The following is a 55,963-nucleotide window of genomic DNA, read 5'->3' as shown; positions in this document are numbered from 1 at the left end:
TTCCGCAGTTCGCGTTGCCGTCGCAGCGGGCGCTGCTGATCGCCGTGGTGTACAGCGCGCTGTTCGCGCTCAATGCCTTCGGCGTGAAGCTGGGCGCGCGCATGATCGTGGTGCTGGCGGCGCTGAAGCTGACGCCGTTGTTCCTGCTCGCCTCGCTGGGACTGTTCTTCATCGACTGGCAGCAGGTCAGCTTCGACTGGGCCGCGGTGCCGTCGTGGTCGGCGCTGGGTTCGTCGCTGGTGCTGGTGGTGTTCGCCTACGCCGGCATGGAAACCGCGCTGGTGCCATCAGGTGAGGTGCGCGACCCGGCCAGGCACGTGCCGCGCGCGACGATGAGCGCGATCGTCATCGTGGTCCTGCTCTACATCGGCATCCAGGCCGTGTGCCAGGGCATGCTCGGCGCGGACCTGCCGGCCAGCTCGGCGCCGATCGCCGACGCCGCCCACGCACTGTGGACGCCGGGCCGCATGTTGCTGCTCGTCACCGCCTGCGTGTCGATGCTCGGGTTCCTGATGGGCAATCTGTTTTCGTCGTCGCGGTTGCTGTTCGCGCTGGGCCGCGATGGCTTCCTGCCGCGCGCGTTCGGCCTGGTCGATGCACGCCATCGCGTGCCGATGCTGGGGCTGTTCGCCCATGCCGGTGTCGCCATCGTGCTCGCCGTTGCCGGCAGCTTCGAGACATTGGCGCTGATCTCCGGCGGCGCGATCTGCCTGGTGTTCGCCGCGGTGGCGTTGGCGGCCTGGCGCGCGCAGCGGATCAACCTGCGCGGCCTGGGCGAGCCGCTGGTGCTGCCCGGTGGCCCGCTGGTGCCGGGGCTGGCGATGATCACGATGGCCGCGATCCTGGCCACGCTCAGCGAGAACGAATGGCTCGCCATCGCGCTGTCGTTGACCGCGCTGGTGGTGGTCTACGCGGTGCTCGCGGCGATGCGCGGGCGCGGTGCGCGCAAGTCGGTGATCTGAGGCGCTCTCAGCCGCGGTGCTCCAGCGCCAGGTACTCGGCCGACTGCATCTCGATCAGCCGTGAGGCGGTGCGTTCGAATGCGTGGGCGAGCTTGTTGCCGGCGTAAAGCGCGGTCGGCACCACCGCCGCGGTGCAGACCAGGTTGACGTGGCGGTCGTAGAGCTCGTCGATCAGATGGACGAAGCGTCGCGCCGGGTCGTCGTTGCTGCCATCGAACACCGGAATGGAACCGACCAGTACCGTGTGGCACTCGGTGGCGATCTCGATGTAGTCGCTGGCCGCGCGCGGGCCTTCGCACAGCGCGGCGAAATCGAACCAGGCGTGGCCTTCGGCCAGCGCGCGCACGGGGATCTCGCGGCCGTCGATGACCAGCGGTCCGGCCTCGCACGGGCAGGTGGCGGTGAGCTCGTGCCAGCGCTCGCCCAGCCAGGTGTCCGAAGCCGCGTCGAGCGGCGCGCGGTACACCGGTGAGCGGGTCAGTGCGCGCAGGCGGTAGTCGTGTGCGCTGTCGAGGTGCAGCACGCGGCAATGGCGCTCCAGCTGCGCGATCGCCGGCACGAAGCTGGCGCGCTGCAGCCCGTCCTTGTAGAGGTTGCGCGGCTCGGTGTTGGACGTGGTGACCAGCGCGACGCCCTCGGCGAACAGGCGCTCGAGCAGGCGGCCGAGCAGCATCGCGTCGCCGATGTCGTTGACGAAGAACTCGTCGAGCACCAGCACGCGCAGCTCCTGCCCCCACTGGCGCGCGATCGCCGACAGCGGATCGCTTTCGCCGGCATGCATGCGCAGCTGTGCATGGACTTCGCGCATGAAGCGATGGAAGTGCGTACGGCGCTTGCCGATCGCATCGCCGCCACCGTCCTGCGCCGGCAGCGAGTCGTAGAACATGTCGATCAGGAACGTCTTGCCGCGCCCCACGCCGCCCCACAGGTACAGGCCTTTCGGCGTCTCCGGCTTGCGCCCGAGCAGGCCGTCGAGCAGTCCGCGCCTGCGCGGCGCCAGCAACGCGGCATGGACGCGGTCGAGTTCGCGCAATGCGCCGTGCTGCGCAGGATCGTCGTTCCAGTCGCCGCGGGCGACTCCGGCGGCGTACAGCGCGGACGGCGTCGCCGCAGCGGCCAAGACCTCGGTGCTCATGCGTCCTGCGGTGCCTGTTCCGGTGGCAGGTAGGGCTTCACGCCGTGCTTGATCACGCCGCGCAGGTCGATCAGGCGACGATGGAAGAAGTGGCTGGTGTCGGGCATCTTCACCAGCTCCGGCGGCTGCCGCAGCTGCTTGAGGCTGTCGATCCAGGCGTAGACCGCCTGCGGGTCGACGATCTCGTCTTGCTCGCCCTGGATCACCAGCCACGGGCACTCCGGCGGCACCAGCGTGCTGAAGTCCCAGCTGCGGCCGGCGGCCGGCGGTGCAATCGAGATCAGCATGCCGGGCTGCAGTTCCGCCGCGCACTTGAGGGTGACGTAGGAACCGAAGCTGAAACCGGCCAGCCACAGCTGCGCGTCCGGGCGCTGCTCGCGCACCCACGCGGCGACCGCGCGCAGGTCATCGGCTTCGCCATTGCCGTGGTCGAAGCTGCCGGTCGATGCGCCAACGCCCCGGAAATTGAAGCGCACCGTCGCCACGCCCGACTCGCGCAGCGCGCGCGCCGTCATCGTGACGACCTTGTTGTGCATGGTGCCGCCATCGGTCGGCAGCGGGTGGCAGACGATGGCGACGGCCGATCGCGCAGGCGCTTCGGCCGCTTCGACGGTGGCTTCGAGCACGCCGAATGGACCGTCCAGCAGCAGCGTCGTGGCGGCGGCGGTGGGGAACGCAGGACTGTTCATGCCGCAATGATACGGGGCGGCGGGTTCAGTCTCCGTAATCCGCCCCGTCGTGCGGCATCTATCGGCCGCGCAGGTCGAAGCCGAGCAGCAGCGGGTCGTGGTCGGAGCTGCGCCACGGCCCGGCGCCACCGGCCCGGTAGCCGGCGCTTTCGGGTTCGTCGGCATTGCTGTGCCATTCGGCCGCGCCGCGCAGGCGCTTCGCCAGGGCCGGGCTGAGCAGGGCGTGGTCGAGCCGGCCCAGTTCGCCGTCGTAGACGTAGCTGTAGGGCGAGGCGACGCCGGCAACGGCGAATGCGTCGCGCCAGCCGGCGTCTTCCAGCACGCGCAGCGGTGCTTCGCGGGCATAGGCATTGAAGTCGCCGACCAGCAGCGTGCGCGCGCCGCCGTGGCCGGTCGGATCGCGCTTGAGCCAATCGTCGAGCAGGCGCGCCGATTCGCTGCGCGTCGCGTTCCAGCACGCGGCGCCGTCGCCCTGGTCGCGGTCGCCGGCTTCGGCGCCGCTGCAGCCCTTGGACTTGAAATGGTTGGCGACGACGACGAACGCTGCGCCGTCGATGCGGCCGCTCCTGATCGGCACGAATGCCTGCGCCAGCGGCACGCGGCTGTGCGGCCCGAACGGGCCGGCCTGCAGCGTCGCCGGCTTGCCCTGCGGACGGACGCGGTCGTTGCGGTAGATCAGCCCGACGCGGATTGCGTTGTCGCCCGGACCCTGCCCGGCATCGATGTAGCGCCAGTTCGCGCTGCCCGCATGGCCGTCGGCATCGAGCGCGTCGACCAGCGTGGCGATGCTGGAATCGCGGCCGTAGCCGTCGTTCTCCAGTTCCATCAGCGCGACGATGTCGGCATCCAGGCCATTGATCGTGGCGACGTGCTTGGTCAGCTGCTCGGCCAGCTCGGCCGCGGTACGCGCGCCGCGCGGCGTCGGAAAACCGCCGCCCTTGCCATCACCGTTGAACAGGTTTTCCAGGTTCAGTGCTGCCACGCGCAGGTTGCCGGGCACCTGCGGCGGTTGCGGGCGCGCGGTCGCCTGCAGCGTGGGGATGGAGGTCAGTTGCAGCTGGTAGCCCGCGCCTGCCTGGTCGAGCACGCCGGTGACGCCGTCGAGGCGGCTGCCGCTGCGCGCCTGTGCCAGTCCGGCGGGCCATGCCACGGTGTCGCCGTTCGCTTCGAGCCAGAGCAGGCGTCGCGCATTGTCGGCACTGACGGCACGCGCAGCATCGCTGCCGGGTTCGGCACGTTCGCCGGGCTGCCAGAGGCGCTCACCGACGCTGGCCAGGACACGGCCGCGCTTGGCCAGCTCGCCACTGTCGGCCAGCAGCACCGGAAGCTCGAAACGCAGCGCCATGCCTTCCAGGCGCTCCCAGTCCGGTGCGGCCACGCTGATCGCAACCGGCACGAGCGTGCCTCGGCCGAGGCGCTGCACCACCGGCTGCTCGAGCGCGGTGCGGGTGGCGCGGCCGCTGGCCTGCTCGGCGACCACGCCGCGAACGCGCACCCGGTCACCGGGTTCGAACGCTGCGCTCGCGTCGGCGACGAAGATCGCGTCCGAGCTGGCGCCGTCGCCATCGCCGCCATCCTGCAGGTACCAGCCACGCTTGCCGTCGCGCGCGCTGATCACGCCTTCGACGGTGACCGTCTGGCCGAGCAACGGGCTTTGCGCACCGGTTCCTTGGACGCGGCCGATGGCGAGGGCGTCGCCGGTTCCAGTCGCGCTCCCCGACAGGGTGCTGCAGCCGGCCAGCAGGCACGGGGCCAGCAGCAGGGCGAGGGCGGCGGTCGGGCGGGGTCGGGTCATGGCGCGTCGGGCTGGGGGTGGTCGCGCATTATCACGAGCCCGGGCGACAACGGCTTGTCGCTGCCCGCCGACGGGGGCCAGAAACGACAACGCCGCCCGGAGGCGGCGTCGTGGCAAGCAGGCCGGGTCGGCTTACTTCAGGTTGCCCAGCATCCAGTCGACCGTGGCGATGACCTGCTCGTCGGTCAGGGCCGGGTTGCCGCCCTTGGCCGGCATCACGCCGGCAGTGCCGGTGAAGCCTTCGATGGCGTGCTTGTGCAGGGTGTCCTTGCCCTTGGGCAGGCGCTCGGCCCAGTGGGCCTTGTCCAGCGTGGGCGCGCCGCCGGCGCCGGAGGTGTGGCAGCCGGTGCACAGGTTGTTGAAGATCACCGAGCCGTCGGTGGTGCCGCCGTAGGCGACCTGCGAGGCGGCCTTGGCAGCGGCGGCGGCCGAAGCAGCGGCCTGGGCCGCGGCACCGGTGGTGCCGGCGTAGACCGCGCCGACCGGCGCGATGCGCTCGGCGGTGCGCTTGGCCACGTCGGGGTTGATCTCCGGCGGCAGCTGGTCGTGCACATAGCTGGCAGCGACCATCAGGCCCACGGTGACCAGCATCAGAAAGCCGATCACCATCGAGAATTTCTTAAGGAACTCAAGGTCGTAATTGCGCACAAACCCACCTATGGCACGCACCCTGCGCGGGCACGCGTAGCTTCGACGAATTGCGCCAGTATAAAGCCCGCCACCGTGCTCCATGCCATAGCCGGCCTGGAACACGGAGATGGCGCGCCCGGAGGGATTCGAACCCCCGACCAATGGCTTCGGAAGCCACTACTCTATCCGGCTGAGCTACGGGCGCCTGGCTAAGATCCTGCGCGAATGGCCTGACCGGATGAATCCGATCACGGTCGCTCCGCGCGGGGCTGGCATTCTAGCTGCAAATGCCCGGTCACGGGCTGTCGCCGCCGGCCTGGAGCCGCATTTCGCGCGATCCGGGCGAGAACCGGACGCGTTTCAACGAACAACCCGACCTCGCATCGGTCAAAATCTGTCGCTGGACTATGAGTTACGAACGCTTCGAAACCCCCGCCGTCGCCCCGTGGAAGGCGCGCCTGTCGCTGTACTGGCAGCTGGTCCGCGGCGACCGCCCGATCGGCTGGCTGCTGCTGCTGTGGCCGACCTGGTGGGGCCTGTGGCTGGCCGCCGGGGGCATGCCGCCGCTGTGGACGCTGTTCGTGTTCAGCGCCGGCGTCTGGCTGACCCGCTCGGCCGGCTGCGTGATCAACGACTACGCCGACCGCTGGCTGGACCCGCACGTCGAGCGCACCAAGGAACGCCCGCTGGCGACCGGCGCCGTGCGCGGCCGCGAGGCGCTGGCGCTGTTCGCTGTGCTGATGCTGGCGGCTTTCGCCCTGGTGCTCACGCTCAACCGGCTGACCGTCTGGATGAGCTTCGTCGGCGTCCTGCTCGCCGCCAGCTACCCCTACCTCAAGCGTTACACCTACCTGCCGCAGGTCTACCTCGGCCTGGCCTTCGGCTGGGGCATCCCGATGGCCTTCGCCGCCGTGCGCGGCGAAGTGCCGGCGCTGGCGTGGCTGCTGTACGCGGCCAACATCGTCTGGGCGACCGCCTACGACACCTGGTACGCCATGGTCGACCGCGACGACGACATCCGCATGGGCAGCAAGTCGACGGCGATCCTGTTCGGCGACATGGACCTGGTCGCGCAGGGCGTGCTTTACGCGCTGTTCTTCGTCGCGCTGGTGATGGTGGGCCAGCGCGCCGGCATGGGTTCGTACTATTGGGCCGGCGTGGCGGTGGCCGCGGCGCTGGTCGTGTACCAGTTCGTCATTGCCCGCACGCGCGACCGCAAGGCGTGCTTCCGCGCCTTCCTGCACAACCATTGGGTCGGGCTGGCGGTGTTCGCCGGGATCGCCGTGGATTTCGCCCTGCGCTAGAACGCCTTGGCCAGCTTGCGCAGGCGGAAGCCGGCGATGATCTGCAGCACGCCGTAGACCAGCGCGACCACCCCTATCCACAGCGCCACGGTCACAAGCCCCGCGGCCGGGTGGACGAAGAACATCACCCCCAGCGCGATCGCCAGCACACCGCTGAGCGCGATCAGCCATTCGCCCTCGATCTCCTTGCGCACGCGGATCGCCAGGACGATGCGCCAGATGCCGGCGATCACCAGCCAGACCGCCAGCAGCAACAGCAACACGCCGGCCACCGCGAGCGGATGCATCACCGCCATCAGGCCGAACGCGATCGACGCGATCGCGTACACCGCCAGCCAAGCCTTGGACACGGTGACGTCCTTGCGGAACAGCGCGACCAGGCTGATCACGCCTTCGGCCAGGGCCATCACGCCGAACGCCCAGGCGATCGCGATCGCCGTGCTGCCGGGCCAGGCGAACGCGCTGATGCCGAACAGCACCGCGATCACGCCGTACACCACCAGCACCCACCAGCTGCGTCCCAGGCTTGCCAACAGTCCCGTGCTGCTCATCGCCGATCTCCGAGTGCGTCGTGTGGCCGGCAGGGTGACCGCAGGCCGGTCTGGGGCGCGTGAAGCCCAAATGCACGTTCGTGACTGGCGCGGCGGCAGGGGTTTGCGGTGCAATCGCGCTGCAATCGCGCTTCAATCAAACAACCCATCAGTGCCGGAGCCTGCCCATGCGTCGCCTGTGCCTGTCGTTGTTCCTGATCAGTGCCGCTGCAGCCAGCCATGCGCAGCAGGCGCCCAGCCGCGAGCATTTCGCCCCGTCGGGTTGGGAGGATTCGTACCACGGCCTCCACTACAGCCCGGTCGTGCGCATTGGCGACCGCGTGATCATTTCCGGCATTCCCGCGTCGGTGGGCAATACCGACGAGGAGAAGATCCGCTGGGCGTTCCAGCAGATGCAGGCGCACCTGGCGACGGTCGGCGCGACCATGGCCGACGTGGTCGAACTGCAGAGCTTCCACGTCGCCCGCGACCACGACGAATTCCGCCGCGTCGTCGAGCCGGTGCTGAAGGTGCACCGCGAATTCTTCAAGGACCACTACCCGGCGTGGACGGCGGTCGGCACCACCGCGTTGTTCTCCAAGGACGCGCCGATGGAGATCCGCGCCGAAGCCGTCATCGGCTCCGGCGCCCGCGCCAAGGCCAACATCCCCGAACCAAAGAAGACCGAGTGACCGCGTAGCCCGGAGTAGCCCGGGTAAGCGAAGCGCACCCGGGGTGGTCACACCCGGGGTCCCGGGTGCGCTTCGCTTACCCGGGCTACTTACTGGCGGCGCAGCAGGCGCCAGCCGAGCACCAGCTGGAACACGCCATACAGCAGCGCACCGATCGCCACCCACAGCGCGATCGTGGCCAAACCGATGTCGGGCTTGGCCAGGAACAGCACGCCCAGGGCAATCGCAAGCACGCCGCTCAGCGCAAGCAGCCACTCTCCGCTCACCAGCTTGCGCACCAGCGACGCGAACACCAGCCGCGCGATACCGGCCACGATCAGCCACAACGCCAGCAGCCACAGCATCGCTTCGGCCAGCCACAGCGGTTGATACAGCGCCAGCAGGCCCAGTCCAATCGAGGCCACCGCGTACGCGATGAGCAGCCAGTTCGGCAGTGCGATGTCCTTGCGGAACACGCTGAGCAGGCTGACCGCGCCGTCGATCAGGGCGAGCAGGCCGAAGGCCATCACCATCACCTGCACCGTGCGCTGCGGCCAGCACAGCATCGCCACGCCGAACGCCAGCGCGATGACGCCGTACAGCACGAACACCCAGCCGCTGCGCGCCACGGAATCTTCCGTCATCCTGCCCATCGCCCGCTCCTGTCCGTGAGAGTCGCAGCAGGGATACGGCGCGCGCGCGGTCAGGTCAAGTCAGTCTGTTTCTCAGCCGCCGCGGCGTGGGCCAGCCCGGTCACCACCCCCAGCGACGCATCGCCGCCGACGATCTCCGCTCCCGGGAAGACCTCCCGCACCGCCAGCGGCACGTACGGCGATCGCGACATGCCACCGGTGAGGTAGACGACGTCCGGTTGGTACGGAAGCTCCGCCCGGGCGCGGCGCATCAGCTCGCCCAGGTGGCGCAGGAACGGGCTGGCTGCATCGCGCAGGCGTTCCTTGTCGAGGTGCACCTGCAGCCCGTTCTCGATGTAGTCGAGCTCGAACGCGACCCGCTCTTCGTCGCTCAGGCGGATCTTGGCCTGCTCGACGCTGCGGTTGAGGCGCACGGTGTGGCCGGGGTGCTTGAGTTGCTCCAGACGCTCGCCGTACGGCGCCTGCACGTGCTTGAACGACGCATGCTGGAACTTGTTCTGCCGCTCCAGGTCGTGGACGGTCGACGCCTCGTAGTAGCGATGCACCGCCGTCGGCGTCACGCCCTTGCCGAACAGCGCCATGACGCCGCGCATGCTCAGCTCGATGTCGACGTCGGTGCCGCCGACCGGGTCGCCCCACGAGCCGTCGATGACCGGCGCGGCGGCCGATCCGCCGACGTGGGCCAGGGCGATGTCGGTCGTGCCGCCGCCGATGTCGAGGATGAGCGTGCGCCGCGGCGTGGCCACGGCACGGTGATACCCGTAGGCCGCCGCGGCCGGTTCCTCGAGGAACTCGACGGCATCGAACCCCGCGGCGTAGGCGGCATCGGTGAGGATTTCCAGCGCCTGCACGCCGCCGGCTTCCTTCATGCTGCTGCGGAAGCGCACCGGCCGTCCCATCACGGCCGCGCGCACGTCGGTGCCCAGCTGCGCCGATGCCGTGGTGCGGATGTGGCGCAGCAGCTGCGTGGCGATACGCAACAGCGCCTCGCGCGCATTGCCTTCGAGCTTGTAGCCCAGCATCGACTTGGGCGAGACGACGAGGTGGCCGGTGCCGCTGGCCATGTACGCCTTGACGGCTTCGTCGCCGTAAAGCGCGTTCTCGACGTCGGCGCCAGCGTCCATCGCCTTGCGGATCTCGTTGGCCGCCCATTGCCGGCGCACGGCCACGACCGCGGCGCGGTGCATCTCGTGGTCCGATTGCTTGCGCGCCGTCGGCACCAGCGCCAGCGCCTCGTCGCGAAGGTGCGCCGGCCGCCGCATGGCTTCCTCGCGCAGGCGTTGCACGCGCGCCTGTTCCTGGCTCTGGTCGCGCTTGGCGCCGGCGACGAGTGCGCGCACCTGTTCGTCCAGTTCCGGCGTCAGTTCGAACTGCGAGACGTCGGGCATGCGCAGCGGGAAGAACACCGTCGTGCGGAACTGCCGGTCGTCGCCGAAGCGGATCAGCTGCAATTTGCCGTCGACCACCGCGCCTGCGGCCGAATAACTGGTCCCGAAATCGATTCCGATACGCATGAGACTGCCGGTGCTCGTGTACTGCCGTTGGTGACCCGCCAGTTTGACGTGTACGCGCCGCGCTGACGAACCCTGGCAGTCAGACCACCCGCGCACACACCCACACATCGACGCGCGCCACGCCCGCGCGCCGCAGGGCCAGGGCCGCGGCGCGCGCCGTGGCGCCGGTGGTCATGACGTCGTCGATCACCGCGACGTGCGCCGGCAGCGCGGCACCGGCACGACACGCAAAGGCATCGCGCACGTTGCGGCGGCGAGCATCGACATCCAGCGTCGACTGCGCCGCGGTGGCGCGTCGGCGGTGCAGCAGGTCGTCGCGCAGCGGCAGCTGCAGCGTGTTCGCCAGCGGCCGTGCCAGTTCCAGCGCCTGGTCGTAGCCGCGGCGTCGCAGGCGCGAGCGGTGCAGCGGCAGGGGAACCAGCGCCTGCGGGCGGTCGGCGTCGGCCAGCTCGCGTGCCATCAGGGTCGCCAGCAGACGCGCGCTGGCCAGGTCGCCGTGGAATTTAACGCGGGGCAGCAGGCGGTCGATGGGGGCGGCGTAGATGAAGACCGCCCGCGTCGACGCCTGCGGCGGTGGTTGCCGCAGGCAGGCGCCACAAGTCGTCGCGGTCCGTTCCAGCGGCAAGGCGCAATGCCGGCAGCCTCGGCGGTTGTAGGGCAGGGCGGCCAGGCACGGGCGGCACAGGTCCAGACCATCGGCGCCGGGATCGCCGCAAACCAGGCAGTGCGGGGGCCACAGCGCCGCGCCGAGACGCCGCAGCCAGGCCCGCGGGAGGCCGCCAACCGGGGCTGTCAACTGGATTACCCCCTGTTTGGTTGACAGTGCCGGTCGCCCTTTCCAGACTGCCGGCCCTGTCCCGCTGCAACCGTCGGAAAAGCCACATGTCAGCTGTCAGCGCTGCCCCTTCTTCTTCGCTTACCCCTGCTTCCGACCTCAGCGCGCTGCGCCACGACTGGTCGCGCGCCGAGGTCCGTGCCCTGTTCGACCTGCCGTTCCCGGAGCTGCTGCACCGCGCCGGCCAGGTCCACCGCGAGACCTTCGACCCGGCCGAGATCCAGGTCAGCACGCTGCTGTCGATCAAGACCGGCGGCTGCCCGGAGGACTGCGGCTACTGCCCGCAGGCCGCCCGCTACCACACCGGCGTCGAAGCGACGAAGCTGATGAGCACCGAGGCGGTGATCGAGAAGGCCCGCCAGGCCAAGGCCGCTGGCGCCAGCCGCTTCTGCATGGGCGCGGCGTGGCGCTCGCCGAAGGACCGCGACATCCCGAAGGTGGCCGCGATGATCTCGGAAGTGAAGGCCATGGGCCTGGAGACCTGCGCCACCCTGGGCATGCTCTCGGGCACCCAGGCGCAGGCGCTGCGCGAGGCCGGGCTGGACTACTACAACCACAACCTCGACACCGCGCCGGAGTTCTACAACCAGATCATCCACACCCGCGAGATGCAGGACCGCCTCGACACCCTGTCCCACGTCCGCGACGTCGGCATGAAGACCTGCTGCGGCGGCATCGTCGGCATGGGCGAGTCGCGCGAGCAGCGCGCCGGCCTGCTGCAGACCCTGGCCAACCTGCCGGCGCACCCGGACTCGGTGCCGATCAACCGCCTGGTCCAGGTCGAGGGCACCCCGCTGGCCGGCGCCGAGCAGCTGGACCCGTTCGAATTCGTCCGCACCGTGGCCGTGGCCCGGATCCTGATGCCGCGCTCGATGGTGCGCCTGTCGGCCGGCCGCGAGGCCATGAACGACGAATTGCAGGCCCTTTGCTTCCTCGCAGGGGCAAATTCCATCTTCTACGGCGAGAAATTGCTGACGACCGGTAATCCCGACACGGAGCGGGATATGGCATTGTTTGCCCGACTGGGCCTGCGACCGATGCAGGTCACTCAACAGGGGACCACCGTGCACGCCGATATCGTCGAAACCGTCGACGCCGACCCGTCGTCGGTGTCTTTGCGTCCAACCAGCCCACCCTGCGCGGCCTGACCATGGCCCGGGCGACGTGGCGTGAGCGAATCGAAGCGGCGCGCGAGCAGCGCGTTGCCACCGCGCGCGTCCGCGTGCGCCGCACGGTGACCCAGCGCGACGGCGCGCGCTGCGTCGTCGATGGCCGGTCCCTGCTGAATTTCTGCGGCAACGACTACCTTGGCCTGTCGCAGCACTTCGCCGTGGTCGGCGCGCTGCAGGACGCGGCCTCGCGCGAGGGCGCCGGCGGCGTCGCCTCGCACCTGGTCTGCGGCCACCACGCCATCCACGACGCGCTCGAGCGCGAACTGGCCGACTGGCTCGGCGCGCCGCGCGCGCTGCTGTTCGGTAGCGGCTACCTCGCCAACCTCGCCGTGATCCAGGCCCTGCTCGGCGACGAGGACGTCTGCGTCCAGGACCGCCTCAACCACGCCAGCCTGATCGACGCCGCGCGCCTGTCCGGCTGCCGCCTGCGCCGCTATCCGCACGGCGACGCCGAGGGCGCCATCCGCCAGTTGCGCGGGATGCCCGAAGGCTTGGCGATGATCGCCACCGACGGCGTCTTCAGCATGGACGGCGACGTCGCCCCGCTGCGCGAGCTGGCCCTGGTCGCGCGCGTGCAGAAGGCCCTGCTCTATGTCGACGACGCCCATGGCGTCGGCGTGGTCGGTCCCGACGGACGCGGCACGGTGTCCGCGGCCAAGCTCGGCATCGCCGACGTGCCGCTGCAGCTGGCCACGCTCGGCAAGGCGCTGGGTGGCTACGGCGCGGCCGTGGTCGGTGATGCCGACCTCATCGGCCACCTCGCCGAGACCGCGCGCAGCTACATCTACACCACCGCCTTGCCGCCGGCCCAGGCCGCGGCGACGCTGGCGGCGGTCAAGCTGGCGCGCAGCGAACACTGGCGCCGCAACAAGCTCGAAGAACTCACCGGCCGCTTCCGCGAGCGCGCCAACCGCCTGGGCCTGGACCTGCTCGACTCGCAGACGCCGATCCAGCCGGTGCTGTGCGGCGAGGACGACCGCGCGCTGGCGATGGCGCAGTCGCTGGAACAGGCCGGTTACTGGGTCGCGGCGATCCGCCCGCCGACCGTGCCCGAAGGCCGCGCGCGCCTGCGCGTGACGCTGTCGGCCCTGCACGGCGCCGGCGACGTCGACGGCCTGGTCGATGCGATTGCCAAAGCCCGGGACCGCCTCAACCTCGGCATGACCGGACTTCCCGAGCGCAATCTCGCTCTGGTGCGTTGAGGTGCCTGAGCGCGACCTCGCGCGCCTGCTCGCCACGTTGCAGGTGACCGCCCGCGAAGGCGAATTCGTCTTCGTCAGCCGGCCCGACGCCGATCCGGGCCTGGCCGCGCTGGCCGAAGCCAGCGTCCGCGAAGAGGAAGGCGTCACCTACGTGCTGCCGCGGGCCAAGGCCGATGCGCTGCGGCTTTCCTACGATTTCCGCGCGGCCTGGCTCAGCCTGGGCGTGCATTCGGGGCTCGACGCAGTCGGGCTGACCGCCGCGGTGGCCACCGCGCTGGCGCAGCAAGGCATCCCCTGCAATGTCCTGGCCGGCTTCCACCACGACCACCTGCTGGTCGCGGCGGAACGGCGCGAGGACGCGCTCGCGGTGCTTTCGGCACTTTCGGTGCAGGCACCGGGCCACTGAACCCGGATAATCGGCCATCCCCCACGCCGCAAGGCACCCGGTTCCAAGGCAACAACATGTACATCGAGACGCGCGGGCATGGTCCCGCGCTGGCAATGATCCACGGCTGGGCCATGCACGGCGGCCTGTTCGCGCCGCTGGCCGAGCGCCTGGCGCAGCGCTACACGCTGCACCTGGTCGACCTGCCCGGCCACGGCCATTCGCGCGACGACGCCACCCCGCTGCAACCGCAGGCGCTTTCCGCCGAACTGGTCGCGCGCGTGCCCGACGCGGTCTGGCTGGGCTGGTCGCTGGGCGGGCAGTTCGCGCTGCGCGCCGCGCTGGATTTTCCGCAGCACGTTCGCGGCCTGGTCATGATCGCGTCGTCGCCGCGCTTCGTTGCCGGCGACGGCTGGCCGCATGGCGTCACGCCGCAGCTGTTCCGCGATTTCGGCGACGCGCTCAGCCGCGACTTCCGCGGCACGCTCGAGGGTTTCCTGGCACTGGAGGCGCTGGGTTCGGCGCACGCGCAGGAGGAACTGCGCAGCCTCAAGGTGCAGGCGTTCGAACGCGGCGAACCGGCCGAGCGCGCGCTGCAGGAAGGTTTGTTGCTGCTCGACGGACTCGACCTGCGCGCCGAACTCGCGAACCTGCAGGTGCCGAGCCTGTGGATCTCCGGCCGTCGCGACCGGCTGGTTCCGGCCGGCGCGATGCCGGCGGCGGCCGCGCTGGCGCCGGATGCGCGCAGCGTGGTCATCGCCAATGCCGGGCACGCGCCGTTCCTGGGGGCGACGGACCAGGTGGCTGCGGAGATCGATGCGTTCATGGCCGAAGTGGATCGTCATTCCCGCGCAGGCGGGAATCCAAAGACGTCCACGCCGTTACCGCCGGAAGCCACGTCCATGGATTCCCGCCTGCGCGGGAATGACGGGGCGCAGGCATGACCGAGCTGTTCGACCACCGCCAGGTCCGCCGCGCCTTCTCGCGCGCCGCCCACGGCTACGACAATGCCGCCGCACTGCAACGCGAGGTTGCTTCGCGGCTGATGGAACAACTGGATTACCTCGACGACCCCGCCCTCGGCCGTGACCCGCCGCAGGTGGTGCTCGATGTCGGCTGCGGCCCCGGCCATGCCGCCATCGCAATGCAGAAGCGCTGGCCGAAGGCGCAGGTGGTCGCGCTCGACCTCGCCCTGCCGATGCTGCGCGAGACGCGCCACAACGCCGGTGGCTGGCGCCCGCGCTTCCTCGGTGGCGCGCGTCCCGAGGCCGTCTGCGCCGATGCGCGCGCGCTGCCGTTGCGCGACGGCAGCGTCGACGTGCTGTTCTCGAACCTGTGCCTGCAGTGGGTCGAGGACCTGCCGGCGGTGTTCGCCGGTTTCCGCCGCGTGCTCAAGCCCGATGGCCTGATGCTGGTCTCGACTTTCGGCCCCGAAACGCTGCACGAACTGCGCGGCGCCTTCGCCGAAGCCGACAACGTGCCGCATGTCAGCGCGTTCGCCTCGATCGCGCAGTTCGGCGATTCGCTGATCGCCGCCGGCTTCAAGAATCCCGTGCTCGACCGCGACGAGTTCGTCCTGAGCCATGCCGACCTGGGCGAGCTGATGCGCGAGCTGCGCACGCTCGGCGCGACCAATGCCAACGTCGATCGCCGCCGCAGCCTGACCGGCCGCGCCCGCTTCGCCCGCGCCGCGCAGGCGTACGAGGAATGGCGTCGCGACGGCCGTCTTCCGGCAACGTGGGAGGTGATCTACGCCCACGCCTGGGGCCCGCAACCGGGCACGCCGATCCGCGTCGGCGGCGTCGACGAAGTGCAGGTGCCCGTGAGCCGGATACCGATCCGGAAGCGCACGTGACCACGCGCCGCCTGGCGCTGGGCGCGGTTGCCATCGCCTTGGCATCGGCGTTCTTTTTCACCTGCACCTACGTGCTCAATCGCGCCGCCGCCGTCGAAGGCGGCCACTGGGCGTGGACGGCATGCCTGCGCTACCTGATCACGCTGCCGCTGATGCTGCCGCTGATGCGCTGGCAGGGCGGCATGGCGCCGGTGTGGCGCGCGATCCGTGCCCACCCGGGGCCGTGGCTGTTGTGGAGCGGCATCGGCTTCGTGCTGTTCTACCTGTGCCTGAGCTTCGCCGCAGCCAGCGGGCCGTCGTGGCTGATCGCCGGCACGTTCCAGCTGACCGTGATCGCCGGGATGCTGTGCGCGCCGTTTCTCTATCGCGATGCACGTGCGCGCATCCCGCTGCCGGCGCTGCTGACCGGCATGCTGGTGGTGGTCGGCGTGCTGCTGATGCAGTTCGGCCATGGCGGCGGTGGCCTCGATCGCGACGGCTGGATCGCGCTGGTGCTGGTGGCCGCCTCGGCGTTCGCCTATCCGCTGGGCAATCGCGGCCTGCTGCTGCACCTGGAGAAGGCCGGCGTCGAGCTCAACGCCACCCAGCGCGTGTTCGGCATGACCCTGGCCAGCCAGCCGATGTGGCTGGCCGTCGCAGCGTTTGCCTGGGCCGGCACCGGTTTGCCGTCGATGGGGCAGGTCTGGCTGGCTGGCGGCGTCGCGCTGGGCGCCGGCGTGATCGCCACCGTGCTGTTCTTCCAGGCCACCGGCATGGTCCGCAACGATCCGACCGCGCTGGCCGCGGCCGAGGCCATGCAGGCGGCCGAGATCCTGTTCGCCACGCTGATCGGCGTGCTCTGGCTCGGCGAGCAGTGGCCGCAGGGGCGCGCGCTCGGCGGCGCGGTGCTGGTGGTGGTCGGCATCGTGGTCTTCAGCCTGGTCGCCGCGCGCGCCGCGGCGGGCGACAAGCGGGCAACGCAGGAGCTGCGCGGCGACCGGGGCGCGTAGCGACCGGTGCAACGTTCAGGTGCGGCTGGTTAGATTCCGACCATGCCGACCTTCGCCATGACGACCTTGAAGCGCCACCTCCCGCATCCGCTGCTGGCCCTGTCGCTGCTGGCCAGTGCGCCCGCATTCGCCCAGTCCGCGAACCCGCTTGAACAGTGGGGCATCGACGCCGGTGCGCTGCTCGGTGACAGCCGCCAGTTGCTGCTGCGCGCACCCGACGCCAGCGTCGACGGCCTGTTCCAGGCCATCCATGCCGGCGCGCAGTCGCCGCAGGATGCGCGGGTGATGTGCGAGCTCTTCGATCCCGGCGCCGAGCGCACGATCGAAGGCTACAACGGTATCGCCTCGCAGCTGAGCCCGGCCAGTCGCGAGCGCTTCGCCAACGCCGTCGCCGATTTCCTCGTGGCCTCCGCGCAGAGCCCACCGCAGCCGTACGACCCCGCGCTCGCGCAACAGGCATTGAAGGCCGCCGGCGTGCGCGCGGCGATCCTCAACGACGGATTCCTCGCCGGGCTCAACGGCAACGACCATCCGGCGCGTTGCCGCTCGGTGGGCGCATTGCTCGATTCACTGCAAGCCCGCCCGGTCGCCGAACGCGCATCGGTGATGCGCTTCCTGCTCAGCCAGGGGCTGGACTACCTGGCGTTGGCAGGCGCGGTGCGCTGATCGACCGCGGCATGATCGACTTCGAACATCACCCGGCGCTGGTACGGCGTGCCCAGTAGCTCGGCGCGATAGCCCAGGGCGGCGATCCGCGCCCGCACCAGCGGCCAGTCCTGCTGCTTGCACACCCAGACCACGCCGCTCTCGTGCTCCGCCAGTTCAACGGCCAGTGGCTCGTCGTAGGGCGGATTGAAGCGCGGCTGGTGCAGCGCATCGAGCGAGATCTTCTCGATCTCGGTGCCGGTGCCCAGGTGCAGGTGCAGGCCGTAACGGGCCATGTCCTCGACGAATACCACTTCCTGTACCGGTACGCGCGAGCGTTCGCGGATGGCATCGGCCCATGCACTGGCGTCCTTGTGCGTCGGCCACCACGCCAGCGCCAGTTTGAGCGCAAGGAGCATCGCCACCCACGCCAGGAGCCATCGCCAGCGCGGCAGCGAGCGGCCTTCGCGCTGCCATTGCTGCGCAACGATCACCGCCATGGGAACGAACAACGGCAATACATACAGCGGCATCCGCGAGCGCGCCACGCAGAACACCAGCAGCGGCAGCAGCAACCACAGGCTCAGCAGCAGCCAGTTCGCGTCGGCCAGTCGTTGCTCTGGGCCACCTCGCCAGCGACGAACCGATGCAGGAAGGGTGCGTGCCCAGCGCCATAGCGCCGGCGTCCATGGCAGCGTGCCGAGCACGACCGTGGGTACATAGATCTCGAGCCATCCATACCATTCGCCATGGCGGCCGAACTCTCCGGTGGTCACCCGGTTCACCAGTTCGTCGCCGACGAAGTAACGAAACAGCCCCGGGTTGCCATGGAACACCGCCAGGTACCACGGCAACGCCAGGACCGCGAACAGCACGATCCCGGACCATTGCAGCGTGCGATGCGTGCGCCGGCCGGGCAGCAGGTAGTTGAAGAGCAACACCACGGGCAACGGCAACAGTCCGGCCGGTCCCTTGGTGATGAACGCCAGTGCGAATCCCACCCACATCAGTGCGATCCAGCGGCGTGTCTGGGTGCCATGGCCGAAGCGCGCCTCGACGAAGGCCCACATCGCCAGCGTTTCGCAGGCCGCCAGCAGGTAGTCGGTGGTGATCAGCTGCGACGCGCCGACGGTGAAGAGCATCGTGGCGTAGGCGAGCATCGCGACGTGCTCGCTTCCTGGCGACAGTCGCCTGGCGATGCGGCCCGTCAGCCACACGCACAGCAGGTACGACAATGCGGCGGGCAATCGCGCCGCCCAGGTGTTGGCGCCGAACACGGCGATGCTCGAGGCGATCGCCCAGTAGGTCAGCGGCGGCTTGGTCCAGTGCCCGACTTCGTGGTTGCGGTGCGGGTTGAGCCAGTCGCCGCTGGTGAGCATGTTCAAGGCGACGTTGGTGTAGCGACCCTCGTCCGGGTCCCACATGCCGCGCGTGCCGAGGAAGCACAGCGCCAGGACCACCGATGTCAGCGCGATCCAGAGTGAAGGCGAACGCAGGACGGCAGGGGGCATGCAGGGTCACCTGCGGTGCGGTGGCGCGACTCTACGCGGGGATCTGTAAATTGTTTGTCGGAAGAGCCAGCCTGTGTCAGCCGCCAACCTGCGCGATCCAGTCTTCGAGGTTGTAGTAGTTGCTGACGCGCTGGATGCGGCCGTCGTTGACTTCGAAGAACGCGCCGCCGGGCAGTACGTACTTCTGTCCACGCGCTTCGGGCAGGCCGGTATCGCTCACCAGGTACTCGCCATGGACGATGTATTCGGCCGCGGCGCGGGCGCCGTCGGGCGACACCATGACCACGATGTCCTGCAACTGCTCGCGGTAGCTGCGCGCCATGCGCTGCAGGAACGAGGCGAACGCCTCGTGGCCGATTTCGCGCGGGCCCTGGTTGAGGTCATGGATGATGCCGTCGCCAAGCAACGCCAGCATGGCGGCCCAGTCGCCGCGATTGAATGCAGCGTAGTAGGCCAGGATCAGTTCCGTGGCGCGGTCGTTGCTGCGGGTGCCGTCGATCTTCATCATCGCGTGTCCTTGCGGGGCAGCCGGCGGGAAGAGGGGGCCGGCATGGCGATCATAGCGGCGCAGCGGGTGCCCGAGTACGTGACCGGTGCCGCCAAAAGCCTTGCCAACGCAGCGTCGGCCGGGCCGTCAGCGTTAACGATTTTCCGACATCGGGCGTTTGCGGCATCGCCGGTCAGCCGCGCGCGAACAACGCCGGCAGTGCGTCCGGATCGACATTGCCGCCCGACAGCACGATGCCGACGCGCTGGCCGGCAAACAGGTCGCCATTCGTCAGCACGGCCGCCAGCGCCACCGCCGACGACGGTTCGATGATCTGCTTGGTGCGCTGCCAGAGCAGGCGCATCGCCGCGACGGTGTCGCGATCGTCGACCCGCAGCACTTCGGCGCGGTGCTGGTGGAGCATGCGGAAGTTGGGGTCGCCGAGCGTGCCGCGCAGGCCGTCGCAGATGGTGTCGGGAGTGAAGCGGGTGACGCGCTCGCCCTGCTGCAGCGAGGCCCAGGTCTCGGCCGCGCCGCTCGGCTCGGCCAGGATCAGTCGCGTGGTGGGTGACAACGCGGCCACGCTCAGTGCCGTGCCGCCGGCCAGCCCGCCGCCGCCGACCGGTACCACCAGCGCGTCGAAGGCGCCGTTGTTCGACAACAGCTCCAGCGCCGCGGTGCCCTGGCCGGCGATCACGCGATGGTCGGTATACGGATGCACCAGCTCGGCGCCGGTCTCGGCCTGGACCTGGGCGCACCTGGCTTCACGCGCTTCGATGGTGGCCGCGCAGCGGTGCAGCACGGCGCCGTAGGCTTCGATCGCCGCCACCTTGGCCGCGACCGCACCCTCGGGCACCACGACATGGCAGGCCACGCCACGCGTGCGTGCGGCCAGGGCCAGCGCGGCGCCGTGATTGCCGGACGAATGGGTGACCACGCCGCGCGCGGCTTCCGCTTCCGTCAGCGACCAGATCGCATTGCAGGCGCCGCGGAACTTGAAGGCGCCGGCGCGTTGCAGGTGCTCGGCCTTCAGGTGCAGCTCGCAGCCCGCCAGGGCATCGAGGCTGCGCGAGCGCAGCACCGGCGTCACGTGGGCATGCGGGGCAATGCGCGCCGCCGCGGACAGGACCGCTTCGAAGTCGGGCAACGCGGTGGCGTGCGGGGTGGTTTCGCTGATGGCGGCGTTGTTCATTCGCGGATGCTATCGCGACGCAGGCCGGTTGAGCAGGCTCACTGCCGCCGAGCCGGCGACCACGAGTGCGGCGCCGATCCAGCCCAGCGTGGTGATCCGTTCCGGTGCCAGCCATTGTGGCCACAGCGCATGCACCGCCGTCGCCGCGGCGATGCACAGCAGCGGGGTGGTGGCGAGGATGGCCGACACGCGCGATGCCTCCCAGTGCGCCAGCGCCTCGGCGAATGCGCCATACGCGCCGATGGTGTTGAAGGCGCAGTACATCAGCATCGCCCAGTGCACCGCGTCGAGTTTCAGCAACGCGGCCGGATGCGCGAACGGCAGCAGCGCCACGCTGGCGAAGGCATAGATGAACAGCAGGACCTGCATCGAGCCCAGTCGCATCAGCAGTTGCTTCTGCAGCAGTGCGTACACGGCCCAGACGATCGCGCCGACGACGACCAGCGCCGAGCCGAGCACGTAGCCGGGCGCCCGTGCGCTGGCGGCCAGCTGGTCGGCGAAGAACAGCCCCATGCCGGCCACGAGCAGGGCCAGGCCGAGCCACTGCGCGGCGCGGAAGTGCTCGCCGAACACCCACACGCCGCCCAGGGCCATCAGCAGCGGTGCGAGCTGGATCAGCAGCTGGGCGTTGGCGGGCGTGGTGTGCTGCACGCCGAGCAGGTAGAAGACGTAGTTGCCGACCAGCATCAGTGCGGCCAGTGCGAGCATCAGCGAGCCGCGGCGGCCGAGCTGGCCGTAGCCGCCGAGCTTGCCGCGCCAGCCGAGCCAGGCGCCGGTCACCAGTGCGGCGACCAGGAAGCGGAACCAGGTCAGGGTGATCGGGTCGAGGACTTCCAGGACCAGCTTCAGCGCGATCGGCAGCGTGGCCCAGCACAGTGCGGTGACCAGGGTGAGCAGCAGTCCCAGCCGCCATTGGCCGGACGCACGGTGCAGGGTCATCAACGCTCTCGGGGGGTTCTGGGGCGTGGCATGCTGGCATTGGCATGCGGGCAGGGCAATCCGTTTACCCGGGGCTGGGGAAGTCCCGGAAAATTAAGGCCGAGTTCAATTCCACGGCCTGATGCTGACGGCCTGACCCGGGGGGTTCCGCATCATGATCCGCAAACTGCTCGTTCCCGCATTCGCAGCGCTGCTGCTGGCGGGCTGCATCACCGATTACGGCTATCGCGGCTACGGCGGCGCGGGCGACTACTACTACGGCCGGCCGAGCGTCGAGTACCGCTATTACGGCGGCTATGGCGGTTACTACGGTGGCTGGGGTGGTTACTACCCGTATGCCACTCCGTATGGCTATGGCGGCTACGGCTACCCCTATCGCTACGCCTACCCGTACCGCTATGGCTACGGCCCTTACGGCTACCCGGGTTACCGGGCCCCGTACTACAACTACCCGCGCTACAACGGTCACGGCGGCGGTCATGGTCATGGCTACAACGGCGGCTACAACGGTGGTGGCTATAACGGCGGGGGCTACCACGGCGGTGGCGGTTACAACCACGGCAACCGTCCGAACCGTCCCGGCGGCTGGGCCGGCCAGGTCCCCACCCCGCAGCCGGGCGTGCAGCCCGGACCGCGCCCGGACGGGCAGCAGGGCGGTCGCCCCGGTTCCGTTCGGCCGCCGCAGGGACCGGAGGCGAGCAACGAGCCGCGGCCGATGCCGCGAAACAACACCCCGCGCCACCCGTCGGCCGGTCGCGAACGCGTTCCGCGACAGGAGCCCTGATGGGGTTGCGCAAGCTGGCCGCAATTCACATTTTTCCGCTTGCGTCGCGCCGCGACTGACGGCAATCTGCGCCTATTGACCGATTGCGTCGCTTTTGGACGTAAATCGCAAAGCGGCCCAGATTTCCATGTCGGCGCCCGGCGAGGAACCACGGATCCCCCCTGTTCCGTCCCCGTCGGGCGTCGGCGCCCATACCGCCCACCGCGCCATGCGCGGAAGCGCGCAAACGTCCCTCCCGACCCCGCCCAGGCGGGGTCGCGACGTTTGAGAGGACAAGTTCCAGGAATGCGTCGAGCGCGGCGATAGCCGCCTGGACAACCCAACAGAATCGGCAGCCCCCTTAGTAAGGGGGCGCGGCGGCAGCCGCAGGGATTGGAGGCTCAGCCCTCGGGGCCCAAGGTTTGCACCGCAAACTTTGGGTTTTTTGCAGGCGCAGCCAAAAAAAAGAGGGGCCGAACGTCCCCCGACATTCGGCCCCCCGGCTTCCCCCGCGAGCGCTTGGCCAGCCCCTGTTCCAAATCCGGCCGGCGTTGAGCGCCTGCCCCGCTGGGTGCAATAAGTACAAAGCAGGAACCGTGCCAAGTTTCACGTGGCATTCAGACTGACCGGCAGGGCAAACCGCGGTGGCCTAAAATTCGCCAGCGTCGCCAAACCCGATACGCCGGCTAGATCCCCAGGAACCGATGAGCCAGACCTTCTACCAGTACGACGTGATCGTGATCGGCGGCGGCCATGCCGGCACCGAAGCCGCGCTCGCGTCTGCCCGCGCCGGCGCACGCACGCTGCTGCTCACGCATTCGGTGGAAACCGTCGGCGCGATGAGCTGCAACCCGGCCATCGGTGGCATCGGCAAGGGACACCTGGTCAAGGAAATCGATGCACTCGGTGGCGTCATGGCGCGCGCCGCCGATGCCGCCGGCATCCAGTGGCGCCGGCTCAATGCGAGCAAGGGCCCGGCCGTGCGCGCGACCCGCTGCCAGGCCGACCGCGCGCTGTACCGCGCCTTCATCCGCCGCGCGGTCGAGAGCCAGCCGAACCTCACCCTGTTCCAGGCCGCAGTCGACGACATCGTCTTCGCCGACGGCCGCGTCGCCGGTGCCATCACCCAGACCGGGCTGCGCTTCGAAGCACCGGCCGTGGTGCTGACCGCGGGCACCTTCCTCGCCGGCAAGGTCCACGTCGGGCAGACCACCTATGCCGCCGGCCGTGCCGGCGATCCGCCCGCCGTCGCCCTGGCCGCGCGCCTGCGCGAAGGCCCGTTCGTGGTCGACCGGCTCAAGACCGGCACGCCGCCGCGCATCGACGGACGCACGCTCGACTACTCGGTGATGGAAGAGCAGCCCGGCGACGATCCGCGCCCGGTGATGTCCTTCATGGGCAGCCACGCCGACCATCCGCGCCAGGTCTCGTGCTGGATCACCCACACCAGCGAGCAGACCCACGAGATCATCCGCGGCGCGCTCGACCGCTCGCCGCTGTACACCGGCCAGATCGAAGGCATCGGCCCGCGCTACTGCCCCTCGATCGAGGACAAGGTGGTGCGCTTCGCCGAGAAGCCCAGCCACCAGATCTTCGTCGAGCCTGAAGGCCTCGACGTCGCGGAGATCTACCCCAACGGCATCTCCACCTCGCTGCCGTTCGACGTGCAGCTGGCGCTGGTGCGTTCGATCCGCGGTTTCGAGAACGCGCACATCACGCGTCCGGGCTATGCGATCGAGTACGACTTCTTCGATCCGCGCGGCCTGAAGTCGACGCTGGAAACCAAGGCGATGTCGGGCCTGTTCTTCGCCGGCCAGATCAACGGCACCACCGGCTACGAGGAAGCCGCCGCGCAGGGCCTGCTCGCCGGCGTCAACGCCGCGCGCTTCACCCGCGGCCTCGAGGGCTGGTCGCCGCGCCGCGACGAGGCCTACCTCGGCGTGCTGGTCGACGACCTGATCACCCACGGCACCAGCGAGCCGTACCGCATGTTCACCTCGCGCGCCGAGTACCGCCTGCAGTTGCGCGAGGACAACGCCGACGCGCGACTGACGCCGGTCGGGCGCGAACTGGGCCTGGTCGACGACGCCCGCTTCGCCCGTTTCGAGGCCAAGCGCGAAGCCGTCGCCCGCGAGAACACGCGCCTCGGCGCGGTCTGGGCGGCGCCTGGCAATGCCCTGGGCCGCGAGGCCATGGCCGTGCTCGGCATCGAGATCAGCCGCGAGACCAGTGCCCTGGACCTGCTCAAGCGCCCCGAACTCGATTACGCCAAGTTGATGCAGGTGCCGTCGCTGGGGCCTGCGGTGGACGACGCCGAGGTCTCCGAGCAGGTCGAAATCGGCGTCAAGTACGCCGGTTACCTCGATCGCCAGCGCGAGGAAATCGCGCGCCAGCAGCGCCACGAAACCACCGCCATTCCGGACGACTTCGACTACGCCGCCGTGCGTGGCCTGTCGGCGGAAGTGCAGGGCAAGCTCGAGCGCGTGCGGCCGCAGACCATCGGCCAGGCGCAGCGCATTCCGGGCATGACGCCGGCAGCGATCTCGTTGCTGCTGGTGCACCTGACGCGCGCCCGCCGCGCCCGCGTCGCCTGATATCAGCGTGACCTGACCTCACGACGAATGCTCGCGCCGGAACTCGCCCGGCGCGCAGCCGGCGTCGCGCTTGAAGAACTTGATGAAGTTGGCCACGTCGTCGAAGCCAAGCTGCCCGGCAATGGTGGCGATGGGCAGCGCGGTCTGCGCGAGCAGGCGCTTGGCCTCCAGGTTGATGCGCGCGGCGATGAATGCCTTGGCCTGCACGCCGGCCACCTCCAGCGTCGCGCGCGTCAGGCTGCGCTCCGAGCATCCCAGCGCCTTGGCATAGGCGGCGACCAGGTGGTGCTGGGCGTAGTTGGATTCGAGCATCTGCTGGAACCGGCGAAAGCGCTGCAGGCTGGCCACCGAAGCGCCTGACTGCGATGCCTGCCGGCCGTGGCTCAGGTGCAGCCGCAGCAGCAGCGAGTACAACTGGTGGCGCAGCAACGGATGCACTTCATCGCTCGCCCATCCCGACGCCGAATCGGCGTGCATCCGGACGATCGTGTCGAGCACCGCGCGATACTCGTCCCCCTCCAGCGCCATGTGGTTTGGCAGCGCCTGCAGGCTTGAGTGCGCCTTGAGTTCGTCGATCCGCACGCTGGTCTGCAACGGCGCCAGGAACTCGGGGCGGAAGATCACCACCCAGCCGTCCCATCTGGCCTGCATGTTGAAATGCAGCGCCTGCTCCGGCCGCAGCGCGAGCAGCGAACCGGGCCGGCACGGAACCACGGTGAAGTCCACGGTGTAGTCGAAGCGTCCGTCGGTCACGCAGATCAGCATGTGGAAGCCGATGCGCTGGGTGACGCCGAAGTGCGCCTCGTCGACGCGGCCGCGCAAGTCGGCCACCGTGAAAATCTCCACGTCCAGCCCGTACTCGCCAGGCGGCTGGTACGCGACGCGCATGATGCTGTCGCTTTGCCGGTTCCGCATCCCAAGATGTCCGAAATTCACAGCAGGCTGTCGTCCATTGACCTGTGAATCATAGGCCCCCTGCGGAAAATGACCACCAACCTCACCGAACGAGTGAAACCCGCATGACCATGTCGCCCAAGGCGCAGGTGGCGCTGCTGCTGAAAAGCATCGAGACAGGCGAGGCCCAGCCTGTAGGCTACATCCATCCCAGCCGTTACGTGCAGCACAACCTCGCGGTCGGCGACGGCCTGGCCGGTTTCGGCGAATTGCTGCAGCAACTGCCGAAGGGCAGCGCCAGGGTCAACACCGTGCGCGTGTTCCAGGACGGCGACTTCGTCTTCGCCCACACCGACTACGACTTCTTCGGGCCGAAGATCGGTTTCGACATCTTCCGCTTCGACCAGGGCAAGATCGTGGAGCACTGGGACAACCTGCAGGAGCGTCCGGATTCGCCGAACCCCAGCGGCCACACCATGATCGACGGCACGCTGCTCGTGGTCGATCTCGACAAGACCGCGGCCAACAAGACGCTGGTGCGCGCCTTCATCGAGGACATCCTCATCCACGGGCGGATGGAACGGCTGTCGGGTTACTTCGACGGCGACCGTTACATCCAGCACAACCCGCACATCGCCAATGGCCTGTCGGCGCTGGGCGCCGCGCTCTATGCGATGGCCCAGCAGGGCAGGGCGATGAAGTACGAGCGCGTCCATCGCATCCTCGGCGAAGGCAACTTCATCCTTTCGGTCAGCGAGGGCCAGATCGGCAGCCAGCACGTCGCCTTCTACGACCTGTGGCGGATCGAGGACGGCAAGATCGCCGAGCATTGGGACACGATCGAGGCGATCCCGCCGCGGGAGCAGTGGAAGAACGGCAACGGCAAGTTCTGACGGCAGGCATCCCTTCGGCGTGAAGAGCGCGCTAGGCTTGCGCGATGAAGCGCGCCCCGATCAAGCCTGCCCTCCTTGTCCCGCTGTTGCTGCTGCTGCCGGTCGCCTGCGACCGCGCGGCCCCCACCAGCGCCCCCTCCGCCGAAACCGGCGCGCCCACGCCCACGCCGGCTCCGCCGGCCGTGGCCACGCAGGCCGTGGCCGAGCCGTGGTCGCTGCCGTCGGGCCTGGACCTGGCCGCGCAACCGGATCTGGTGCGCGCGCCCGACGGTTCGCTCGTGCTGGCCTGGGTCGAGGGCGAAGGCGACCAGCACGCGCTCAAGTTCGCGCGTTACGGACAGGGCGCGTGGGGCGATACGAAAGTGATCGCGCGCGGCAACGACTGGTTCGTCAACTGGGCCGACACGCCGCACGTCGCCGTGACGCCGGACGGCGCTCTATGGGCGCACTGGCTGAAGAAGTCGGCCAAGGCGCCCTACGCCTATGACGTTGCACTCGTTCGCAGCGGTGACGACGGACGCACGTGGTCGCAGCCGGTGCTGGTCAACGACGACGGCACGCCGACGGAACACGGCTTCGTGTCGCTCTGGCCGGCGTCGCGCGATCGCATCGGTATCGCCTGGCTCGACGGCCGCAACAGCGGCGGCGGCCATGGCCATGGTGGCCACGAAGGCCACGGCGGTGCGATGACCTTGCGCGCCTCGCTGTTCGACGCAGCGCTCAAGCGCGACGGTGAACGCGAGCTCGACACGATGACATGCGATTGCTGCCAGACCGACGTCGCCCTCGGCAGCCGCGGGCCGCTGCTGGTCTATCGCGATCGCACGCCCGAAGAGATCCGCGACATCGCCATCACCCGTCTGCAGGACAACGCCTGGACGCCGCCGCACCCGGTCCATGCCGATGGCTGGAAGATGCCGGCGTGCCCGGTTAACGGCCCCTCCGTTGCCGCCGACGGCGATGCCGCACTGGTGGCCTGGTACACCGCCGCAGCCGACATGCCCGCGCTGAAGCTGGCGCGCAGCAACGATGCCGGCGACCACTTTGCCGCGCCGCTGACGGTCGACCAGGGCATGCCGGTGCAGGGACGCGTCGACCTCGCCATCGACGGCAACAACGCCTGGGTGCTCTGGCTGCGCGAAGATGCCGGCGTGCAGTCGCTGCACCTCGCGCGCTACGTGACCAACCTCGGACGCGAACTGCAGCGCGTCGAAGTCGCGCGCCTGCAAGGGCGCGGCCGCGCCACCGGCTTCGCCCAGCTGGCACTCGGCGACGACGGTGCCTACGTGGTCTGGACCGACGTCGTCGACGGCAAGCCACGGCTGCAGGGCCAGCACTTCCGGTTGGCGCCATGACCGCGCACGTCGTCCATGCCAGTTGCCATTGCCGTAGGCTGGTCATGCAGGCGACGCTCACCCGCGCCGCCAGCGACTACGCGCCTCGCGCCTGCGATTGCGATTTCTGCCGCAAGCACGGCGCGGCCTGGCTGACTGATCCTGCGGGAAGCCTGCGCCTGCAGCAGCATGGTCGCGACGCCGCCGTGCACTACCGCCAGGGTTCCGACCAGGCCGAGTTCCTGGTCTGTGCCCATTGCGGCGTGCTGGTGATGGCGACTTACCGCAGCGAAGAGCGCCTGTTCGCTGCGCTCAACGTGCGCACCATCGATGACGCCTCTGGTTTTGCGCCGGAGCAGCTCGCGCAACCGCGACTGCTCAGCGCAGAAGACAAACCACTGCGCTGGCAGCAGCTCTGGTTCGCGGACGTGCGCATCGAGGTCGACTAGCTACGTTCCGCGCTACCGCGGCTTCTGGTACCACAGCGCGTTGACGATGATCCAGCGGTCGCCGAACTTGCCCATGTGGAAGAAGTCCACGAACCAAGGTGTCTCCGCGCGCACCACGGCGGCATTGCCGGCGACATCCAGCACGGTGCACGACCGGTTCCACTGATTTTTCGGCGTCTTCAGCGCGCCCTGCCTGGTCAGTTCGACCAGTTCTTCCTTGCTCATCCGGCGCAGGCCAAGGCGCTCATCGGGCGTATCACCGAGCACGCGACGCTTGGCGAGGTCCGGGTGCAGCGATCGGGCGACGCGCGCGGGATCGCCTTCCAGCTGGCCGTCGACGTAGTCGAAGCAGGTCGCCTCGAGCGCAGCGCGGGTGGACGGTTCGATCGCGGCAGGCGAGTACGTGGCAGGCGGCACTGCGGCCGTGGCGGTTGCGGCGGCGAACACCAGGCTCATCAGGGGCATGGGCGACTCCTTGCGTTGGGGGACGGCGCGATCATAGGCATCCACTGCAACCGCGCGCCCCTGCCATTGGATCAGGCCGCGCCACCGTTGCTTTGCCCGAACGCCACCCGGGTCGCCTCGGCACCGCGCAGGGGGCCGGCAGACGTTTCGAAGGCAGTGGCTTCGAACTGGCGCTGGAACCCGTCCTTCCCCGATTGGCGATACCCAAGCGCCAGCACGGCGACGGCGGCCAGCACCGTAACCGAGACCAGTATCCCGGTGATGTCAGTCAAAGCGTCACGCGTCCAATTCGAACAACTTCAGCTGCTCCGCATCCGCGCCCAGCCGCACCATCTCGCGGAAGCTCAGGCCGATGCGCTCGAGCACCTTGATCGACGCCTGGTTGTCCGGCGACACGATCGCCAGCAGTTGCGGCATCGCCAGCGTGCGCAGTGCATGGTCGCGCACGGCTGCGCAGGCTTCCACCGCGTAGCCGCGGCCCCAGTAGCGGGGCAGGAATGCGTAGCCGATGTCGGCGGCTGGCAACGTGTCGCGGCGGATCAGGCCGCAGGTGCCGACCGGAACATGCGAGTCCTTCAGTTCCACCAGCCACAGTCCGTAACCGTTGCGTGCGTAGCTGTCGCCCGGGCTGGTGCGGATGTAGTTGAGCGCGCTGTCGAGGTCGCTGACGCCGCGGTCGCCGATGTTCTGCAGGAACGACGGGTCGGTTAGCAGTTCGAGGATGAAGGGCGCGTCGGGCTCGGTGATCTCGCGCAGGTTGAGCCGTTCGGTCTGCAGGATGATGGCCATGGTTCCGGATTCCAGACGATTGATCTCAGCGCTTCAGTTCGAACACTGCCTGGATCGACTCGCGGTACTCGACTTCGGGCTGCAGGTAGCGGCCCTGGATGCGGGTGCCGGTCACTTCGATCCGGTCGAGCGTGGTGGACCCGCCGTAGTTGTAGCCTTGCTGCAACTGCGCCGACAAGCTGTTGATGCTGTAAACCGGGCCCAGCTGCGCGCTGAACGAGGTGGCCAGTTCGCCGGCACGCAGGCGGGCGTCGTCGACCGCCTTGCGCTTGGCATCGTCGCGAAGCGCCTTGGCCTGGCTCGATTCGAAGTCGACGTCGCCGATGCCGCTTGCGCCGGCACCCAGGCCGAAGTCCAGCAGCTCGTTGAGGCGGGTCAGGTCGTTGAGCACCACGGTCACGTTGCGCTCGGCAAGGAATCCGTTCGACACCGGCTTGCCGTTGTCGTTGTAGTCGATGTCTTCCGATGCCGACAGGTCGGAAGCCCGCACCTTGTCGGCACTGATCGGGAAGTTGTGCAGGCCATCCAGCAGCGCATTTACCGCCGCATCGACCTGCTGCTTGGCAGGCAGCGGCCGTGCAGCGCGCTTGGAGAAATCGAAGCGGATGCGCGCGGTATCGGGCTTGGCCGAGACCTTTCCCTCGCCGGTGACCACCAGGTGCGGGCCGTCGGGCAGCGGTGTGCCGGCCAGTGCCGTCGTCATCGGAGCGAGCAGAAGCATTGCCAGCAGTGTCGAGCGCATCGTCGTCCTCCCCGGGGAGCGGGCAGGCTAGCACGACGCGCTACTTCTCCTTGCGCCAGTTCAAGGACGCCCGGTTCTCCAGCGTGCTCGATTCGATCTGCACGTCGAAGCCCTTGCGCAGCAGGTACTTGAGCATCACCACCTGGCCGGTGCCGAGCAGCGACACGCCATAACCGACATACAGGCGCGGCGAGATGTTCTTGCCGATGCCGAGCACGCTGCCGCCGAGCGCGCGGCTGTCGCTGACGCCGGCCTCGTCGAGGCCGAGCTTGGCGCCCAGCTGCGAAGCGATCAGGCTGCCACCGGCCGACAACGCCGCGCTGGCCGCATTGAGCTGCTTGCTTTCGTCGGTGCTCGCACTGGCCAGCGGGCGGCCGAGGGTCAGGTAGGCCAATGCCTCGGACTGCGAACTGGCCGGGTCCGACCAGACGGTCGCGGTCGGCGCGCTGGCGCGGCCGCGGATGTCGACGCCGGCGGTGACATCGCCGACGACGCGCTCGGCGCGAACGTTGAGGATCGGGTCGGAGACCGGGCCGTTGGACCACGACAGCTCACCGCGGGTGATGTCGAGCTTCTGCCCGTACGCCTTGTACTGGCCCTGCACCTTGAGCTGGCCACTCGCGGTCATCTCGCGACCGGGGTGCGAGCGCACGCGCATCTTGCCGCCGAGGCTGCCGTCGAGACCGAAGCCGTTGAGGCGCACGTCGTCGCCCAGTGCCAGGGTCAGGTCGAGTTCGAGCGGCGTGTCGCCGGTGTCTTCGGGGTCCTCGGGGTCGAGCACGACGACATCGGGCGATGCCGACACGCCCTGGTCGAGTCGCTCCAGGTCGATCTTCGCCGACGGCACGGTCACCGTCCCGGTGACCTGCAGCGGTTGCCCGGCGGCGTAGCGCACCTGGATGTCGGGGCTGGCCACGGCATGCAGGTCGCGCGTGTCCGACACCAGCACGTTCTGCCCACGCAGGTTCAGCGCCAGCGGGGCATCCATGTTCTGCCAGTTGAGCGAACCGTCCACATTGAGGATGCCTTCGCCCGAGCGCACCTGGCCGTCGATGCGCGCGCTGCCGTCGGGCAGGGCGTTGAGGCGGACGTCGCCGTCCTCCAGCACGATCGCGAGCGAGGGCAGCTCGGTGGTGAACTGCGACAGATGTGCCTGGCCGCCGAGCTGCGGGCGCGCACGCGTGCCGGCCAGCGTGATGCGTGCATCGAGGCGGCCCTTGGGCTCGACGATGTCGGGCGAGAACAGCTCCATCCACACCAGCTCGTCGGTGTTGACCGACACCTCGCCGGCGATCGGCGCGAAGTCGTCCCAGCCGGTGGAGATGCGCGCATCGATGTGGCCGCCGCTGTTGAACGCGGTGCTCAGCTCGGCATTGATCTTCCTGGGGTCGAACGTCGCATTGAGCAGGAGGTTGTCGTAGCTCAGCATCTCGCGGCGTGAGCGCTCGCTGTTCTTCAGGCCACCGCCGGCCGAGCGCAGGTTGAACTGGCCGCGCCAGGCATTGCCGACCGGGCGCAGCTGGCCATCGAGCGAGATCTCGCCGCGCAGCAGCCACGGCCGGCGTTCCTCGCGCTCGGGCAGGTACGGCACCAGCAGCGTCAGGGGCAGTGCCTGGCCGCGCACATCGAGGCCGCGCCGCGGCCAGTCCGCGCTGGCGCACAGCGAGCCGCCGCCGCTGGAGGTGAAGCAGCTGTTGCTCAACGCACCGTTGCGGCCGTCCCAGCGGAAGCGTGCCGCCTGCTGCAGGCGCCACGAGGCGCCCTTGGCCGGGGCCAGGTGGAAGGAGGCCAACGCGCCTTCCCACGTCGTGCCGCGCTTGTTGGCGTTGCCAGCCAACTCGAGCGTGCCGATGTCACCGCGCGCCTGTGCCTGCAGCTGCAGCGCTTCTACCGCACCGCGCGCATCGACCGTCAGCGAGGACACCGGCACGCCGACATCGAGACCGCTGGCGCGCACCGCAATCGCACCGTTGCCGCGCTGCCACGGCAGCCGTCCCTTGGCGCTCAACGAATCCGCGCGGTAGTCGCCGTACTTGAGGCCGCTGCCGGTGAGGTCGGCGACCACGTCCGGCGCCGTGCGCGGGCCACTGAGCTTGAGCGTGCCGCGCAGCGAGCCGGCGCCGTCCGGCAACAGGTCGCTCAGCACCAGCGGGGAGAACTTCGCATCGATATCGAGATTGCTGGCGACCTTGCCCTTGGCGTCGATGCGGCTGCCGCCGAGCGACAGCGCGACATCGCCTTCGTACGCGGTCTCGCCGCCGGCGGTGCCGGCGCCGTGCATGGCGAAGCGGCCCTGTCCCTTCAGCGGCCGGTTGCGCAGACGACCGCCGAGGTTGGTCGCGTCGACACCGACCTCGAGCCCGCCGTCGTCGCGCGTGTTGCCCTTGGTCGCCAGCTGGCCGTTGATCGAGCCCTTCCAGTCCGGCGCGAAGTAACCCGGGTCGAATCCGGCGAGGCGGGCATTGATGTCCCAGCCCAGTGCCGGCGCCCAGGCCACGCTGCCAGTGCCGTCGAGGCTGCCGCTGGGCATGGTGGCCTTGAGCGTCTTGAGCTGCATGCGCTCGTCGTTGCCGCGGCCGTCGAACTGCACCAGTGCCTTCTCGCCATCGCGACTGAGCGTGGCGTTACCGATCGCCGCCCAGGCCTTGAGCGTGCCGGCGAAACCGAGGTCGGCATCGGCACCGATCATCGGCGACGCTTCCGGCGCTCCGCCGGCCGTCTGCGTCGTGCTTTTCTCGCCGCCCCATTTCAGCTCGCGCGCATTCACTGCAAAGCGGAAGCTGGCGTTCTCCGGATCCTTGAAATCGGCATGGCCGCGCAGCGTCACCGCGCCATCGAACACGCGCAGCGCGAGCGGTTGTACATCGAGCACCTGGTCCTCCAGGCGCACCTTCGACGGCAGCACGGTCGCGACCAGGTCGCCCTGGCGGAACTCGCCGCGCAGGTTGGCGTTGCCGCCGATGCCGTCGGCGCTGAAGCTGCCGAACAGCAACTGGTCGTCGTCGCTCTTTTCCGCAGCCGTGACCAGGCCCAGGTCGAGGCCTTCGGCGTCCACGACGACATTCCAGCGCGGGTCGTCCTTGCCGCGCAGCACCAGGCTCGCATGCAGCGGCGCCGGCACGTGGCCGGCGATGGCGACGTTCATCCGCGACAGGTCGCCGCGCGCGACCAGGCCGATGCGCGCCGGCGTGCGGCCATTGGCGGCGGCGAGCAGACCGCTCGCGGTGAGGTTGGTGCGGTAGTCCTCGCGCGGTACGTAGTCGCCGTTGAGGTTGAAGCGGCCGTAGCTGCTGTCGAGGTACAGGCGTTCGACATGCAGCTTGCCCTGCTGTGCATCCAGGCCGGTGCGCAGGGTGCGGATGTTGATCAGCTCCTTGCCTTCCTGCGAGACGAGGAAGCGGTCGACGCGCACGTCATCGGCCTGCAGCTCCAGCGGCGGCGCGATCTCGGGCAGCACTTCCGGCCAGCGCGGCATCTCGAACGGCTCGTCGCTCCTGGGCAGCTCGAGGTGTGCGTTGGCGATCTGCAACGCGTCCAGGCGCAGGCGCTTGCGGATCAAAGGGCGGATCGCCGGATCCAGGTGCACGCGGTCTGCGGTGAAGACGATGCGGTCATAGGTGAAGCGCACGCCATTCATCGTCAGCGGGCCCGACAACGGGCCGTCGACCGAGCGCCACGACAGCGCCGCGTTCTCCGGCAGGCGCGACACGATCTGCGCCAGCAGCAGGTCGCGACCGCCGATCGAGGTCAGCAGCCAGTAGACGAACGCGGCCAGCGCCAGCGTCAGCACGCCGGCGAGCAGGCTCGCGCGGATCGCCAGCCAGCGCAGGCGCGCGCGGCGGCGCTGGCGCAGTTCGGCGATGCGCTCCTCGTGCGGGTCGGGAGGCGTCGGGCTGGAGCCTTGCGGTGTCTGTTCGCTCATGACCACCTCACCAGTCTGCGCCGATGTTGAGGTAGATCTCGTACTGCGAGTCCGGGTCGTTCAGGCCGTGTGCGATGTCGAACCGCACCGGCCCCACCGGCGATTTCCAGCGCACGCCGAAGCCTACGCCGGTGTGGATGTCGGGCGTGTCGTCGAAGGCATCGCCGGCGTCGACGAAGCCGGCCGCGCCCCAGGTGTCGTTGAAGTAATGCTCGAACTCGACCGAGCCGGTGAGCACGTTCTTCGCGCCCAGGGCGTACTTCTTGCCGTCGCTGCCAATGGTGCTCGGCCCGACTTCGCGATAGGCGTAACCGCGGATGCTGCGGTCGCCACCGGCGAAGAAGCGTAGGCTCGGCGGCATGTCGACCAGCGCATTGGTGAACGTGCCGCCGGCTTCGGCGCGCACGATCAGGCGGTTGCTCGCGCCCATGCCGTGGTACCAGCGGCCCACGGCCCAGGTCTGCAGGAAGTTGGCATCGGAGCCCACGCCCTCCAGCCCGCCGCGCACCTCCACCGTCAGGCCGATCGCCTTGCGCGGGAAGATGCGGTCGTCGGCATCGATGTAGTCCGCGCGCAGCGACGGATACAGGAACGTGGCGTTGCGGTACTGCACCGGCGTGTTGACGTCGCCATCGTCGTCGGCGACGTAGGCCCAGCGCTCGCGCAGTGCGTGGATCGAGGCGATCGCATTGAGGCGCCGGTTGATCTGGCCGCTGCGGCTGGCGACCAGTTCGACCTTGCGCGTGTCGATGTAGTCGCTCTGTTCGTCGTAGTACTGGGCGCTGAAGGTGTACCAGCCGTCGAGCCAGGCGAAGGCAGGGATGCGGTACTGCACCGTCGCGGTCTTGCGCGTTTCGGTCCAGTCGATCTGGCCCAGTGCCTTGTGGCCGCGGTCGTTGACGTAACGGCGCTCCATGCCCAGTCGCACACCCGCGCCGCTGTCGGTGCCGTAGCTGACACCGGCGGTGTAGACGGTGCGCTTGGCGGGCGTCAGGGTCACCAGCACCGGCACTTCGTTATCGACCGCTTTGTCCGGGTCGGGCTCGATCTCGATGGAAGAGAAGTAGTCCAGCCGCGCCAGCGATTCGCGGAAGCGGTCGAGCTTGCCCTGGTGGTAGTAGCTGCCCTGTTCCCAGTAGACGAGGTTCTCGAGCAGGCTGTTGCGGATGATCTGCTGCGGCGTCTGCACGAAGGTGATCGGGCCCATGTCGTAGCGGCCGCCGCTGGTCCAGACCAGGTCGATGTCGGCAGCGTGCTGCGCACGCGTGACTTCGACCCGGCGCGAGGTGAAGTCGGCATCGAAGTAACCGCGCTCGGCCAGGCGGCGGGTGATCTTGGTCTTGCTCGCTTCGTACTGCGCGTGGTCGAAGATGTCGCCGGTCTGTGGCCGGAACGCCGCCAGGTCTTCCTTCAGGTATCGGTCTTCGCTGCCCTCGCCGATGATGGCGATGTCGGCGCGGCGCACGCGCACCGGTTCTTCCAGCGTGACAGTGACGATCACCTTGGTGTTGTCGCCACTGCCTTCGCGCGTGACTTCGATCTTCGGCGAGTAATAGCCGAACGGTTCCAGCGCCTCGCGCGTCTCGTCATCGGCCTCGCGGACCAGGTAGCCCAGGCGACGCCCGGACAGGTCCTTGCCGATCGCCTGCACCAGCGACAGCGCGCCCCGCACGTTCAGTGTTTCCGCCTCGCCCAGGCCACGGATGTCGACCGCCGTGACCTTCGCCGCCTGGGCGGACCCGGCTGCGGCGATCGTCAACACGGCGGTGGCCAACAGGCGGGCGGGCCAGTAATGGGGGCGCATCAATGCAGGATAACCGGGCTTCATCCATCAGCCAGTGAACAATCCGTGAGCCGGCCGCGGCACTGCAGCCGCGGCCACGGTTTACATCGACAGGTGTTCGATCGCGGCCACGCTGCCCAGTCGCTCCGAAAGGCGCTTGAGCAGGGCGAGGCGGTTGTTGCGGATGCGCGCGTCGTCGACGTTCACCATCACGCCGTCGAAGAACGCATCGACTTGCGGGCGCAGGCGCGCGAGGCGGCCGAGCACGGCCACGTAATCGCGTGCGTCGAGCAGCGGACCGGTATCGGCCACCGCGCTGTCGACCGCTTCGCCCAGCTCGCGCTCGGCCGGTTCGACGAACAACGCCGGGTCGATCGCATCGGGCACTTCGCCCTCGACCTTGCGCAGGATGTTGCGGATGCGCTTGTTGGCCGCGGCCAGCGCCTCGGCCTCGGGCAGCTTGGCGAATTCGCCGATGGCGTTGAGGCGACGGTCGAAGTCCGGCAGCGAATCGTGGGCGACGTTCTCGACTGCGTCGAACTGCGTGCTGGCCACGCCGCGATCGGCGTAATAACCGCGCAGGCGGTCGTAGACGAAGCTGGTGATGTCGAAGCTGCTGATGTCCTTGCCAGCGACCGGCTGCAACGACAGCGCGCGCTCGACGAGATCGTGGAGCACCACGTCGTGGCCGCCCTCGAGCAACGTGCGCGCCAGGCCCAGCGCATTGCGACGCAGTGCGAACGGGTCTTTGTTGCCGGTCGGCTTGAGCCCCGCGGCGAAACCGCCGGCGAGCGTGTCCAGGCGTTCGGCAATGGCGAGGACCTGGCCCAGCGGGCTCGGCGCGATCGCATCACCGGCGAAACGCGGCATGTAGGCCTCGTCGAGCGCGTGCGCGACTTCCAGCGGATGGTTCTCGACCGCAGCGTAGTAACGGCCGGCAATGCCCTGCAGTTCCGGGAACTCGCCGACCAGGCGCGACTGCAGGTCGGCCTTGGCCAGCAGCGCGGCCTCGCGTGCCTGCTGCGGGTCGATACCCACCTGCGCGGCCACCATTTCGGCCAGCGTCGCCACGCGCGCGACCTTGTCGGCGATCGAGCCCAGCTTGTCCTGGTACTTCACCGTCTTCAGGCCGTCGTTCATCGCCGACAGGCCCTGCTTCATGTCCTCGACGAAGAAGAACTTGGCGTCGGCGAAGCGCGGGCGGATCACGCGCTCGTAGCCCTTGCGCACTTCGCCCTCGTCGCGCGACTCGATGTTGGCGATGCCGATGAAGTGCTCGCTGAGCTTGCCTTCGGCATCGAGCACCGGGAAGAACTTCTGGTTGGTTTCCATGGTCGCGATCAGCGCTTCCTGCGGCACCGCCAGGAACTGCCGCTCGAAACTGCACGAGACCGCCTTGGGCCACTCGGTGAGGCCGTTGACCTCCTCGAGGATGCCGCTGTCGATGCGCGCGCTGCCGCCGGCCGCGGTCGCTGCGGCATTCACCTCCAGCACGATGCGCTCGCGGCGCTCGTCCGGATCGGCCAGCACCTTGGCGCCACGAAGGAACTCAACGTAGTCGCCCGGCGTGCTGAACCACACCGGCTTGTCGTGCATGAAGCGATGGCCGCGGCTCATGCGGTCGCTGCTCACGCCAAAGAGCTGCGCATCGACCACGTCCTTGCCGTGCAGCAGCACCAGCCAGTGCACCGGGCGGGCAAAACCGTAGTCGTGGTCGCCCCAGCGCATCGGCTTGGGGATCGGCATCGCCGCGACTGCTTCGCGCAGGATCTCCGGCAGCAGGTCGGCGGTGCGCGCGCCCGGCTTCACCGCGCGGTGGACGAAGCGCTCGCCCTTGCCGTCGCTGGTCTTCTCCAGCGCGGTCCAGTCGATGCCGGCCTTGGCCGCGAAGCCCTGCAGGGCCTTGGTCGGCTGGCCGTCGGCATCGAGCGCGATGTTGAGGTACGGGCCGAGCACTTCGGATTTCTGCTCCGGCTGCTCGTCGGCGACGCCGGGCAGCAGCACGGCCAGGCGGCGCGGCGTGTACAGCGGCTTGGATTCACCACGGGCGAAGGCGACGCCGCGCTTGCGCAGGCCATCGATGACGCCGTCGAAGAAGGCCTGGGCCAGGCCCGGCAACGCCTTGACGGGAAGTTCTTCGGTACCCAGTTCGATCAGCAGCGGTTTCATGTCGTCACGTTTCTCGTTCTTCTCACGCAGGCTGCTGCGTCTTCTTCAACACCGGGAAGCCAAGCTTCTCGCGCTGCGCGTAATAGGCCTCGGCCACGCCCTGGGCGATGCGGCGCACGCGCAGGATGTAGCGCTGGCGTTCGGTCACGCTGATCGCGCGACGCGCATCGAGCAGGTTGAAACTGTGGCTGGCCTTGCAGACCTGGTCGTAGGCCGGCAGCGGCAGGCCCAGTTCGATCAGCTTCTGCGCTTCGGCCTCGCACGCGTCGAAACGGTGGAACAGTTCGGCAACGTCGGCGTGCTCGAAGTTGTAGGCGCTCTGCTCGACTTCGTTCTGGTGGTAGACGTCGCCGTAGGTCACCGGCGTTCCGTCCGGCCCATGCGTCCAGATCAGGTCGAAGACGTTGTCGACGTTCTGCAGGTACATGCACAGGCGCTCGAGACCGTAGGTGATCTCGCCCAGCACCGGACGGCATTCCATGCCGCCAGCCTGCTGGAAATACGTGAACTGCGTCACTTCCATGCCGTTGAGCCAGACTTCCCAGCCCAGGCCCCAGGCGCCGAGGGTCGGCGATTCCCAGTTGTCCTCGACCAGGCGCAGGTCATGCACCAGTGGGTCCACGCCGAGCGCCTTGAGCGAGTCGAAGTACAGCTCGACGATGTTGTCGGGGCTGGGCTTCATCGCCACCTGGTACTGGTAGTAGCGCTGCAGGCGGTTCGGGTTCTCGCCGTAGCGGCCGTCGGTGGGGCGGCGGCAGGGCTGCACGTAGGCCGCATTCCACGGCTCCGGGCCGAGCGAACGCAGGAACGTGGCCGGGTGGAACGTGCCGGCGCCGACCTCCAGGTCGAGCGGCTGGATCAGCACGCAGCCCTGGTCCGCCCAGAAGGCGTTCAGTCGCTGGATGAGCTGCTGGAAGGTAGGTGCGGCCATGGTTCCCGATTGGCGTGCTGCAAAGCGCGCTAGTATAGCCACGGGCCTTGATGCCGCTGGTTTTTTTGCCCTTCCGGCCTGCGCCCAGGCGCTTGTTGCCTGTCGCCGGATGTCGTCGTTCCACCCTTGCCTATGTTGTCTGCACCGTGACCCATCGCCACAAGCGGCCATTCCTGATCGTCGAAACCGGCCAGCCCGTTGCCTCGATGCGCCGCCATCGCGGCTTTCCCCATTGGATCCGCGTCGCCGCCGGCCTCGAGGCCGACGAGGCGGTGGTGGTCAATGTCGAAGGCGGCCAGGCGCTGCCGGGCCGGGAAGGTTTCGCCGGCACCATCATCACCGGGTCGGCGGCGATGGTGACCGAGCGCCGCGACTGGAGCGAGCGCAGTGCGCAGTGGCTGCGCGACGCCGCCGAAGCGGGAATGCCGCTGTTCGGCATCTGCTACGGCCACCAGCTGCTCGCGCACGCGCTCGGCGGCGAGGTCGGCGACAACCCGGCCGGACGCGAGATGGGAACGATTGGCCTGGAGCTGCACCCGCACGCCGAGCACGACCCGCTGTTCACCGGCCTGCCGGCGCAGTTCGCCGCACAGGCCACGCACCTGCAGACCGTGCTGCGCGCGCCCGAAGGCGCGACCGTGCTGGCCCGCTCGTCGCAGGACGATTGCCATGCCTTCCGCTGGGGCGAGCGCACCTGGGGCGTGCAGTTCCATCCGGAGTTCAGCGCCACCCACATGCGCGGCTACGTCCAGGCCCGCCAGGACGCGCTGCAGCGCGAAGGCCGCTGCGCGAAGACGATGGCGCGCGATGTCAGCGCGACACCGCATGCGCGGCGAGTGCTGCGCCGGTTCGTCCGGCATGCGCGCGGCCTGCACGATCATTAGCTTTGCTTGCGGTTCTGAAGACCGCGGCACCGATACATCTACAACTTTCGAGAATGGAACCAGCGATGACGCAGATTCGCAAAGTGCCGGTGCGCCAGGGTTTGGCCTGGTTCGTCCAGGCCATCAACGTCGGCCGGCGCAACCCACGGGCGGTATTCGGCGCCGCCTTGCTGTTCATCTGCACGCTGTACGGCGTCGGCCTGGTCCTGGTGGTGCCGGTGGCGCTGCTGGCCCGTTCCGGCCAGCCGGACATGATGCAGATCATCCCGGCGATCTCGGCGGTCTTCATCGGGATGGTGTTCCTGCTGCCCATCCTGCTCGGCGGCCTGATGCATGTCGTGCGCGAGGCCGAAGCCGGGCGACCGGTGCGCGCGCGCGACCTGTTCGCGCCGATCCGGCAGAAGAAGGCGGGCACGCTGGCCTTGATGGGCCTGATCCAGATCGGGCTGGCGATCGTCGGCGGCGCGCTGGTCGGCCTGCTCGCCGGCAGCGACTACTGGACCAGCTACCTGGCCGCCGTGCGCGGCGCGATGAGCGGCTCGGTCCCGGTGATGCCGCAGCCCGACCATCCGGGCCTGCTGATGGCCGCGCAGCTGCTGTTCAACTACTTCAGCTACGCGATCATGCTGTTCTCGGTGCCGCTGATGCTGTTCGCCGGCGCCGGCCTGTCGGCGGCGGTCAAGGACAGCCTGCGCGCATCGGTCTCCAATGTCGGTGCCAACGCGCTGGCCGCGCTGTTGTTCATCTGCGGCGTCGCGCTGAGCGCGCTGGTGCTGCTGCTGGTGTCGGCAATGCTGTCGCTGATCGGCGGTCTGTTCGCCGCGGTGCTGGTGCTGATGGTCTACATCGCCTACGGCGCCGCCGTGCTGGTGGTGCTGGTGGCCGGCAGCTACTACGCGTGGCGCGACACGTTTGGCGACGAGAGCGTGGCGGCGGTGCCGCCAAGCCTGGACAGCATCGAGGTCTGATGACGAAGAAGCCCCGCGGAAGCGGGGCTTTTTTGTGCGGTCCGGGACCTCGCCGGGAACCCGGATGCGCTGCGCTTACCCGGGCTACGGGGTGGGGTCGGCTTCGGGTTTCTGGGGGACCAGCCAGCGCGCGGCGACGATGCCGATCTCGTACAGCGCGCACATCGGAATCGCCAGCATCAGCTGCGAGACCACGTCGGGCGGGGTGATGATCGCGGCGATCACGAACACGCCGACGACCGCGTAACCGCGCGAATCCCGCAGCTGCTGCGGCGTCACCCAGCCCAGCAGCACCAGGATCACCAGCGCCACCGGCAGCTCGAAGCTGGCACCAAACGCCAGGAAGATCACCAGCACGAAATCGAGGTACTTGCCGATGTCGGGCATCATCGCCACGACATCCGGGGTGAACCTGGCGAGGAAGCCGAACACCGACGGCAGCACCAGGAAGAAGGCGAACGCGCAGCCGATGTAGAACAGCGCCACCGCCGACACCAGCAGCGGCACGGCCAGGCGCTTCTCGCGCTGGTACAGGCCAGGAGCGACGAACGCCCAGGCCTGGTAGAGCAGCCACGGCACCGAGATCAGCAGCGCGGCGAAGAAGGCCAGCTTGACCGGCACGAAGAAACCGCCGGCCGGGTCGTTGGCGACCAGTTGCCCGCTTGCCGGCAGGTTCGCCAGCAGCGGCGCCGCCAGCAGGCCGTAGATGTCGGCCGAGAACGGCATCAGCACCAGGAACACCGCAATCAGGCCCACCACGGAGCGCAGCAGGCGCGCGCGCAGCTCGATCAGGTGGTCGATCAGGCGCGGCTCGGCGCCGGCGTCATGGTCGGCTTGCGCGTGTGCGGGATCTTGATTCATTGGCGCTTGGCCACGTCGTCCGCGGCCGGGAACGGGAGTTGTTGCGTGGGTGCATCAAGACCGGCGTCGCCCTCGGGCAAGGCCGGTGCTTCGGTGCTCTCGGCCGCGTCGCTGGGCGAGGAGGCCGGCGCGCGCAACTCCGCATCGATCTCGTCGACGCCGCGGCGCAGGGCATCGCCCTCGCGCTGGAGGCGGTCGCGCGCTACGTCCAGGCCGGACTTGAGCTCGTCGTGCGCCTCGCGCAGCGTCTGCTCGGTTTCGCGCAGGTTGCGCTTGAGCTCCTCGGCGGCCAGCTCGTGCTCGAGCTCGGACTTCACCGAGTGCCACTGCGCGCGGGCGCGCCGCACCCACAGGCCGGCGAAGCGCGCTGCCTTGGGCAGCCGCTCGGGGCCCAGCACGAGCAGGGCGACGATCGCGATGACGAACAGCTCGGAAAAGCCGATATCGAACATGGCCGGCTACCGACGCAGGTCAGGACACGCCGCGTCAGCGCGGCGTGCGGTCGTCTTGCTTGTTGGCCGTATCGCTGGACTGCTGCCCGGCGTCGCGCGAATCATCGCGCAGCTGCGCGGCGGGCTTGTCGTCCTCGTCGCGCATGCCCTTCTTGAAGCCCTTCACGGCCTCGCCAAGGTCCTTGCCGACGTTGCCCAGGCGCTTGGTGCCGAACACCAGCACCACGATCACCAGCACGATCAGCCAGTGCCAAAGACTCAAACCGCCCATGAGATTGTCCGCAGGAAATGGATGCTCAGGATACCCCAGCGCCGTTGCCGACGCTGTTACGGGTGTGTGCGAAGTCCCGCCGGATCAGCGCCGGCGACCCGTTCAGGGCAGCGGTTCAGCCTTGACCGGGCTTTCGACGGTCTCGAACTGGCCCGGCTTGGCCTGCGCAGGGCCGGCTTGCGGTGCCTGTATCGGCGCGGTGGTGGCCGACGCTGCTGGCGAGGTGGGAGCCGCCGGAGCCGCCGGACGCGCCGAAGAGGCCGGCGCGGTACCGCGGGCGCGTGCGTCGGCGCTGGCATTGCTGCGTGCGGTGCGCGCGATCGAGCTGGCTTCTTCGAGGCGATCACGGAAGTCGACCACCGCCGTCGACGGCTGGCCGTTGGCGCGGCCCTCGAAGATCATCCGCGGCGTGGTGTCGTTGCCATAGACCGCTTCGTTGGCGGCGTCGTCGATCGACAGCACGGCGCCGTCGAGGGCGATGCCCGCGAACAGGCCACGCGCGCGCGACCACGACCAGATCTCGGCCTTGAGCTGGCCGTCGGTGGCGGTGGAGGCGTTGCGGCCGACCGGACCGGCGGCGACGCCGGCATCGGCGCCGAGGGTGACCTTGCCGTTGACGATCGAATCCAGGCCGCGGTCGCTGCGGAACACCAGCACGATGTCGGCCGACTGCACGCCGGCCTGGAAACCGATGCTGCCGCCGGTGAGCTTGACGAAGCTGGGGTTGGACCAGGTGCCGTCGGGGTTCTTCACCGACAGCAGGCCATGGCCGCGACGGCCGCCGAGGACCAGGCCGACCTTGAGCGAATCGGGCACGACGACAATGCCGCGTGCCTCGTCGAGCAGCTTGTCGGGGATGCCGGCTTCGGGAATCTGCTGGATCTGCGTGAGCACCCGCACCGCGTCGACGGCACGCTGGTCCTCGGTCGGACCCGCCACCGCGGTCACGGCAAGACTGAGGCTGAGCACAAGGACGGCAAGGCGAGGCAGGCGACGTGCAGACGGACGGGACGACATGGCGGACTCCAGGGGATGTGGACTCGACCGCCAATGAGGGCAGTCGCTTCAGGCTAGTTATATGGCGATGAATCCTCACCGAACCGGCGCGAAAGGGAAAGCGACCCAAATGGCCCTGCGTCGCATAAGCTGAAAGATCCCACGGGGAATCGGCGGAATATCGGCGCGCGGGACATTACCCTTTCACGGTAGCGACCGGGGTTCGAATCCCACCCTCGGCAACCACGCGGCATGCTGTCATCCTATGCGGATGCAAGCCCCCGCCAGCATCGCCGTCGGTGACGACGCGCCTCCCGCATCCACCCCTGACACGGCACTCGTGCTGGTCAACCTCGGCACGCCCGACGCCGCGACACCCGCGGCGGTGCGTCGCTACCTGGCCGAATTCCTGTCCGATCGCCGCGTCGTCGCCCTGCCGCGCGCGCTGTGGCTGCCCTTGCTGCACCTGGTGATCCTGCCGCTGCGCTGCAAGCCGGTGGCCAGGAAGTACGCCAGCATCTGGGTGCCCGGCGACGATGGCGGCTCGCCGCTGGCGGTGTACACGCGTCGCCTGGCCAGGGTCGTGCAGGACGAATTGCCGGGCGTGCGCGTGATCGATGCAATGCGTTACGGCTCGCCTTCGCTGGCCTCGCGCCTGCGCCAGCTGCGCAACGAGGGCGTGCGCCGGGTGCTGGTGCTGCCGCTGTATCCGCAGTACTCCACCACCACCACCGCGTCGGTAGCCGACGTGCTGGGCGCTGCGAGCGACGGCCTGCAGACGCAGATGATCGACGACTACCACGTCGACGCGGGCTGGGTCGGAACGGTGGCGGCTTCGATCAGCGAGCAACGCGCGGCCAATGGCAGCGGCGAGCACCTGCTGTTCTCGTTCCACGGATTGCCGCAGCGCCTGGTCGATGCCGGCGATCCGTACGCCCGCCAGTGCGAGGCCAGTGCGCGCGCGATCGCGCAGCGCCTGGGCCTGGCCGACGACGCGTGGACGCTGAGCTACCAGTCGCGCTTCGGCCGCGACCGCTGGCTCGAACCGAGCACCCAGGGCACGTTGCGCGCGCTGGCCGCACGCGGCGTGCGCAACGTCGACGTGGTCGCGCCCGGGTTCCCGGTCGACTGCATCGAAACGCTGGAAGAAGTGGCGATGATGCTGGCCGAAGACTTCGCCGCGCAGTTCGCCGACGGCGGCGGCACGCTGCGCTACATCCCCTGTCTGAATGATCGTCGCGAGCACGCCCGAGTGTTGGCCGACATCGCAAGGAATCGCCTCGAGGCCTGGCACTGATGCCCGTACACCCCCTGCAGGAAATCGTCCTCGACACGCCGCTGGGCCGCATCACCGGCCTGCGCGGCGGCCAGCGCGGCGCGCCGCGCGTGCTGGCGCTGCACGGCTGGCTCGACAACGCCGCCAGCTTCGTGCCGCTGGCCGAGCACCTGCACGGCATCGACCTGGTCGCTGTGGATCTCCCCGGCCATGGCGCCAGCGCGCACCTGCCGCCGGGTGCGGACTATTCGTTCGCTGCTGCGGTCAATGCCGTGCTCGACGTCGCCGATGCATTGGGCTGGGATCGCTTCGCGCTGCTTGGCCACTCCATGGGCGCCGGCATTTCCAGCCTGGTCGCCGCGGCCTGCCCGCAGCGCGTGGAGCGACTGGTCGCCATCGAGGCGCTGGGCGCCTTGGCCGAAGTGCCCGAGCGCACCGTTTCGCGATTGCGCGACGCAGTCGCGGCGATGCGCGCGCTGCCGGGCAAGTCCTTGCGCGTGTTCCCCGACACGATGGTGGCGACGCGTGCGCGCATGGTCGCCGGCGCACAGGTTGGCAGCCGGTTGAGCGAATCGGCGTCGAAGATGCTGGTCGAACGCGGCGTGGTGCCGGTCGAGGGCGGCTTCGTCTGGTCCAGCGATCCGCGCCTGACGCTGCCGTCGATGCAACGCCTGACCGAGCAGCAGGTGCGCGACCTGGTGTCCGGCATCGAGTGTCCGACGCGGGTGATCTTTGCCAGCCCGGCGCAGTCGTATTTGCCCGATGCGCTGCGGCGCGAGCGTGCCGGGTTGTTGCCGCGCGGCGAGCTGGTCGTGCTGGAGGGCGGGCACCATCTGCACATGGAAGAGCCGGCGCTGGTGGCGGCGGCGATCGGAGATTTCCTGACGATGCCGCGCGACGGTTGAGCTGGGGGCCTGGATCCCGGCATTCGCCGGGATGAAGGTCTGCCTACGCCGTCGACTTTCCGCACAACGCCCGCAGCATCGCCTTCAACTGCCGGCCTTCGCCGTGGAAGTACTCGCGCTCATCGCGCCAGTACGGGCAGCGCGCCTCCACTTCACGCCAGAACGCGCGCGAATGATCAGCGTGGATCAGGTGGCAAAGCTCGTGCACCACCACATATTCGAATGCGCTCGGCCGCGCCAGCACCAGTGACAGGTCCAGCGCCATCGAGCCATCGGGCGCCAGCGAGCCCCACTGCGACGACATCATCTTGAACGTCACCCGTCGTGGCGCGCGCGGCAGCGACGGCAGGTAGCGCGGCAGCCAGCGGCCGACATCGGCGCGCGCCTGCGCTTCGTAGAAATCGCGCGCGGCGCGGCGGATCGCCACGTCGCCGGCACGCGCGGGCAGCGTGAACACCAGCGACTCACCATGCGATTCGAGCCGGCTGAATCGCCCTTGCTGCCATTGCAGCGGCAGCATCGCGCCACGCAACGGCAACTGCGCGGTGACGTCGCGTTCGAGCACCGGCGCATCGTCGATGCCATAGCGATCCAGCTGCGTCGCCAGCCAGTTTCGATGCTCGGCGACGAAGCGGTCGGCGGCGGCGATGCTGCATCGGGTCGGCATGGTCAGGCGCGCGCCACGCTCATCGACCGACAACTTCAGCCGCCGCGAGCGCGGATCGCGTACGCGTTGCAGGACTATCGCGCGGCCGTCATCCAGTTCGACCTCGAGCGACTCGCGCTCGATGGTGCGGGGCTTCGGCGCCAGCAGGCGACCGAACATTCGGAACTGGGACGGCATGGCGGACGGCTCGGTGGGGGTGCGAACACGGCTGCGGAAAGTTGCTTCCAATAGTACGTGCTCGCGGCCGCCGTCACAGCTCCGCGCGGGACAGCTTGAGCGCGCCTTCGAGAACCGTGAACAGGCGCTTGAACTCACCGGCCATCAGCACGAAGCGGGCATCGAGTTCGGCGCGCAGGTCCTCGCGCTCGGTCGACTCGAGCTCGTCGACGGCGCCGTCGAGCAGCTTGAACTTGCGCACCACCAGGTCCTCGCCGAGCACGAACGACACGTGGTCGTCGAGCGTCAGCGCCAGGCGCGTGACCTGCTTGCCGGACTCCAGGTGCTTGGCGATCTCGTCGCTCTGCAGCTCCATGCGCTGCACCTTGACCACGGCGCCCTGGTCGATCGGGTCGCGCAGTTCGCATTCGTCGCCCAGCGACAGGCCTTCGGGCATCTCCTCGCCGGCGACCCAGCCGGTCAGCACGGTGCGCGGCGCGATCTCGGCGTTGAGCGGCAACGCAGGGAAGCTGCCCAGCGCGCGGCGGATCTCGCTGACCACGTTCTCGCCGCTCTTGCGGCTGGAGGTGTCGACGGCGACCACGCCGTGGCCGAGGTCGATCAGCGCATCGGTGCGGCTGGGCTTGACGAAGGCGCGCGGCAGCAGGTCGGTGATCAGCTCGTCCTTGATGCGCTTGCGGGTGCGGCCGCCGGGCTTGCGGCCTTCCTTCTGTTCGATTTCGTCCAGCTTCTTGGCCAGCATGTCATTGACGACCGAGCCGGGCAGGATCTTGTCCTCGCCGCCGACGGCCAACCACGTGGCATCGCCACGCGTGTGCGAGAGCTCGTCGTCGCCGCGGCCGAACGGCGAGATGAAGCCGCGGCTGGACAGTTCCAGCGGGCCGACCGGCTTGAGCAGGCATTCGGCCAGGCCGGTGTTGAGTTCGTCGAGCTTGGTGGTGGTGGGGAAGCGGAACAGCGTCAGGTTGCGAAAGAACATCAGGATTCCCGGTGGAATTTATCGGCCGTCATTCCCGCGGAGGCGGGAATCCAGGGACGTTGGCTCTTGGCGAGCGAAGCGATGTCCATGGATTCCCGCGTGCGCGGGAATGACGGTGAGTGTCGTGCAATGCATCAGCCCTGCGTGTCGTCGCTTTGCGGTTCACCCGCCAGCCACGCGCGCGCATCCGGCAACGGCGCGTCACCGCGGCGGCCGAGCGAAAGAAAGTCGAACAGGTTCGGATCGGCCAGCTGCGACGGGCGCAGGTTGCCCAGTGCCCGGGCAATCGTTTCGATCCGCCCCGGTGTTTCGCGTTCCCAGGCGTCCATCATCTTCTTGACCTGCTTGCGCTGCAGGTTTTCCTGCGAGCCGCACAGGTTGCAGGGAATGATCGGGAACTGCCGGGCCTGCGCGTAGGCGCTGATGTCGTCTTCGCGCACGTAGGCCAGCGGCCGGATGACCACGTGCTGGCCGTCGTCGGACAGCAACTTGGGCGGCATGCCGGCGAGCTTGGCGTGGAAGAACAGGTTCAGGAAAAACGTGGACACCAGGTCGTCCCGGTGGTGGCCCAGGGCGATCTTGGTGAATCCCTGCTCGGCGGCATGCGCGTACAGCGCGCCGCGGCGCAGTCGCGAGCACAGCGAGCACATCGTCTTGCCTTCCGGCACCACGCGCGTGACCACCGAGTAGGTGTCCTGCTCGAGGATGCGGTACGGCACGCCGATCGATTCGAGGTACGTCGGCAGTACGTGTTCAGGGAAGTCCGGCTGCTTCTGGTCGAGGTTGACCGCGACCAGCTCGAATTTCACCGGTGCCTTGGCCTGCAGCTGCAGCAGGATGTCGAGCATGGTGTAGCTGTCCTTGCCGCCGGACAGGCACACCATGACCTTGTCGCCTTCCTCGATCATGCCGAAATCGGCGATCGCGCGACCGACCTGGTGGCGCAGGCGCTTGGCCAGCTTGTTGTTCTCGTGCGCGCGACGCTGCGGGGCGCGCACGTGGGGCTTTGGCTCGAGAAGGGGCAGGACGGTGCTCATCGGACGGCCATTCTACCGGGCCTCCAGCGGGCACGGCTTATGCCGGGAAGCCAACGGTTACGCCTGCAACGCGACCGCGTTAAGCTTCGCGGATGATCGAAAGCGACGATCCCGCCGTCCTCGCACGCCAGCTCGCCGAGCTGCGTCTGGAGCACCGCGACCTGGACGTGGCGATCGAGCGCCTGGTGCGCGAACCCGATGCCGACGAGTTGACGGTCAAGCGCCTGAAGAAGCGCAAGTTGTGGCTCAAGGACTGCATCTCGCGTCTGGAAAGCGCGCTGATCCCCGACGAGCCGGCCTGAGCGGGCGGGGCTTCAGCCCCGATCGGCGCGGCTCACCTGCTGCAGCAACGACGCCGATTCGCGCACCAGCGGATGGGTCGGCGCATAGAACGTGCGCAGCATCGCGTCGCAGGCGGCCGCCTGCGGGCGTGCCTGGCTGGCGTCGTGCTGGCGCAGGGTCAGCTGGGCCCGCAGGCAATCGCCTTCGCCACGCAACGGATGCGCGGCGGGGAGCTCGTCGCCGGCGCGCGCGTCATAGATCGCCAGCAGGGTGGCGGCGTCGTCGAGCCGGTCCAGTGCCAGCGCGGCGCGCACCCAGCGCAGCACGCGCGGGACGACGCGATCGCCGGGCTGTTCGAACAGGTGGACGCGATCGCGCATCGCCGCCTGCAGGCGCGCCAGGGCGATGTCGCGGTCACCGCTCATGGCTTCGGCCCAGGCCAGGTTGGCCTGCGCGCGAAGCGGCAGCGGGTGGTCGGGTTTGAGCGCGCCCGACCAGCTGTCCAGCAGTGATTGCAGCAGCGTGCGGGCTTCCTGCCACTGGCCGCGGCGCAGGCGGCTTTCGGTGCGCCAGATGTTGGGCATCTGCGCCTCGACCTGGCCTGCGCCCTGGGTCTGCTCGAAGATGCGCCGTGCGTTGAGCAGCAAGGGTTCGGCGGCGTCGTAGTCGCCGGTCTCGACCAGCACGCTGCCCAGCGAGTTGTACGCCCACGCCGTCCACGTCGTGGTTTCGCCGGAGCTGCGGTACAGCGCGAGCAGGTCCTCGAAGTGCTTGCGCGCCGGCGCGTACTGGCCGAGGCCGCGCGCGCACAGTCCCAGTGACCAGTACAGCTCGCCCTGTGACTTCGCATCGTCCTTGAGCGCCTGCGACGCCAGCAGCGGTTGCAGGATCGCCTGCGCCTGCGGGTAGCGGCCCTGCTCGGTGCGCAGCTGGCCCATTTTCAGGCTGGCGAACGCGCGCTCGGCCGGGGCGTCCTCGCTGCGGCGCAGTGCCGAGGCGCAGGCTTCCTCCGCTGCCGCGAGGTTGTTGGCGATGCGCTGCACGTCGCACAGGCCGGTCTCGACCCGGATCAGCGCCGGAATCTGGTCGCGGCCCAGTCCGCGGTAGAGCGCGCGCGCCTGGCGGTAATGGTTGATCGCCAGCGCGTGCCGGTCCTGGCCGAAGTAGACGTTTGCGACCAGTGCATGGACCGTGGCGGCCGCCGCGGGATCGTCGGCGAAACGCATGTCGACCTGGGCCGCGGCGCGATCGACGGCATCGCGGACGCTCTGGTTACCGACCGCGCGCTTTGCCGAATAGGGATCGGCCTGCGCCAACACGTCGCTGGTGACGAAGTCGAGCACCGCCTGGCGTTGCCGCGCATTCTCTTCGGCGAGCAGGCGCGCGCGATCGGCGCGAACCGACATTGCCGTGGTCGCGACCAGGCCCACCAGCAGCGCGGCAGCGACCGCGGCCCACATGCGCCGGCGGTTGCGCTCGCTGGCCTGGCGACGCGCAAGACGCTCGTCGTCTTCACGGCGGCGCAGCGCCTGGTCGCGTTCGGCGTGGCGCTGGTCGAGCGTGCGCAGGCGCGCGGCGAGCATGCGCGGATCGAGCACGCGCTGCTTCGGATCCAGTGCCGCGGCCTGGGCGATGTCCTCGCACAACAACGGATCGTCGAGCGCCGCCTCCCAGCCCGGTGCCAGCGAACGCCGCAGGTCACCGACGAGCAATTGATACAGCAGCACGCCCAGCGCATAGACGTCGCTGCTCTGGGTCGGCATCTCGCCGGCGATCACTTCCGGCGCGATGTAGAGCAGGCTGCCGGCCTGCGCCGATGTCAGCGAGTGGCTGCCATCGACGAGGCTGTAGGTGAGGCCGAGTTCAGCTATCTGCGGCGCCAGTGCGGCCTCGCCGGCGCCCAGGTCGGCGAGGACGAAGCGCCAGCCGCCGGGCGCTTCGCCGTCGGCGACCGGATAGAGATTCTCCGGCTTGAGGTCCTTGTGCAGGATGCCGATCTCGTGGAGCGCGGCCACCGCCTCGCACAGCTGCACGCACAGCGACAGCCGCTGCTGGAACGACAGTGCGGCCAACCCGCCCTGCGCCTGCGCCCAGTCGCGCAGGTGGCCGTGCGGGTAGTACGGCATCTCCAGGAAGAACGGCGGCTGCGCCAGGTTCCATCCCAGCACCGGCGCCACCGCCGGCAGGTCGGCGCGCACCGCCTGGATGTAGCGCGCCAGCGCGATCTCGCGCTTGAGGCTGCGCAGTCCGCTCTCGCTGGTGGCCAGCTTGATCGCGCGGGTATCGCCGCTGTCGGAACGGGCCAGGCAGATCACCCCGGCGCTGCCTTCGCCCAGGCGCTGGACCAGGCGCCAGCCCGGCCGGTGCGGCAGGCGGTCGCCGTCGCGCAGGCGCTCGGCATCGTGCGGGTGGGCGTGCACCTTCTCCACGGCAACGGCTTCGAACCGCACCGCCGCCGCCAACCGGTAGCCGTAACCGTGGACGACGCGGATCGCCGCGCCATCCTCGCCCAGCGCCTGGCGCAGGCGGCCGATCGCCTTGACCAGCGAGTTCTCCGACACCACGCGCCCGGGCCAGCCGGACTCCAGCAGTTCGTCCTTGGTCACCACTTCGCCGGCATGGCGCAGCAGCGCCAGCAGCACGTCGTATCCGCTGCGGTCGAGTTCGACCTCTACCGCGCCGGCCCGGACCGCGGCAATGCGCTCGTCGAGCACGACCTCGCCGTACCGCCAGATGCCCGGCGATGACGACAGATTCAAAGATGACGGCGACTCAGCCACGGCCCCCTCCGTCGCAGCGTGCATCGCACTTTGGCGCGTGGCCGGGCGATTCACAAGCTTTCAGAACTCTTCAGGAGGCGGCAAGGACTCGCCCCGCGCGACCCGGCACGATGCAGGAGGAGGGGGGGGGATGCCATGCAAACCGGTTCCAGGCGCGGCCACGGTCTGTCGCCATTCGGCGAACACGCCGCATCGCTGCGCTGGCAGGAGGCGATACAGACCGCCCAGCACGACCTCGCCGACGACCTGGCCCAGCTGATCGGCAGCGACGGCCTGGACCGCGACCGTTACCTGCGCTGGCTGGCGGCCGAAAGTGCCCTGTGCCGGACCGGCGCCTTCGTCCTGGAGTCGCTGGCGCCGGCGCTGACCTCGCCGGCGCTGCGGCACTTTGCCGGCGAACGCATGGCGAAGATGCGCGACTGGGAGCGGATGGCGGCGGCGGACGTGCGCCGCACCGACGGCATCGTCGCCGTCGCCCCAGTGGCAGCCGAGCCCTGGCGCGATTTCGTCGAGCGGCACCGGCAGCGGCGCCCGTACCGCGCACTCGGCGCGATCGCCCTGCACGAGGCAGTGACCGGTGGGATGGCCCGGCACGCCCTGCTCGCCGTGCTCGAACGCTCGTTCCTGCCGGTGCGCGGCTGCACCTACCTGCTGAACCGCCTGCTCGCCAGCGACGACGGCTGCGACTGGCGCTGGCTATGGCAACAGGCGGACGAAGGCGCGCAACGGCGCGCGCTGTGCGATGGCGCCTGGCATGCGGCGACGCTCTATCGCCGCATCGTCCAGACCGCCCTGCAGGGCGGGCCCCGGCTCAGCTCGCCGGGGTGACCGTCGTGTCCGGTTCGGCCTTGGCCGTCTCCGGGCTGATCTTCTCGATGGTGTGGCGCAGCTCGCGGCCGAGGATGACCTTGGCGTCCTTGGCCCACGCATCCAGGCGTGCGTCAAAGGCGAGCTTGCCGTTCTCGTCCGGCCACACCAGCTTCATCTCGCGCAGCTTCTGGATGAAGCCGCGGAACAGGGTCTTGTCGAAGAATTCCGGCGCCGCCGGTGCGTACAGCAGCGACAACCGCTGTGCCGCCAGCTGGCACATGCTCTCGAGCTGCGACGCGGTGAGCGTGCCCGCGCCGTTCTTCACCAGTACCGAAATGGCGATGTAGTAACGCTCGAAGGCCTGCTGCAGCGAGTGGCCGATCGCGCGCAGGCGGAACACCTCGTCGGTCTGGCCGGCGTTGCGGGCGAGGATGCCGCCTTCTTCCTCGTTGATGCGCTCGAGCAGGCCTTCGCGGATGAAGACCTCGATGGTGTCGTTGAGGCGCTGGGCAAACTCGTCCTCGCTCCACGGCAGGAACAGCTCGGCCTGCAGGAACGGATAGACATTGCGGCCCAGGCGCAGCACGCCGGCCTGGCTCATCCGACGGTTGTTCTGGAAGCAGCAGGCGATCCACGACGCCGCGGTGAACAGGTGCAGCACGTTGTTGCGGAAGTAGCTCAGCAGCACCGCGTTGTCGCCGCTGACACCCAGCACGTCGCCGAGCGGATGCGCGGTGCGGCTGAGGACGTTGATCTCCTCGCCGTGGGCGACGATTTCCTGCGGCGAGTGCGGCGTGACGGTGACGCGGTCGGAATACGGCAGCGTCGCCAGCAGCGTCTTGCTCAGCGTGATCTGCGCGAGCAGGTCGGCCTCGCCCATCGCGTGCTTGGGCGTGGACAGCAGTGCCAGCGCCAGCAGGTTGATCGGATTGACGTCGGCGGCGCGGTTGACGTTGACCTGGATCTGGTCGGCCAGCGCATCGACGGCACCGGACAGCCATGCAGGCTTCTCGTCCTCGCCGACCGGCTTGCCGTCCCAGTCGGGCGCGTGCTCGGCGAGCACGTCGTTGAGGCGGATCGGCTCGCCGAAGTTCACCACCACCTGGCCGTAGTTGCTGCGCAGCACCTTGGGGATGCCCCACAGCAGCGCCCAGATCGATTCCTTCTCCTTCGGCTTGCCCGACAGCTCGTCGAGGTAGCTGGTGCCTTCCATCAGCTTCTCGTAGCCGATGTACACCGGCTGGAACAGCACCGGCCGCGTGGGCTGGCGCAGGAACGCGCGCAGCGTCATCGCCACCATGCCGCCCTTGGGCTGCAGCAGCCGGCCGGTGCGCGAGCGACCGCCTTCGACGAAGTACTCGATCGAATAGCCGCCCGAGACCAGCTGCGCCACGTACTCGCCGAGCACCGCCGAGTACAGCGCGCTGCCGCGGATGCTGCGGCGGATGAAGAACGCGCCGCCCTTGCGCAGCAGCGTGCCGACCACCGGCAGGTTGAGGTTGATGCCGGCCACGATGTGCGGCGGCACGATGCCGCGCGTGTACAGCAGGTAGCTCAGCAGCAGGTAGTCCATGTGGCTGCGGTGGCAGGGCACATAGACCACTTCGTGGCCGGGCGCGTCGTCCTTGAGCTGGTCGAGGTGGTGCACCAGCACGCCGCGGTAGATGCGGTTCCACACCGGCGCCAGCAGGAAGCTGACCGAACGCACCACCGGATGCGAATAGTCGGCGGCGATCTCATAGGCGTAGGTGTGCGCCTTCTTCCAGGCATCGGCGAGCTTGGAGTTGTCGCGGCGGGCCTGGTCGGCGATGGCTTCGCGCACCGTGGCCGAGGTCAGCACCTGGTCGACCAGCAGACGCCGCGTCGACAGGTCCGGGCCGATCACCGCCGCGCGGATGCGGCGGAAGTGCGCCCGCAGCACGCGCGAGAGCTTGCGCACCGTGCGCTCGGCCGGCAGGCCTTCGTCGACGATCGCGCGCAGGCCAATGGGCGGTGCGAAGCGGACCAGGGTGTCGCGGCCGTTGAGGGCGATGGCCAGCAGGCGGCGGAAGCGGCCGACCAGGGTCCAGTTTTCCGAGAACAGCACCGAGAACCAGCCGCTGTTCTTGTCCGGCGCGCGGCCGACGAAGATCGACACCGGCACCAGCTGCACGTCGAGCGTCGGATCGCTGCGGTGCGCATCGAGCAGGCGCGCCAGCGAACTGGAATGGCTCTTGGTGGTCGGCTCGGCGGTGCCGGCAAGCGCCTGCAGCTGCGCCAGCGTGTTGACGTTGCGGCGCGACAGCGCGAGGTACGCGCGCTTGCGGCGCAGCGGGTCGCCCGGCAACGGCTGCAGCGGCGAAGGCAGGCCGGCTTCGCGGCAGGCGCGTTCCAGGATCAGGGCGTTGCTCAGGCCGTAGTCCTCGAGCACGTAGCACACCGGGCGACCGGTCCATTCCTCGGGGATCTCGGCGGCCGGATTGCGCGGCTCGATGGTCAGCTGCACCCACGGCGCCATCAGGCGGCCAAGCAGCTTGGCCCACCACGGGCGGCGCGGCTGGCCGGAACCGCGGCGGCGCTCGGGCCGGACGGACGCACCTGCGGCCGGGGCGGCAGGTATCGGCAGTTCGGGCTGGGATGGGTCGGGCTGGGACGGGTCGTGCTGGGACAAGCCGTGTTCCGTTGCGGGCGGCTCGTGGGCGTCCGGTGCGGTGCCGGTCATGGCTTCGGGCACGGCGTCCGCAGTCGCATCCATGGCGGCTTCGGAAGCGGCATCGGACATCGCTTCGGGCGCGGTCTCGGCAGCGCGCGACGTCGTCGCGTCGGTGGCCGGCGCGCCCTTGTCGGGTTCCGGGAAAGGCAGGGGAGTCTGGTTCGGCATCGCGGGCATTATGCCTTTCGCGGTCGAAACCGCGTTCAGCGGGTCGGCGGCGCGGCCGTCGGGGTCGGCGCGGGCGCCGCGGCTTCGGTCTCGGCGTGGCGCAGGGCGTCGCTGAGATACCAGTGGCCATCGTGGCGTTCGACGGCCAGCTGCGCCTCGATCTTCTGCCCGGCCAGGGTGTAGTTCAGCCGCACCCTGGCGCGATCGCCGTCCTCTTCGATCAACGTGGCCTTGGCGCTGGCCAGGTCGGCGTCGACATCGAGCCCGTAGGTTTGCAGCACCTGCTTGAAGCGGCCGAAGAACGGGCCGAACCGCTCCAGGCTCCGTTGCATGCCGAGCTGGCGGAAGGTGTCGTCGCCCCCGGCCAGGCCGGTCTGGCGGGCCGCCGCGACCAGTTGCGGGATCGCCCGGCGCGCGCGCTGCGGATCGCCCAGGGGCGCTTTCTGGCCCCAACGGCTCAAGGCCGCGACCAGCTGCGCGTAGTGGGCGCGTTCGTCGGCGCTGTAGTCGCCTTCCTTGTGCAGGTACTGGGTGGCGAACAGGCCCAGGGTCGAGGCAGCCGAGCGCAACTCGGCGCCGGCGCCGGAGAACTGCCGGTTGTAGGTGGTCAGCAGCTGCTTTTCCGCACCGGGCGCGGCCAGGGCGGTGATGAAGGCGGGCAGGCGATCGTCGAGCGGCAGCTCGGTCAGCGGCCAGCGCGTGCGGCCCTCGTTCCAGGCCTGGTCGAGGCGGGCGTGCAGGGCCGGCGGCACCGAATGGCGGGCAAAGGCGACGAAGTCGTTGCGGCGCAGGTCCTCGATCAACTGCTCGACGGCCTGGGCCGGCTGGGTCGGCGTGGGCGCGACCGCCGGCACCGGGGCGCGCTCGCAGCCGGCCACCGCCACCGCGGCAACCAGGAGCAGCGCGGCAGTGGCGCGTCGGATCAATGGCATGCG

General features: G+C 69.2%; 51 protein-coding genes, 1 tRNA gene and 1 pseudogene (1 of these 53 cut by a window edge). 21 read left to right on the top strand and 32 right to left on the bottom strand.

What is annotated here, in order from left to right:
* Positions 1 to 962: the 3' portion of an APC family permease gene (locus ACFOPO_RS10810; protein WP_386703198.1), read on the top strand. The gene continues 388 nt to the left of window position 1, outside the view; 962 of the gene's 1,350 nt are visible here — the last part of the coding sequence; its start codon lies beyond the left edge, outside the window; the stop codon is at positions 960 to 962.
* Between the two features lie 7 nt (positions 963 to 969).
* Here ACFOPO_RS10810 and zapE read toward each other — a convergent pair whose 3' ends face one another.
* From zapE to ACFOPO_RS10785, 5 genes are all read right to left on the bottom strand, one after another.
* Positions 970 to 2,097 carry a cell division protein ZapE gene (gene zapE, locus ACFOPO_RS10805; protein WP_386703197.1) on the bottom strand — a complete coding sequence of 376 codons (1,128 nt, stop codon included), beginning with the start codon at positions 2,095 to 2,097 and terminating at the stop codon, positions 970 to 972.
* Positions 2,094 to 2,786, bottom strand: coding sequence for an alpha/beta hydrolase (locus ACFOPO_RS10800; RefSeq protein ID WP_386703196.1), 693 nt, complete (start codon positions 2,784 to 2,786; stop codon positions 2,094 to 2,096). Before ACFOPO_RS10800 ends, zapE begins: the two co-directional genes overlap by 4 nt.
* Positions 2,787 to 2,844: 58 nt before the next feature.
* Positions 2,845 to 4,581, bottom strand: a complete 1,737-nt coding sequence (locus ACFOPO_RS10795) for an ExeM/NucH family extracellular endonuclease (RefSeq protein ID WP_386703195.1) — start codon at positions 4,579 to 4,581, stop codon at positions 2,845 to 2,847.
* Positions 4,582 to 4,713: 132 nt separating this feature from the next.
* Positions 4,714 to 5,229 carry a c-type cytochrome gene (locus ACFOPO_RS10790; RefSeq protein WP_386703194.1) on the bottom strand — a complete coding sequence of 172 codons (516 nt, stop codon included), beginning with the start codon at positions 5,227 to 5,229 and terminating at the stop codon, positions 4,714 to 4,716.
* 110 nt (positions 5,230 to 5,339) lie between these two features.
* Positions 5,340 to 5,416, bottom strand: a tRNA-Arg gene (locus ACFOPO_RS10785).
* Positions 5,417 to 5,618: 202 nt separating this feature from the next.
* Here ACFOPO_RS10785 and ubiA point away from each other — a divergent pair.
* Complete coding sequence (ubiA, locus tag ACFOPO_RS10780) at positions 5,619 to 6,515, top strand: 4-hydroxybenzoate octaprenyltransferase (protein ID WP_386703193.1); 897 nt, start codon at positions 5,619 to 5,621, stop codon at positions 6,513 to 6,515.
* Here ubiA and ACFOPO_RS10775 read toward each other — a convergent pair.
* Positions 6,512 to 7,066 (bottom strand): HdeD family acid-resistance protein, encoded by a 555-nt coding sequence (locus tag ACFOPO_RS10775; RefSeq protein ID WP_386703192.1) that lies wholly within the window; start codon positions 7,064 to 7,066, stop codon positions 6,512 to 6,514. The two genes, ubiA and ACFOPO_RS10775, sit on opposite strands and share 4 nt — an antisense overlap.
* A gap of 167 nt (positions 7,067 to 7,233) precedes the next feature.
* On the opposite strand from ACFOPO_RS10775, the gene ACFOPO_RS10770 reads away from it, so the two are divergent.
* Positions 7,234 to 7,737: a Rid family hydrolase gene (locus ACFOPO_RS10770; RefSeq protein WP_386703191.1), complete on the top strand. Its 504-nt coding sequence runs from the start codon at positions 7,234 to 7,236 to the stop codon at positions 7,735 to 7,737.
* A gap of 89 nt (positions 7,738 to 7,826) precedes the next feature.
* Here ACFOPO_RS10770 and ACFOPO_RS10765 read toward each other — a convergent pair whose 3' ends face one another.
* The 3 genes from ACFOPO_RS10765 to ACFOPO_RS10755 all read right to left on the bottom strand — a co-directional run bounded on the left by ACFOPO_RS10765 (position 7,827) and on the right by ACFOPO_RS10755 (position 10,679).
* A complete protein-coding gene (locus ACFOPO_RS10765) occupies positions 7,827 to 8,369 on the bottom strand; it encodes an HdeD family acid-resistance protein (protein ID WP_386703189.1) in 543 nt (180 codons plus the stop codon).
* 50 nt (positions 8,370 to 8,419) lie between these two features.
* Positions 8,420 to 9,883, bottom strand: coding sequence for an Hsp70 family protein (locus ACFOPO_RS10760; protein ID WP_386703187.1), 1,464 nt, complete (start codon positions 9,881 to 9,883; stop codon positions 8,420 to 8,422).
* Positions 9,884 to 9,962: 79 nt separating this feature from the next.
* Positions 9,963 to 10,679 (bottom strand): ComF family protein, encoded by a 717-nt coding sequence (locus ACFOPO_RS10755; RefSeq protein WP_386703186.1) that lies wholly within the window; start codon positions 10,677 to 10,679, stop codon positions 9,963 to 9,965.
* 86 nt (positions 10,680 to 10,765) lie between these two features.
* On the opposite strand from ACFOPO_RS10755, the gene bioB reads away from it, so the two are divergent.
* The 7 genes and pseudogenes from bioB (at position 10,766) to ACFOPO_RS10720 (ending at position 16,987) form a co-directional block, all read left to right on the top strand.
* Positions 10,766 to 11,866 carry a biotin synthase BioB gene (gene bioB / locus ACFOPO_RS10750; RefSeq protein ID WP_386703185.1) on the top strand — a complete coding sequence of 367 codons (1,101 nt, stop codon included), beginning with the start codon at positions 10,766 to 10,768 and terminating at the stop codon, positions 11,864 to 11,866.
* 2 nt (positions 11,867 to 11,868) lie between these two features.
* Positions 11,869 to 13,092, top strand: a complete 1,224-nt coding sequence (gene bioF / locus ACFOPO_RS10745) for an 8-amino-7-oxononanoate synthase (RefSeq protein WP_386703184.1) — start codon at positions 11,869 to 11,871, stop codon at positions 13,090 to 13,092.
* A 1-nt stretch (position 13,093) separates the two neighbouring features.
* On the top strand, positions 13,094 to 13,498 hold the full coding sequence (locus tag ACFOPO_RS10740) for an ACT domain-containing protein (protein ID WP_386703183.1): 405 nt from the start codon (positions 13,094 to 13,096) through the stop codon (positions 13,496 to 13,498).
* A 56-nt stretch (positions 13,499 to 13,554) separates the two neighbouring features.
* Positions 13,555 to 14,313, top strand: a pseudogene (bioH, locus tag ACFOPO_RS10735) (pimeloyl-ACP methyl ester esterase BioH); the annotation flags it as partial.
* Positions 14,314 to 14,417: 104 nt separating this feature from the next.
* On the top strand, positions 14,418 to 15,332 hold the full coding sequence (gene bioC / locus ACFOPO_RS10730; protein WP_386703182.1) for a malonyl-ACP O-methyltransferase BioC: 915 nt from the start codon (positions 14,418 to 14,420) through the stop codon (positions 15,330 to 15,332).
* Positions 15,329 to 16,321 (top strand): multidrug resistance efflux transporter family protein, encoded by a 993-nt coding sequence (locus ACFOPO_RS10725; protein WP_386703181.1) that lies wholly within the window; start codon positions 15,329 to 15,331, stop codon positions 16,319 to 16,321. Before bioC ends, ACFOPO_RS10725 begins: the two co-directional genes overlap by 4 nt.
* A 42-nt stretch (positions 16,322 to 16,363) precedes the next feature.
* Positions 16,364 to 16,987 carry a hypothetical protein gene (locus ACFOPO_RS10720; RefSeq protein ID WP_386703180.1) on the top strand — a complete coding sequence of 208 codons (624 nt, stop codon included), beginning with the start codon at positions 16,364 to 16,366 and terminating at the stop codon, positions 16,985 to 16,987.
* Here ACFOPO_RS10720 and ACFOPO_RS10715 read toward each other — a convergent pair.
* From ACFOPO_RS10715 to ACFOPO_RS10700, 4 genes are all read right to left on the bottom strand, one after another.
* Positions 16,957 to 18,477: an ArnT family glycosyltransferase gene (locus ACFOPO_RS10715; protein WP_386703179.1), complete on the bottom strand. Its 1,521-nt coding sequence runs from the start codon at positions 18,475 to 18,477 to the stop codon at positions 16,957 to 16,959. The genes ACFOPO_RS10720 and ACFOPO_RS10715 overlap by 31 nt on opposite strands.
* 76 nt (positions 18,478 to 18,553) lie before the next feature.
* Complete coding sequence (locus tag ACFOPO_RS10710; RefSeq protein WP_386703311.1) at positions 18,554 to 18,982, bottom strand: ketosteroid isomerase-related protein; 429 nt, start codon at positions 18,980 to 18,982, stop codon at positions 18,554 to 18,556.
* A gap of 175 nt (positions 18,983 to 19,157) precedes the next feature.
* Positions 19,158 to 20,141 (bottom strand): pyridoxal-phosphate dependent enzyme, encoded by a 984-nt coding sequence (locus tag ACFOPO_RS10705; protein WP_386703310.1) that lies wholly within the window; start codon positions 20,139 to 20,141, stop codon positions 19,158 to 19,160.
* A gap of 24 nt (positions 20,142 to 20,165) precedes the next feature.
* Positions 20,166 to 21,095, bottom strand: a complete 930-nt coding sequence (locus tag ACFOPO_RS10700; protein WP_386703178.1) for a DMT family transporter — start codon at positions 21,093 to 21,095, stop codon at positions 20,166 to 20,168.
* Positions 21,096 to 21,249: 154 nt separating this feature from the next.
* Between ACFOPO_RS10700 and ACFOPO_RS10695 the strand changes: the two genes are divergently transcribed.
* Both ACFOPO_RS10695 and mnmG read left to right on the top strand, forming a co-directional pair.
* Positions 21,250 to 21,879, top strand: a complete 630-nt coding sequence (locus ACFOPO_RS10695) for a hypothetical protein (RefSeq protein WP_386703177.1) — start codon at positions 21,250 to 21,252, stop codon at positions 21,877 to 21,879.
* 683 nt (positions 21,880 to 22,562) lie between these two features.
* Entirely contained in the window at positions 22,563 to 24,452 is a 1,890-nt protein-coding gene (gene mnmG, locus ACFOPO_RS10690) for a tRNA uridine-5-carboxymethylaminomethyl(34) synthesis enzyme MnmG (RefSeq protein ID WP_386703176.1), read from the top strand.
* A gap of 18 nt (positions 24,453 to 24,470) precedes the next feature.
* Here the strand turns inward: mnmG and ACFOPO_RS10685 are convergent, their stop codons facing one another.
* A complete protein-coding gene (locus tag ACFOPO_RS10685) occupies positions 24,471 to 25,340 on the bottom strand; it encodes a helix-turn-helix domain-containing protein (RefSeq protein WP_386703175.1) in 870 nt (289 codons plus the stop codon).
* Positions 25,341 to 25,471: 131 nt separating this feature from the next.
* Here ACFOPO_RS10685 and ACFOPO_RS10680 point away from each other — a divergent pair, with 131 nt between their 5' ends.
* The 3 genes from ACFOPO_RS10680 to ACFOPO_RS10670 are packed head-to-tail and all read left to right on the top strand — an operon-like array spanning position 25,472 to position 28,022.
* A complete protein-coding gene (locus ACFOPO_RS10680) occupies positions 25,472 to 26,239 on the top strand; it encodes a hypothetical protein (RefSeq protein WP_386703174.1) in 768 nt (255 codons plus the stop codon).
* Between the two features lie 44 nt (positions 26,240 to 26,283).
* Positions 26,284 to 27,594 (top strand): sialidase family protein, encoded by a 1,311-nt coding sequence (locus ACFOPO_RS10675; protein WP_386703173.1) that lies wholly within the window; start codon positions 26,284 to 26,286, stop codon positions 27,592 to 27,594.
* Complete coding sequence (locus ACFOPO_RS10670) at positions 27,591 to 28,022, top strand: GFA family protein (RefSeq protein ID WP_386703172.1); 432 nt, start codon at positions 27,591 to 27,593, stop codon at positions 28,020 to 28,022. The genes ACFOPO_RS10675 and ACFOPO_RS10670 overlap by 4 nt, the downstream gene beginning before the upstream one ends.
* Before the next feature lie 12 nt (positions 28,023 to 28,034).
* On the opposite strand, the gene ACFOPO_RS10665 is transcribed toward ACFOPO_RS10670, so the two are convergent.
* From ACFOPO_RS10665 to glyQ, 8 genes are all read right to left on the bottom strand, one after another.
* Positions 28,035 to 28,478, bottom strand: a complete 444-nt coding sequence (locus ACFOPO_RS10665) for a nuclear transport factor 2 family protein (protein ID WP_386703309.1) — start codon at positions 28,476 to 28,478, stop codon at positions 28,035 to 28,037.
* A gap of 80 nt (positions 28,479 to 28,558) precedes the next feature.
* On the bottom strand, positions 28,559 to 28,759 hold the full coding sequence (locus ACFOPO_RS10660) for a hypothetical protein (RefSeq protein WP_386703171.1): 201 nt from the start codon (positions 28,757 to 28,759) through the stop codon (positions 28,559 to 28,561).
* 4 nt (positions 28,760 to 28,763) lie between these two features.
* Positions 28,764 to 29,276, bottom strand: coding sequence for a GNAT family N-acetyltransferase (locus ACFOPO_RS10655; RefSeq protein ID WP_386703170.1), 513 nt, complete (start codon positions 29,274 to 29,276; stop codon positions 28,764 to 28,766).
* 25 nt (positions 29,277 to 29,301) lie between these two features.
* The gene (locus ACFOPO_RS10650; RefSeq protein ID WP_386703169.1) at positions 29,302 to 30,018 is read right to left on the bottom strand and encodes an SIMPL domain-containing protein; all 717 of its coding nucleotides are present in this window, start codon (positions 30,016 to 30,018) and stop codon (positions 29,302 to 29,304) included.
* Positions 30,019 to 30,058: 40 nt separating this feature from the next.
* Entirely contained in the window at positions 30,059 to 33,940 is a 3,882-nt protein-coding gene (locus tag ACFOPO_RS10645; RefSeq protein WP_386703168.1) for a translocation/assembly module TamB domain-containing protein, read from the bottom strand.
* A 7-nt stretch (positions 33,941 to 33,947) separates the two neighbouring features.
* Complete coding sequence (locus tag ACFOPO_RS10640) at positions 33,948 to 35,744, bottom strand: autotransporter assembly complex family protein (RefSeq protein WP_386703308.1); 1,797 nt, start codon at positions 35,742 to 35,744, stop codon at positions 33,948 to 33,950.
* Between the two features lie 81 nt (positions 35,745 to 35,825).
* Positions 35,826 to 37,892 carry a glycine--tRNA ligase subunit beta gene (glyS, locus tag ACFOPO_RS10635; protein ID WP_386703167.1) on the bottom strand — a complete coding sequence of 689 codons (2,067 nt, stop codon included), beginning with the start codon at positions 37,890 to 37,892 and terminating at the stop codon, positions 35,826 to 35,828.
* Positions 37,893 to 37,914: 22 nt separating this feature from the next.
* Positions 37,915 to 38,823, bottom strand: a complete 909-nt coding sequence (glyQ, locus tag ACFOPO_RS10630) for a glycine--tRNA ligase subunit alpha (RefSeq protein ID WP_386703166.1) — start codon at positions 38,821 to 38,823, stop codon at positions 37,915 to 37,917.
* 146 nt (positions 38,824 to 38,969) lie between these two features.
* Here glyQ and ACFOPO_RS10625 point away from each other — a divergent pair, with 146 nt between their 5' ends.
* Both ACFOPO_RS10625 and ACFOPO_RS10620 read left to right on the top strand, forming a co-directional pair.
* Entirely contained in the window at positions 38,970 to 39,707 is a 738-nt protein-coding gene (locus ACFOPO_RS10625; protein ID WP_386703165.1) for a glutamine amidotransferase, read from the top strand.
* A gap of 65 nt (positions 39,708 to 39,772) precedes the next feature.
* Positions 39,773 to 40,675, top strand: a complete 903-nt coding sequence (locus tag ACFOPO_RS10620; protein ID WP_386703164.1) for a hypothetical protein — start codon at positions 39,773 to 39,775, stop codon at positions 40,673 to 40,675.
* 84 nt (positions 40,676 to 40,759) lie between these two features.
* On the opposite strand, the gene tatC is transcribed toward ACFOPO_RS10620, so the two are convergent.
* From tatC to ACFOPO_RS10600, 4 genes are all read right to left on the bottom strand, one after another.
* Positions 40,760 to 41,536 carry a twin-arginine translocase subunit TatC gene (tatC, locus tag ACFOPO_RS10615; RefSeq protein ID WP_386703163.1) on the bottom strand — a complete coding sequence of 259 codons (777 nt, stop codon included), beginning with the start codon at positions 41,534 to 41,536 and terminating at the stop codon, positions 40,760 to 40,762.
* Positions 41,533 to 41,988, bottom strand: coding sequence for a Sec-independent protein translocase protein TatB (gene tatB / locus ACFOPO_RS10610; protein WP_386703162.1), 456 nt, complete (start codon positions 41,986 to 41,988; stop codon positions 41,533 to 41,535). The genes tatC and tatB overlap by 4 nt, the downstream gene beginning before the upstream one ends.
* 34 nt (positions 41,989 to 42,022) lie before the next feature.
* Positions 42,023 to 42,259, bottom strand: coding sequence for a Sec-independent protein translocase subunit TatA (gene tatA / locus ACFOPO_RS10605; protein WP_386703161.1), 237 nt, complete (start codon positions 42,257 to 42,259; stop codon positions 42,023 to 42,025).
* Positions 42,260 to 42,361: 102 nt separating this feature from the next.
* A complete protein-coding gene (locus tag ACFOPO_RS10600) occupies positions 42,362 to 43,249 on the bottom strand; it encodes a lipid-binding SYLF domain-containing protein (protein WP_386703307.1) in 888 nt (295 codons plus the stop codon).
* Between the two features lie 277 nt (positions 43,250 to 43,526).
* Here ACFOPO_RS10600 and hemH point away from each other — a divergent pair, with 277 nt between their 5' ends.
* Both hemH and ACFOPO_RS10590 read left to right on the top strand, forming a co-directional pair.
* Positions 43,527 to 44,552: a ferrochelatase gene (gene hemH / locus ACFOPO_RS10595; RefSeq protein ID WP_386703160.1), complete on the top strand. Its 1,026-nt coding sequence runs from the start codon at positions 43,527 to 43,529 to the stop codon at positions 44,550 to 44,552.
* A 14-nt stretch (positions 44,553 to 44,566) separates the two neighbouring features.
* The gene (locus ACFOPO_RS10590; protein ID WP_386703306.1) at positions 44,567 to 45,436 is read left to right on the top strand and encodes an alpha/beta fold hydrolase; all 870 of its coding nucleotides are present in this window, start codon (positions 44,567 to 44,569) and stop codon (positions 45,434 to 45,436) included.
* Positions 45,437 to 45,479: 43 nt separating this feature from the next.
* Here ACFOPO_RS10590 and ACFOPO_RS10585 read toward each other — a convergent pair whose 3' ends face one another.
* From ACFOPO_RS10585 to ttcA, 3 genes are all read right to left on the bottom strand, one after another.
* Positions 45,480 to 46,280, bottom strand: coding sequence for a SprT family zinc-dependent metalloprotease (locus ACFOPO_RS10585; protein ID WP_386703159.1), 801 nt, complete (start codon positions 46,278 to 46,280; stop codon positions 45,480 to 45,482).
* A 73-nt stretch (positions 46,281 to 46,353) separates the two neighbouring features.
* Complete coding sequence (locus ACFOPO_RS10580) at positions 46,354 to 47,259, bottom strand: recombination-associated protein RdgC (RefSeq protein ID WP_386703158.1); 906 nt, start codon at positions 47,257 to 47,259, stop codon at positions 46,354 to 46,356.
* A gap of 134 nt (positions 47,260 to 47,393) precedes the next feature.
* The gene (gene ttcA, locus ACFOPO_RS10575; protein WP_386703157.1) at positions 47,394 to 48,296 is read right to left on the bottom strand and encodes a tRNA 2-thiocytidine(32) synthetase TtcA; all 903 of its coding nucleotides are present in this window, start codon (positions 48,294 to 48,296) and stop codon (positions 47,394 to 47,396) included.
* Between the two features lie 92 nt (positions 48,297 to 48,388).
* On the opposite strand from ttcA, the gene ACFOPO_RS10570 reads away from it, so the two are divergent.
* On the top strand, positions 48,389 to 48,598 hold the full coding sequence (locus ACFOPO_RS10570) for a YdcH family protein (protein ID WP_200607831.1): 210 nt from the start codon (positions 48,389 to 48,391) through the stop codon (positions 48,596 to 48,598).
* Between the two features lie 12 nt (positions 48,599 to 48,610).
* On the opposite strand, the gene ACFOPO_RS10565 is transcribed toward ACFOPO_RS10570, so the two are convergent.
* Entirely contained in the window at positions 48,611 to 51,358 is a 2,748-nt protein-coding gene (locus tag ACFOPO_RS10565; protein ID WP_386703156.1) for a tetratricopeptide repeat protein, read from the bottom strand.
* A 135-nt stretch (positions 51,359 to 51,493) separates the two neighbouring features.
* Between ACFOPO_RS10565 and ACFOPO_RS10560 the strand changes: the two genes are divergently transcribed.
* Complete coding sequence (locus ACFOPO_RS10560; protein ID WP_386703155.1) at positions 51,494 to 52,186, top strand: hypothetical protein; 693 nt, start codon at positions 51,494 to 51,496, stop codon at positions 52,184 to 52,186.
* On the opposite strand, the gene plsB is transcribed toward ACFOPO_RS10560, so the two are convergent.
* Both plsB and ACFOPO_RS10550 read right to left on the bottom strand, forming a co-directional pair.
* Positions 52,170 to 55,037 carry a glycerol-3-phosphate 1-O-acyltransferase PlsB gene (gene plsB / locus ACFOPO_RS10555; RefSeq protein WP_386703154.1) on the bottom strand — a complete coding sequence of 956 codons (2,868 nt, stop codon included), beginning with the start codon at positions 55,035 to 55,037 and terminating at the stop codon, positions 52,170 to 52,172. The two genes, ACFOPO_RS10560 and plsB, sit on opposite strands and share 17 nt — an antisense overlap.
* Positions 55,038 to 55,063: 26 nt before the next feature.
* A complete protein-coding gene (locus ACFOPO_RS10550; RefSeq protein WP_386703153.1) occupies positions 55,064 to 55,960 on the bottom strand; it encodes a hypothetical protein in 897 nt (298 codons plus the stop codon).
* Between the last annotated feature and the right edge of the window lie 3 nt (positions 55,961 to 55,963).

The organism is Lysobacter sp. GCM10012299 (assembly GCF_042649405.1).
Classification (GTDB): Bacteria; Pseudomonadota; Gammaproteobacteria; order Xanthomonadales; family Xanthomonadaceae; genus Lysobacter_J.
Note: the sequence above shows the minus strand (reverse complement) of the source record. Positions and strands in the feature narration are given on the sequence as shown.

Coding starts and splice junctions, on each gene's coding strand:
- zapE (WP_386703197.1), bottom strand. CDS start 2,097: ATGAGCACCGAGGTCTTGGCCGCTGCGGCGACGCCGTCCGCGCTGTAC.
- ACFOPO_RS10800 (WP_386703196.1), bottom strand. CDS start 2,786: ATGAACAGTCCTGCGTTCCCCACCGCCGCCGCCACGACGCTGCTGCTG.
- ACFOPO_RS10795 (WP_386703195.1), bottom strand. CDS start 4,581: ATGACCCGACCCCGCCCGACCGCCGCCCTCGCCCTGCTGCTGGCCCCG.
- ubiA (WP_386703193.1), top strand. CDS start 5,619: ATGAGTTACGAACGCTTCGAAACCCCCGCCGTCGCCCCGTGGAAGGCG.
- ACFOPO_RS10775 (WP_386703192.1), bottom strand. CDS start 7,066: ATGAGCAGCACGGGACTGTTGGCAAGCCTGGGACGCAGCTGGTGGGTG.
- ACFOPO_RS10770 (WP_386703191.1), top strand. CDS start 7,234: ATGCGTCGCCTGTGCCTGTCGTTGTTCCTGATCAGTGCCGCTGCAGCC.
- ACFOPO_RS10765 (WP_386703189.1), bottom strand. CDS start 8,369: ATGGGCAGGATGACGGAAGATTCCGTGGCGCGCAGCGGCTGGGTGTTC.
- ACFOPO_RS10760 (WP_386703187.1), bottom strand. CDS start 9,883: ATGCGTATCGGAATCGATTTCGGGACCAGTTATTCGGCCGCAGGCGCG.
- bioB (WP_386703185.1), top strand. CDS start 10,766: ATGTCAGCTGTCAGCGCTGCCCCTTCTTCTTCGCTTACCCCTGCTTCC.
- bioF (WP_386703184.1), top strand. CDS start 11,869: ATGGCCCGGGCGACGTGGCGTGAGCGAATCGAAGCGGCGCGCGAGCAG.
- bioC (WP_386703182.1), top strand. CDS start 14,418: ATGACCGAGCTGTTCGACCACCGCCAGGTCCGCCGCGCCTTCTCGCGC.
- ACFOPO_RS10720 (WP_386703180.1), top strand. CDS start 16,364: ATGCCGACCTTCGCCATGACGACCTTGAAGCGCCACCTCCCGCATCCG.
- ACFOPO_RS10715 (WP_386703179.1), bottom strand. CDS start 18,477: ATGCCCCCTGCCGTCCTGCGTTCGCCTTCACTCTGGATCGCGCTGACA.
- ACFOPO_RS10710 (WP_386703311.1), bottom strand. CDS start 18,982: ATGAAGATCGACGGCACCCGCAGCAACGACCGCGCCACGGAACTGATC.
- ACFOPO_RS10700 (WP_386703178.1), bottom strand. CDS start 21,095: ATGACCCTGCACCGTGCGTCCGGCCAATGGCGGCTGGGACTGCTGCTC.
- ACFOPO_RS10695 (WP_386703177.1), top strand. CDS start 21,250: ATGATCCGCAAACTGCTCGTTCCCGCATTCGCAGCGCTGCTGCTGGCG.
- mnmG (WP_386703176.1), top strand. CDS start 22,563: ATGAGCCAGACCTTCTACCAGTACGACGTGATCGTGATCGGCGGCGGC.
- ACFOPO_RS10685 (WP_386703175.1), bottom strand. CDS start 25,340: ATGCGCGTCGCGTACCAGCCGCCTGGCGAGTACGGGCTGGACGTGGAG.
- ACFOPO_RS10680 (WP_386703174.1), top strand. CDS start 25,472: ATGACCATGTCGCCCAAGGCGCAGGTGGCGCTGCTGCTGAAAAGCATC.
- ACFOPO_RS10675 (WP_386703173.1), top strand. CDS start 26,284: ATGAAGCGCGCCCCGATCAAGCCTGCCCTCCTTGTCCCGCTGTTGCTG.
- ACFOPO_RS10670 (WP_386703172.1), top strand. CDS start 27,591: ATGACCGCGCACGTCGTCCATGCCAGTTGCCATTGCCGTAGGCTGGTC.
- ACFOPO_RS10665 (WP_386703309.1), bottom strand. CDS start 28,478: ATGAGCCTGGTGTTCGCCGCCGCAACCGCCACGGCCGCAGTGCCGCCT.
- ACFOPO_RS10655 (WP_386703170.1), bottom strand. CDS start 29,276: ATGGCCATCATCCTGCAGACCGAACGGCTCAACCTGCGCGAGATCACC.
- ACFOPO_RS10650 (WP_386703169.1), bottom strand. CDS start 30,018: ATGCGCTCGACACTGCTGGCAATGCTTCTGCTCGCTCCGATGACGACG.
- ACFOPO_RS10645 (WP_386703168.1), bottom strand. CDS start 33,940: ATGAGCGAACAGACACCGCAAGGCTCCAGCCCGACGCCTCCCGACCCG.
- ACFOPO_RS10640 (WP_386703308.1), bottom strand. CDS start 35,744: ATGCGCCCCCATTACTGGCCCGCCCGCCTGTTGGCCACCGCCGTGTTG.
- glyS (WP_386703167.1), bottom strand. CDS start 37,892: ATGAAACCGCTGCTGATCGAACTGGGTACCGAAGAACTTCCCGTCAAG.
- glyQ (WP_386703166.1), bottom strand. CDS start 38,823: ATGGCCGCACCTACCTTCCAGCAGCTCATCCAGCGACTGAACGCCTTC.
- ACFOPO_RS10620 (WP_386703164.1), top strand. CDS start 39,773: ATGACGCAGATTCGCAAAGTGCCGGTGCGCCAGGGTTTGGCCTGGTTC.
- tatC (WP_386703163.1), bottom strand. CDS start 41,536: ATGAATCAAGATCCCGCACACGCGCAAGCCGACCATGACGCCGGCGCC.
- tatB (WP_386703162.1), bottom strand. CDS start 41,988: ATGTTCGATATCGGCTTTTCCGAGCTGTTCGTCATCGCGATCGTCGCC.
- tatA (WP_386703161.1), bottom strand. CDS start 42,259: ATGGGCGGTTTGAGTCTTTGGCACTGGCTGATCGTGCTGGTGATCGTG.
- hemH (WP_386703160.1), top strand. CDS start 43,527: ATGCAAGCCCCCGCCAGCATCGCCGTCGGTGACGACGCGCCTCCCGCA.
- ACFOPO_RS10585 (WP_386703159.1), bottom strand. CDS start 46,280: ATGCCGTCCCAGTTCCGAATGTTCGGTCGCCTGCTGGCGCCGAAGCCC.
- ACFOPO_RS10580 (WP_386703158.1), bottom strand. CDS start 47,259: ATGTTCTTTCGCAACCTGACGCTGTTCCGCTTCCCCACCACCACCAAG.
- ttcA (WP_386703157.1), bottom strand. CDS start 48,296: ATGAGCACCGTCCTGCCCCTTCTCGAGCCAAAGCCCCACGTGCGCGCC.
- ACFOPO_RS10570 (WP_200607831.1), top strand. CDS start 48,389: ATGATCGAAAGCGACGATCCCGCCGTCCTCGCACGCCAGCTCGCCGAG.
- ACFOPO_RS10560 (WP_386703155.1), top strand. CDS start 51,494: ATGCAAACCGGTTCCAGGCGCGGCCACGGTCTGTCGCCATTCGGCGAA.
- plsB (WP_386703154.1), bottom strand. CDS start 55,037: ATGCCCGCGATGCCGAACCAGACTCCCCTGCCTTTCCCGGAACCCGAC.
- ACFOPO_RS10550 (WP_386703153.1), bottom strand. CDS start 55,960: ATGCCATTGATCCGACGCGCCACTGCCGCGCTGCTCCTGGTTGCCGCG.